This window comes from Actinoplanes regularis (assembly GCF_900188005.1).
GTDB classification, from domain to species: domain Bacteria; phylum Actinomycetota; class Actinomycetes; order Mycobacteriales; family Micromonosporaceae; genus Actinoplanes; species Actinoplanes regularis.
On record NZ_FZNR01000003.1, the window covers coordinates 576717 to 634152 of the forward strand.

The window sequence follows — 57436 nt, forward strand, 5'->3', positions numbered from 1 at the left end:
CCCTGTCCATGATCAGCCCGAACACCGCAAGAGCGTCCTCGCCGGTCACCGCTATCGCCGACACGTCGATCAACATCGCAGCCTGATCTCCCGACAGCAGCTCAACCACGACGTCGGGCAGCGTCTGTCCCGAAGCCGTGGTCAACGTTCCGCTCATGGTCAGGACCGGCAGACCGTCCTGCACATCGTTGCGCCACGTCAGCGGAGCCTCGGGAGTTGCTGACATCGGTGCTGTCCCTCCGCCGGGCACCCTGTGCGGAGTTACAAGCTGACGATGATGTGAGCCGATCTCCTGGCCGGGCCAAGACCTCCGAAGCCGACAGCATTCCCGCTACTGCCCATTGGTAACCCATCTGAACCATCGGCTCGCCGCGCGGACCTCATCGATTGCCGCCAGCCCCGAAGTCCGTCTCCGAATGCGGCTGGACACGATCGCGACTTCTGATTCAGCACTGCAGGCCAGGGGCGGGCATCAGGTGAGCGCTCGATCGTAGGCTCAGATCGCCCGCATCGGCGCGATGCGCATGTGATCAGGCTCTTGTGGTGGGCGAACTCGTCGCGCTGGGCGTCGGTGCGACCAGTGTGGTGCTCTCCGCGACCACTCGGAAACCGGTCAATCCGCTGGCCAGGGCGTCGTTGATCGCGTGATCCCCACCTGCCCGGCAGGATCGCTCTCGGTTGGCGGCGGCGGACGACAGGATTCGGGCGCCGCGTCGCGTCGTCACGGTGTGGGCGCAGCCGGTCGGGGCCTACCGAGGGCGAGTGGCTTGCGGCGGCAGCGGGCGTGCGAACGACGCCGGCTCAGGTGTGGGGACTGGAGCCCGCTCTATTCTGACGCGAACGGATGGCGAAGCCGATGCATCGCCTGCTCGCCGCGGTCCGAATCACGATGCGTGGGCGCCGGATCTGCCGCGGCGGCTGGGGCGAGGAACGGTGTCAGGCGCCCGAGGATCGGGGCTGGGGCGGTGCGCCGGAAACGCGAAAGGTCGGAAAGCGGGCGGGATACGGACACGCCTGGTGCTTTGATGATCGTCATAGTGAGTCTTTTCTCGAGCGGCACGCACATGAGAGCGCGGAAGCAGCGAAATATCGAGTGAACAGTCGAATAATTGCAGTGGAGAGATACCGAAGGCGGCTCGCTGAACCAGTCGAGCCGCCTTCGGTGGTCTGTGGATCAGAGAGCGCGGATGTTCTCCGCCTGCGGGCCCTTCTGGCCCTGCGTGACGTCGAACTCCACCCGCTGGTTCTCGTCGAGGCTACGGAAGCCGCTCGCCGAGATCGCCGAGAAGTGGGCGAACACGTCGGGGCCGCCGCCGTCCTGGCTGATGAACCCGAAGCCCTTGTCGCCGTTGAACCATTTCACGGTGCCTGTAACCATGTCTTTTCCTTAGCAAGCTGTCGGAATCCGCACTGTGCGGACCCTTGCGCCGCCGCGTTGATCATCCGCATCGCATCGACGCGGAAAACGAGAAAGCGCCTGGAAGGGTTCAGATAACCCATCAGGCGCCAAAAACGTCTACGGAAATCAAAACTGCAACGGGGCAACCGTAACACAGAAATTCGGCTGCCGACCCGGAATCTTGCCGCGGGTTTCCGGCTCGGCGTTACCCGGCACCGGTTTCTGCGGCCGACTTAGGGCGGTCCGTAAGGATGAGACGATGGATGTCGAGCCGGTTCTGATCTTTGTCCTCGCCCTTATCGCGGTGGTCGCGGTGGTGCGCTGGGTCGCCGGACAGACCGGGCTGCCCGCCGCCGCGCTGCTGCCGATCATCGGCATCGGATACGCCGTTTTGCCGGGCCCCAACATCCCGCTCGATCCGGACATCGTCCTGGCGTTCGTGCTGCCGCCGCTGCTGTACAGCGCCGCCCTGGACTCGTCCATGGTCGCGATCCGCCGCAATCTGCGTACCGTGGTCAGCCTGTCGGTGGTCCTGGTCCTGCTCACCGCACTGCTGATCGGCCTGGGTTTCGCGTGGTTCGTCACCGGCGCGACCCTGGCCGCCGGCATCGCGGTCGGTGCGGCGGTCGCGCCACCCGACCCGGTCGCCGCGCTCGCCGTCGGTCGCAAGGCGGGGCTTCCACCCCGGATCATTACCCTGATCCAGGGTGAGGGACTGCTCAACGACGCCACCGCGCTCACCGTCCTGAGCGTCGCGGTCGCCGCGGCCACCGGAGACCGGTTCTCGGCGCCGGCCGCCCTCGGTCAGTTCCTGCTCGCCGCCGCAGGCGGAGTGGCCGCGGGCGCACTGGTCGCCTTCGCCGTCCGCCTGCTGTCCCGGCCGCTCAGCGGCGATCCGATACTGGCGAACGCCGTGTCGCTGGCCACACCGTTCGGCGCCTACCTCCTCGGTGAGGTGACACACGTCTCCGGTGTGCTGGCCGTGGTCGTGGCCGGGCTGATCGTGGGGCACCACACGCCGCGGTCCGCTTCGGGAGCGGGCCGCCTGCAGACCAGTGCGGTCTGGCGGCTGGTCGACTTCCTGCTCGAGGGCTTCGTGTTCCTGCTCATCGGTCAGCAACTGCCCGAGGTCATCCGAGGACTGGCGGGATACGAAGCCGCCACCGTCGTCGTCGCGGTCGCGATCACCGTGGGCGTCACCCTGCTGCTACGACCGCTGTGGCTGGTGCTCACCCTGCTGTTACCCGGAGTGCTGCACACCCGTTGGAACCGAGGCGGAACGGGCGAGAGGGCGTCCGTGAGATGGACCGGCCGAGAGATCGTGATCCTCGGCTGGGCCGGTACGCGGGGCGTGATCAGTCTCGCGGCGATCTTCACCCTGCCGCTGGTCACCGAGACCGGGGCCCGGTTCCCCGCTCGCGACCTGCTCCTGTTCTGCACCGTCGTGGTCGTGCTCGTCACCCTGGTCGGGCAGGGCCTGACGTTCGCGCCGATGGTCCGGGCACTGGGGCTGCGCGCGGACGACAACGATCAGGCCCTTCTCCGGAACGAGGCGCGGGCGGCATCCGTCGCGGCCGCCCTCACCGCGCTCAACGAGCTCGAGGACCAGGGAAACGACGACATCAGCGGCCAGGTGATCGAACCGATGCGTGAGCAGCTGCGGGCCCGGCTGAGCCGTTACCGGGACCGGCTCTCCCTGTTGCGCGACAACGATTCGGCGGGTCCGCCGATCTCGCCGCAGTACGAGGCCGCCCTGCACGTGCGCCGGGTGGCCATCGATGCCCAGCGGGAGGAGTGCCTGCGCTGGCGCGATGCCGGCCGGCTGTCCGACGAGGGCCTGCGCGTGCTGGAACGCGAACTGGATCTCGAGGAGCGGCTGTTGCCGGACCGGCCGGCCCGCCGGTGAACCCGGCACACGCCTTTACGCATTCAGGTAGGTCAGCACGGCCAGCACCCGGCGGTTGTCATCGTCGGAGGGAGGCATGTCGAGCTTGGTCAACATATTGTTGATGTGCTTGCTCACGGACTTTTCCGTGATGCCCAGGTTGGTGGCGATCGCGGCGTTGGACCGGCCCTGAGCCATCTCCCCGAGCACCTCACGTTCCCGGGCGGTGAGCACCGCCAGTGGCTCCCGGCGGGCGACCAGCCGCGAGATCACCTCGGGGTCCATGGCGGTGCCACCGCCGGCCACCCGGTGGACGGCGTCGACGAAGTCGCTGACGTCGGCGACCCGGTCCTTGAGCAGGTATCCGATCCCGCCGTGCGGGGTGCTGAGCAACTCCCGGGCATAGAGCGGCTCCACGTGCTGGGAAAGCATGAGAACCGGCAGGCCCGGCAGCCGCGTCCGGGCGGCGATGGCCGCTTGCAGACCTTCGTCGGTGAAGGTGGGCGGGAGGCGTACGTCGAGGACGGCCACGTCGGGTCGGTGCTCGAGCAGTGCCGGCAGCAGGGCGGGGCCGTTGTCGACAGCGGCGACGACGTCGAAGTCGAAGGCGCTCAGCAGCCGGGTCAGGCCGTCCCTGAGCAGGGTGTGGTCCTCGGCGATCACAACGCGCACGGCAACTCCATGGTGATGACGGTCGGTCCTCCGGGTGGGCTCGACAACATGATCGTGCCGTCGAAGGCGGCGAGCCGGCGTTCGATACCGCGCAGTCCGGTGCCGGCGGCGGGGTCGGCGCCCCCTCTGCCGTCATCGGTGACCACCATCGTCAGCACACCGGCCGCGTGCCGGGAGAACACCGACCCGTGGTGGGCGCGGCTGTGCCGGATGACGTTGGTAAGCGCTTCGGCGACGGCGAAGTAGGCGGCGGACTCCAGCGGCAGGTCGGGCCGTCCCGGCAGGTCGACGTCGACGGTGATCGGTATCGGCAGGCTGAGGGCCAGCGCCCGGACCGCGCCGTCGAGCCCGCGTTCGGCGAGCACCGGCGGGTGGATGCCGCGGATGAGGTCACGCAGTTCGGCCAGCGCGGCTCGGCTGGACGCCCGGGCCTCGGTGAGCAGCTTGTGGGCCTCGGCCGGGTTACGGTCGATGAGGTTGTCAGCCAGGCCGATCGTCATGCTCAGCGAGGCGAGACGGGCCTGCGCGCCGTCGTGCAGGTCGCGTTCGATGCGGCGCAGTTCCGCCGCCTGGGCGTCCACCGTCCCGGCGCGCGTGACGGTCAGCTGAGTGACGCGCAGACGAAGCTCGGCCGCCCTGGTGGGAGCGAGGAGGAGCCGGGCGAACAGCGCGTCGACGCGGCGTAGCCACGGCGCCACCCACAGCCCGGCGACGAGGATGATCACGCCCTGCGGCACGGACAGCAGACCGGCAAGGAACGTGTCGATGGACCAGACCGCGCCGTAGCCGTACCAGCCGGTGCCGAGCCAGATCCACGACGGCGTCAGCGTCACGCCCAGAAGCCCGTACAACGGCACCAGCACACCGATCGTCCCAAGGGCCAGCCCGGCGACGGCTCCGGGTGCCAGCCAGGCCAGATCGCGCCACGTGGCCGGATCCGTCACGGTCCACCGGAACCGTTCCCAGCCGTCGGCGACGACACGCTCCGGCAGCGGATGGTACGGGCTGGACACCAGCACACCGGCCTGGGACGCGCGCCGGCGCTCCAGGTCGGTGCGCTTGCGGACCAGCGTCATGGTCCACGGGACCAGAGCCAGCCCGAGGTACGGCACCGGCGTCAGCACCAACGCCACGATCGCGACGGCCAGCAGCGGAATGTTGGTGAGCGCCAAGCCGATCGCCGCCATGCTGTCCAGCACACCGCGCACGCCCCGCCGGGCGCCACGGCCCAGGCCGGTAGCGTCAACGCGCATTCTCACGAACTCCATGGCCTCCCATCGGTGTCGGCTGCGGGGGTGCTAGCACCCCCGGGACGAGGGTCCTAGCGCTCCTGACGATTCGCCTCCCCAGCGGTTCCATGGACACATGACAACTCTGACATCGGTGACCGATGCGACGCCGCGAGCGGCAACGGCCGGCAGCGACTTCGCCGTCCTGGCTCGCCGCATCAACGCGGAAGGCCTGATGCAGCGCCGGGCCGCCTACTACGTCGCCCGGATCAGCGTCGTCACACTCATGTTTCTCGGCGGATGGACCGCGTTCTTCCTGATCGGCCCGTCCTGGTGGCAGATCGTGACGGCGGCGTTCCTGGCCATCACCTTCACCCAGGTGGGGCTGCTGGCCCACGACCTCGCTCACCGGCAGGTGTTCCGCACGAAGCGACCGGGAGAGATCGCCGGCCGCATCGCCGGCAACGCCGGCATCGGGATGAGCTACGGCTGGTGGATGGAGAAGCACACCCGGCACCACAACAACCCCAATCACGACGACCTCGACCCGGATGTGGCCCCCGAGGTGCTCATCTGGGCCACCGAATCAGCGCTGGGACGACGCGGGCTGAAAGGCTTCGTCACCCGGCACCAGGCGGCGCTCTTCTTCCCGCTGCTCACCCTGCTCGCCGTCGATCTGAAGATCTCCAGCATCAAGGCCCTTCGCAACGGAGTCGTGAAACGCCCACCCCTGGAGAGCACGCTGCTGCTCCTGCATGCCGCCGGCTACCTCTCCGTACTGCTGATCGTCCTGCCGCCTTTGCCGGCCCTCGGCTTCCTTCTGCTTCACCAGGCGTTGTTCGGCCTTTATCTCGGTATGACCTTCGCACCCAACCACAAGGGCATGCCGCACCCGGCCGGTGACGAGGACTTCCTGCGCAAGCAGGTGCTGACCTCCCGCAACGTCCGGGGTGGCCGGTTCACCGACGCGGCGCTGGGCGGCCTGAACTACCAGATCGAGCACCACCTTTTCCCTGGCATGCCGGCGCCCAACCTCCGCAAGGCCCAGCCCATCGTCGAGGCCTACTGCGCGGAGATCGGCGTGCCGTACGCGCAGACCGGTCTCGCCACGTCCTACCGGCAGGCACTTCGGTACCTGCACGAGGTCGGGGCGCCGGCCCGCGCCGAGCACGCGGCGCGGGCCGCCCGGTGACGGTCCGTCGGGGCCTCGCACGGACGAGACAGGGGAGATGAGCTGCTGTGGTGGAAACAGCTCGAAGTCACCGGTGGATCACCTCGAGCATCCGCTGCCGTTCGTCGGCCGGAATGTCCGGTTCGGCAGCGGTCGGCCGAGGGCTTCCCAATACTCTGCAACCTGCTACGCAGGCCATGGTCGGCGGTCGACGGCCGGGCTCAGAAGGGCCCGCCGCCTGTAGGGTCGCCGCATGATGGTTCAGCGGCACTGGTGGAACGGCAGCAGCACAGCCCGCTTCCGGCGCGATGTCTACATCCGCAGTGACGGCGCTCAGTGGGACGTCATGGTTCAGATCGGTGGGACGGCGGGGCGCTACCGCGTGCAGGAATGCCCGGGACGTGGATCGGCGCTGATCGTCGCCGACGCCTGGCGCGGCTCGAACGAGGCCTGGCAGGAGATGAAACCGCAGGCCGCCTAGGCTGAGTCTGGTGAACGGCGGCACGGTGCGCACGCCGCTCCCTCGCCGGCTGTCAGAGCGATCATCGCGGGAGTGGGGCCGTCCTCGCGTAGCGGGTGCCGCCGTCAGGATTGGCGGAAGCGGTCGGAGACGAGGCGGAGCTGCTGGGACAGGGTGGACAGCTCAGTGGCGGCGGCCTCGGTCTGGCTGGCGGCCTCGTAGGTCAGCGTGGTGGCCTCGGCGACGCTGTTGATGGAGCCGGCCACGCCCCCTGCCGACTGCACGGCCGTGCGGACACTCGCCACGATCTGGCCGGTGGCGAGCGCCTGGCTGTCCACCGCTCCGGTGATCGCGCGTTGTAGCTGGTCGATGCGGTCGATGACCTGGCTGATCCGGCTGATCGCCTCGAACGCCCCGGCGGTGTCGCGCTGCATCGCCGTGACCTTGGACGAGATGTCCCCGGTGGCCGACGCGGTCTCCTGGGACAGGTCCTTCACCTCGCCGGCCACCACCGCGAAGCCCTTGCCCTGTTCGCCGGCCCGGGCCGCCTCGATCGTCGCGTTCAGGGCCAGCAGGTTCGTCTGCTCCGCGATCGCGGTGATGATGCTGACCACCGCGGAGACCTCTTCGCTGGAACTGCGCAGCCGTTCGATCGTCTGGTTGGTGGTGGTGGCCAGGTCGACCGCCTCCTGGGCCACGGCGGCGGCCTCGGTCACCGCCGCGGTGATCTCGCCGATCGACGACTCGAGCCCCTGCGCCGCCGAGGTCGCCTCGCCGACGCTCGTGGTCACCTGGCCGATCTCGTGGCTGGCCTGTGCGGCCTCCGACGACGCCATGCCGGCGCCCTGCGACAACTGCCGGCTCGTCGCGGTCAGCTGTTCGGAGGCGGCGGCCACCGAGCCGGCGTTGCCCGCGATGTCGAACATCGCGGTGCGCAACGATCCGACGATGTCGTTCAGGCTGTCGCCCAGTTGCGCCAGTTCGTCACCGCCGGGCAGGGCGGCGTCGACCGTCAGGTCGTACTCGGCGATCGCCCGGGCGGCGGTCAGGCTGTGGTCCATGCGCCGGGCGATCCGGCGGGCGAGCAGCAGCGCCGCCCCGCCGAGCAGCAGGGCGGCCAGGGTGCAGGTGATCAGCGTCAGCATCTGCGCTCGGTCGGCGACCGAGGTGGCCTCCGCGTACGACTCCTGGACCAACTTCTCGATCTCGGCCGTGAGCGCGTTCAACGCCTCGGCGGCCTTGGCGTCGACAGCGTCGTACGCGGGGCGGGCCGCCAGCGCCGCCTTGCGGGTCGGATCGGACGCCACCCGGCTCGCCAGGGTGACGATGCGCTGGCCGGAGGCGATCAGTTCGTTGAGGACGGGCAGCACCGCCTCGGCGGCGGGGCGCACCTCGGGGAGATTTCTGATCGCCTCGTCGATGCCGGCCCGGGCCTGAGCGACGTTCTCCCCGAGCAGGTCGAGCACGGTCTGGCGTTCGGTGGCGTTGTTGGTCACCAGGGTGGCCAGGATGTTGCCGCGGAACAGCACGCGGGCCATGTCGACCGACTCGGCCGCCTGCAACGCGGCGGCGGCGTTACGGGCGGTCACCTGTTGGTCGGCGATCGCTGAAGTGCCCCGGTAACCGATCGCGCCCGCCACGATGACCAGTACGAACCCTCCGGCGGCCAGGGCGGCGATCTGGCGCCGAATCGTGCCGATCACGGCTATTCCCACCGAAGCATCGTATCGAGCGGGCAGTACGCAAAATGCGAATTCGGCTAACGTCCGGCGGCCCGTGACCGATGTGACAGAGACGGATTTCACGGAGGTTGCCATGCGAATCGTTGCCCTGGTGTGTGTCGCGGCGCTCGTCCTGGCCGGCGGGGCCGGATGTGCGACCACCGAGCAGCAGGCCGGCCAACCCGTCGACCGGCTCGCCGAAGCGCGAGCCGCCCTGCCCGACTCGGTCCGGCAGAAGGGCTCCCTCGTCGCCGGCACCGAGCCCGCCTTCGAGCCGATGACCTTCATGAAGGGCTCCAAGTTCACCGGCCTGGACGTGGACATAACCGAGGCGATCGCCGGCAAGCTCGGACTGACCGTCGACTGGCAGAATGTCCCGTTCGGTGAGCTCCTCGACAAGGTCGACAACCACAGTCTCGATCTGTCGGTCTCGTCGATGTTCGACCGGGCGAAGCGGCAGGAGAAGGTCGACTTCGTGGACTACCTCAACGCCGGCACCTCGATCGTCGTACCCAAGGGGGTCGGTGACATCGGTGGCCTGCCCGGACTCTGTGGCCGCCGGGTCGCCGTCCAGGAGGGAACCGTGTACGTCGACATGGCCGAGGCCCAGAAGAAGGCCTGCGGAGACAAAGGTCTGACCGTCGTGCTGTCCGACACCCCCTCCGCGAACGTACGGGACAAGAAGGCCGACGCCGCCCTCAACGACTTCCCGATCGCGGCCCTGGACGTCGAGAAGATGCCGACGCTGGAGCTCTCCGGCCCGCAGATCGAGGCCATTCCGTACGGCATAGGTATCGCCAAGGACCGCGAGGCGCTCACCACGGCGGTACAGACGGCGCTGTACTCGATGATCAACGACGGCACCTACGACGGGCTCCTTGCCAAGTGGAAGGTCAAGGAAGGGGCGCTGCGGACCGGCGCCATCAACGGCGGCGCCTGAGCCCATCCCGGCGGGCCGCTCCATTCACGCGGCCGGGCGGCTGCTTGGATGGGGAGAATGTCCAGGACCTTGCGGATCAGTACCCGGAACGCGACCTTCCAGCAGTGGCAGGCGCTGCTCACCAACCGCACCAAGCGGCACCGGGCCGGCGAGTTCCTGGTCCAGGGCGTCCGCCCGATCACGCTCGCGCTGGAGCACGGCTGGCCGGTGCACGCGATCCTGCTCGACGACGCCCACCGGCTCTCCCAGTGGAGCCACGACGTCCTCGACCGGACCTCCGGGGTGTCCCGATTCGCCGTCGAGCGCGAGCTGATGCGGGAGCTGGGCGGCAAGGACGACGAGTCGCCCGAGCTGCTCGCCGTCGTCGGGATGCCGGCCGACGACCTGGCCCGGATTCCCACCGGTCCGCAGATGCTGACCCTGGTCTTCGACCGGCCCACCACGCCGGCCAACATCGGAGCGCTGATCCGCTCGGCCGACGCGTTCGGTGCGTCCGGACTGGTGGTCACCGGACACGCCGCCGACCCGTACGACCCGAAGGCCGTCCGGGCCAGCACCGGTTCCCTGTTCGCCCTGCCGGTCGTCCAGGTCGCCAGCCACCGGGAGGTCGTCGACGACGTCGTGGCGCTGCGGCGTAGCGGCCTCCCGGTGGAGATCCTCGGTAGCGACGAGGGCGGCGACGCCGACCTGGCCACCCACGACCTGACCGGCCCGAAGGTGATCGCGATCGGCAACGAGACCCGCGGCCTGAGCAGCGCCTGGCGCGAGGCGTGCGACCACATCCTGCGGATCCCGATGACCGGTGCCGCGAGCTCCCTGAACGCCGCGGCCGCGGGCACGGTCGTCCTCTACGAGGCGGCCCGCCAGCGTGCCGCTCAGACGGTGGCCGGGACGCCGAGCGTCTCCTGAAACCGCTCGATGTGGAAGGTGGCCTTGATCCGGGCGGTCATCTCGGCGCCGAGGAAGCCCGCTTCCGCGTCGTAGGTCACGCCGCCGGACGGGCCGAGCGGGAGCACGATGCCGTCCGGCAGTGGCGTGTATCCCCGCAACGTGTCGCCGGAGATCAGCGCGCGGACGTTCGCCGCCGCCACCTCGGCCTGCTGGACGGCGGACCGGGCCATCTTCAGCTCGGGCGTGTTCGTCAGGTCGCCGATCGCGAAGACCCGCTCGTGCCCGGCCACCCGCAGCTCTCCGGTGACCGCGAGCCGCCCGTCCGGCTGCCTGGCCGCGGCCAGCGAATCGGCGAGATAGCCGCTCTCCACGCCGGTGCCGTAGCAGGGGAACCACAGGTCGGCGGCGATGATCTCGCCGGCGGAGGTGGTGACGGTGAACGGGCGGACCGTGCCCGGTGCCGGGTCCGGCGGTGCGGTCAGGGTCGTACCGAGCAGCACCCGCACCCCGAGCGCGTCCAGTTGGCGCCCGAGGTCGGCCCGGAACTCGTCCGGGAACCGCCCGCCGACCAGCGCGGGTCCGCGATCCACGACGGTAACCGGGGTCGTCGGCCAGGCGGCCGCGATCTCGCCGGCGAACTCGAGGCCGATCGGACCGGCGCCGAGCAGCAGTACGCCGGAGGAGCGGTCGAGCGCGTCGCGTACGTCCCGTAACCGCTCCCGGGCCGCGTCCAGCTCCGGAACGTCCAGTCGCGAAGGGACCGGGCTGGTCGAGCCGGTGGCCAGGACGAGGTAGTCGGCGGCCAGCGTCGCCCCGGAGGCGAGCTCCACGTGACCCGGCGTGACCCGGGCCGCCCGGTCGCGCACGACCCGGCCACGGGAGAGCAGTCCGTCGTACGGGATGAAGATCTTCTCGGCCCAGGAGGGGTCGACCGCCGCGCGCAGTGCGGCGACGTTGTGCACGAAGGTCTCCTTCGGTTCCACCAGCGTCACGTCCGCGACGTCGTCGAGCGCCCGGGCCACCGTGATGCCGCCGTAGCCGCCGCCCACCACAACCACTGTCGGAGTCATCCGAACAACCACCTTTCGTCGAGGTCGACTCGACTCTGTGCTGCTCGGCGGAGGGGAGGGAGACCGCGCTCAGGGTGGTAGCGACAGGGACACCCTTCCGGCGCGGGGCCGGGATACGGTCGATCGGTGAGCGACAACGAGCTGGGAACGTTCCTGCGCGCGCGCCGGGCCGAGGTGACGCCGGCCGAGGTCGGACTGCCCTCCGGCGATCGGCGGCGCACGCCCGGTCTGCGCCGTGCCGAGGTGGCGATGCTGGCCGGCGTCAGCGTGGAATACCTGATCCGGCTCGAGCAGGGCCGGGACCGGCGGCCGTCACCGCAGGTGCTGGCCGCGCTGGCCGGCCCGCTGCGGCTGACGGCCGCGGAGCGTACGCACCTGTACCGGCTGACCAAGGCGGCGAGCGGATTCACCTGCGGGGCGACGGCGGCGGCTCCGCGGGGCGTTCGGCCCGGCCTGCAGGCGGTGCTCGACCAGCTGGAGCCGGCCGCGGCGGTGCTGGTCAACCAGGTCGGGGACGTGCTCGCGCACACCGCCGGGTTCCGCCGGCTGACCGGTCCGATCGGGCTGCTCGACGGTGACTCGCCGAACCTGAACCGGTACGTCTTCGCCGATCCGCGGGCCCGGCAGGCGTACCCGGACTGGGCGCACGTCGCGGACGAGCAGGTGGCGGCGCTGAAGTGCGGCCCGCCCCGAGCCGCGTTCACCGACGAGCTGACCCTGCTGGCCGGGGCCGAGTTCACCGAACGGGTGGCCCGGGTGCCCGGACTGCCGCGGCCGCACGGGTCGCTGCGCCTGGAGCACCCGGAGGCCGGATCGTTGCGCCTGACCTACGAGACCATGGAGCTGCCCGGCGACGAGGGGCTGCGGTTGGTGGTCCAGTTGCCGGCGGACGAGGCGACCGCCGAGGCGTTGCGGAGGATCTCGCCGCTGCGGCTCGTCGCGAGCTGAGCTGTAACCCGCCGAATTTCATGGAAAGATACTGGTCTATGCTTTGCCGGTGAAACATGGCGATGAAACAAGAGTCACCGTACGCGACCTCGCGGCTCACACCGGACTCTCCATCGCCACCGTCTCCCGGGTGCTCAACGACCGGTCGAACGTCGCGCCGGCCACCCGTGACCGGGTGCTGCGGGCGATGGGCAGCCTCGGTGAGCGTGCACCGCGCCGTCGCGGTGGCCGCGTCCAGGCCGGGGGCGTCTTCGTCCGCTGCCCGTACGTGCTGACCGACTACTTCGGGCTGATCGTCTCCGCGGTGGCCGAGGCGCTCGAGCCGCACGGCCTGCACGTGATCCTGAACGCCGGCACCGCCGCCCAGCAGGCGCGGGTGCTCGCCACCCTGCCGGAGCGGCGGGACGTGGCCGGCGCCGTGCTGATCCTGCCGCCGGAGCCGGGGGCCGACCTGATCCGGCTGCGGGACCGGGGTTTCCCCTTCGTGCTGGTCGATCCGCGTATCTCGCCGCCGCGCGACGTCGCCGCGGTCTCCGCGGCGCATTTCGCCGGCGCCCGCGCCCTCACCGCCCACCTGATCGAGCTGGGCCACCGCCGGATCGGCATCATCGGCGGCCCGCGCGACTGGCTGGCCAGCGACAACCGTTTCCACGGCTATCTCGCGCCGCTGGCCGACGCGGGCGTGCTGCCGGCCCCGGAGCTGACCCGGTTCGTCGCCGAGCCGACCACCGAGCTGGGCCACCGGGCCGCCGCCCAGCTGCTCGACCTGCCGGAGCGGCCGACCGCGCTGCTGGCGTTCAACGACAAGATGGCGATCGGCGCGCTGCGGGCGGCCGCCGAGCGGGGCCTGCGGGTGCCGGAGGACCTGTCGGTGGCCGGTTTCGACGACATCGACCTGGGCTCGGCCTGTGATCCGATGCTGACCACCGTGCGGCAGCCGCTCGGTGAGATGGGCCGGATGGCGGTGCACCTGCTGCTGCGGATGCTCGGCGGGCACCGGCTGGACGCGTTGCACCTGGAGCTCGGCACCGAGCTGGTGGTGCGGGACTCGACCGGCCCGGCACCGGTCTGACGTGTTTCACGGTTCCGGAACCGAAACGACGCATCCGGAACCTCCAACTCATTGACTGTCGTTTTTGGCAAAGGTTTCCTTCCTGTTACGCCAAGCCCTTCCCCCTGAGGGAGTCGTCAGTCATGAAATCCCCTGTGATCAAGGCCGCGGTCGCCGCGGCGGTGCTGACCGGGAGCGTGCTGTCCGCCCCGGTCTCCGCGAACGCCGCCGGCGAGACCGTCCAGGTCTTCCTGACCACCACTTCGGACAGCGCCGGCCGGAACGTCACCCGCGGGCTGCAACAGCAGGCCAACATCGCGTTCGGACCGGCCGGCGGCAGCGCCGGCAGCACCATCAACGTCAACGAGGGCGCGACCTACCAGACCTTCGAGGGCGGTGGCGCGTCGATCACCGACACCACCGCGTACCTGCTGCGCGGGGGCCCGGTCAGCGCGGCGACCCGGGACGCCGTGATGACCAAGCTGTTCAGCCCGACGAACGGCATCGGGCTGTCCTTCGTACGCAATCCGATCGGGGCCTCCGATCTGTCCCGGCCCGGCAACGTCTCGCTCGACGACACCTGCTGCGACCTCAACGACTTCGGTGCCAACGGGTACGACACCGACGTGCGGCTGCTCACCCAGCAGGCCAAGCAGCTCAATCCGAGTCTGCGGGTGATGGGCGTGCCGTGGAGCTCGCCCGGCTGGATGAAGGACAACGGGCGGATGGACCAGATGGGCTGGCTGAAGTGGGAGTACTACCCCACGTACGCCCAGTACCTGGTCAAGTACCTGCAGAGCTACCAGGCCGCCGGGGTGCCGGTCGACTACCTGTCGGTGCAGAACGAGCCGAACTGCTGTCAGGCCGGCAACCCGACCGCGATGAACTACCCCGGGATGAGCTGGAACCCGTCCGGCCTGGTCGAGTTCACCAAGAACTTCGTGTACCCGGCGCTGCACGGGGCCGGGCTCAACACCAAGGTGCTGATCCACGACTGGAACTACGGCGACTACGCCACCTTCGGCTCCGGCATCCTCTCCGACGCCGGGGTGCGCGGCGACTCGGCGTTCGGCGGGATCGCCTGGCACGGGTACTTCGGCAGCCCCTCGATCGGCACGGACGTGCACAACGCGTACCCGTCGGTCAAGCAGTTCGAGACCGAGCACTCCGGTGGCACCTGGATCACCGACCAGCACAACGAGGATCTCAACAACATCATCGACTACACCCGGAACTGGGGCGCCTCGGTGGTCAAGTGGAGCCTCGGCGTGAACCAGAGCATGGGTCCGCACAACGGCGGCTGCGGCACCTGCACCGGCCTCATCACCGTGCAGGAGGGTGGCTCCCGGGCCGGCCAGGTCGACTACACCGTCGAGTACTACACGATGGGGCACCTGACCAAGTTCGTGAAGCCGGGCGCGGTCCGGATCGACACCAACGACACCAGCGCGGTACGCAACGTGGCCTGGCGCAACCCGGACGGGTCGAAGGCGCTGATCGCGCACAACGGCGGCACGTCCAGCCAGTCGGTCCGGGTGAACTGGTCCGGGCAGTCGTTCGTCTACACGCTGCCGGCCCGCACCACGGCCACCTTCACCTGGTCCGGCACCGCCACCCAGGAGCCGGGCGGCACGATCACCGGGCTGGCCGGCAAGTGCGTGGACGTGGCCGGAGCCGCCACCGCCAACGGAACCGCGGTGCAGCTCTACACCTGCAACGGCTCGGCCGCGCAGAAGTGGACCCGGTCGGCCGACGGCACGCTGCGCGCGCTCGGCAAGTGTCTGGACATCGTCGGGCCGAGCACCGCGGACGGCACGCTCGCCCATCTCTGGGACTGCCACACCGGCACTTCCCAGAAGTGGACGTACGACAGCGCGACCCAGCATCTGGTGAACCAGTACGCCGGCAAGTGCCTGGACGTGAAGGACAACAGCTCCGCGGACGCGACCCGCTTGCAGGTCTGGACCTGCGGCACCGGGGCGAATCAGAAGTGGGTGCTCAACGGTTGAGCCGCCAGATCCTGGACACGGGCTCGCTGGCCGATGGTGATCAGGTGATTACGGACTACTGTGAAACCGGTGGGTTCAACCTGGACTACCTACGGCTGACTGAGTAGGGCGGTCAGCCGCCGACCTGCCGGAGGCGTGCCAAAAGCTCGCCTCCGGCAGGTCGGGTCCGGTCAGTGGGCGACCGGACAGCCGCCGGTCAGGCTGCCGAGGAACGCGTTCGGGTCGTAGTAGTGCTCGACCTCCAGCAGCTTCAGGTCTTCGTTGACCTTGGCGACGCTCATGCCGAACATCTCGATGGTCTTCCCGTTGGGCTGATGTCCGTGGTACTCGCCGTCGAACGAGCCCCAGTGCCGCCACTTGAAGGCGACCACCGGCGGCGGGCTGAGCACCTGCAGCACCTCCCAGTAGAACCCGTTCGGGAACGCGCCGTGGAAGACGTCGTGCTGACCGTCGAACGACTCGGGCTGGTAGAACGGGCTGTCGCCGATCAGCACGTTGTAGCTGCCCTGGTCGGCGATGTCCTGCGCGGAGGCCCAGCCGCCGCCGTTGATGTTGGTGCGGAAGTGCTCGGACACCATCGAGACCCAGGTGGCGGGGTCCTTCTTGTGCGAGACCTCCATCTCGAAGACCTGCACGATCGATTCGACGATGGCCTCGAGCGAGCCCGGTGCGTGTTCCGTGGTGCGCTGGCCGGGCATCACGACGTGCGACAGGTGGTAGTCGGGCGTGCCGTGCCGGAATTCCGACGGGTCGGCGGCCTCGATCACTGCGGAGCGGCCCTGCAGCCACAGCGGTGTCTCAGACAAGAGTGGTCCTTCCGACGAAGGGCAGGGGGCTTCGTCGTGTTGCTCTTTGATTACCCCCCGTAGATCAAAGCGAGACCGACGCTATCCATCTTGGACTGTCCGCGAAAGACCTCATTGGTTAACACCTATTTGCAATCGGTCGCGGGAATCAGCTTCCGGCGAAGTCGAGCGCCTGCTCCAGGTCGGCCACCAGGTCGTCCGGGTGTTCGATGCCCACGGCGATTCGGATGGTTCCAGGGCTGATGTGCGATTCCCGCAGTTGTTCCGGAGTCAACTGCCGGTGCGAGGTGCTCGCCGGGTGCAGCATCAGGGTCTGGGTGCCGCCCAGCGACGGAGCCGCCCGGATCACCCGGAGCCGGCTCATCAGGCGCACCCCCGCCGTGTAGCCGCCGGCCAGGTCGAAGCAGAACGCCGACGGGAAGCCGGTGATGTGCTTCGCGGCGCCGGGCCCGGGACAGGTCACCTGGCTGACCGCGGGATGGGTGGCCAGCCAGGCGGCCACCCGGGCCACGTTGGCGGCGTGCCGCTCCATCCGCAGACCGAGGGTGTGCAGGCCGCGGATGGTCAGCCAGGCGGCGAACGGGTCGGCGACCGCGCCGAACTCGACCGCGTGCGCCCAGATCCGCTGGTGGAGGTCCGCGTCGGCGAAGACCGCCAGGCCGCCGGTGACATCGGAGTGGCCGCCCAGGAACTTGGTCGCCGAGTGCACCACGACGTCGGCGCCGTGCTCGATCGGACGGCAGAAGATCGGGGTGGCGAACGTGTTGTCGACGACGGTCAGCACCCCGGCGGCCCGGGCCACCGGGGCGAGGGCCGGCAGATCGCTGATGTGGGCCGTGGGGTTGGCGATGGTCTCCAGGTAGAGGACCTTGGTGCGCGGGGTCAGGGCGGCGCGGACCTCCTCCGGGTCGCGGCCGTCGACGCGGGTGACCTGGACGCCGTACCGCTTCGCCAGGTCCGCGAGCAGGGCATGGGTGCCGCCGTAGACCGAATGCTGGGCGATCACGTGGTCGCCGGTGCCGAGCAGGCCGTGCAGCAGCATGGTGATCGCACCCATCCCGGAGGAGGCGGCGATCGCGGCGACCCCGCCCTCCAGGTCGGCGACCGCGCTCTCCAGGGCCCGGACGGTGGGGTTGGCGAAGCGGGAGTAGACGTAGGCGCCGTCCGGGCGGTGCATGCCGTCGGCCATCAACTCCGGGTCGTCGAAGGAGAACGACGACGTCTGGTAGATCGGCACGGCCAGCGGGGTGCTCCCGGTCAGGGCCGGCGCTTCGATGTGGACCATGCGGGTGTCGGGATGCATACCTTCGATGGTCGTGGGCCGTGACCGGCCGGGTACAGGGCCAATGCCGCTATATTGGTTCGCCGATGAGTCCAATCTCCCCCGCCGAGCTCACCGCGCGACTGGGCCGCTGGTCGGCCGGCCGCGGGCCGCTCTACCTGCTGCTCGCCGGGCGCCTCCGCGCCCTGATCGACGACGGCGAGCTGCCGCCGGGTACCGCGCTGCCCACCGACCGGGCGCTCGCCGGCGGGCTGTCCGCCGGGCGGACCACCGTGGTCGCCGCGTACGACCTGCTGCGCCAGGAGGGCCGGCTGGTGCGCCGGCAGGGGAGCGGGACCTGGGTGGCGGGGGCCGAGGCCGGGCCGCTCAACGCCACCGAGCCGACCGTGAACCCGGTGTTCCTGCACCTTCTCGACCCGCCGGACCACGTGGCGCAGCTGGCCTGTGCCGGGCCGACCGGCGCTCCGCCCGCGGTGATCGCCGCCTATCGGGCCGCGCTGGGCTCGCTCGGCGGGCCCGACCTCGGGTATCACCCGGCGGGACATCCGCGGCTGCGGGCGGCGCTGGCGGCGCGTTACACCGAGCGCGGGGTGCCGACCACGGCCTCGCAGATCCTGATCACCACGGGTGGGCAGCAGGGGCTGTCATTGCTGGCCCGGGCACTGATCGCGCCCGGCGCCGAGGTGGTGGTGCAGGCGCCGACCTATCCGGGGGCGTTGGAGGTCTTCCGCGAGTCGGCGGCGGCGTTGCGGCCGGTCCGGAACACGATCGAGGAGTACGCCGGGGAGTTGTCCCGCAGGCCGGCGCTGGCCTATCTGATCGCCCTGTGTCACAACCCGACCGGCCGGAGCCTGCCCTCCCCGGTACGGCGCGAGATCGTCCTGGCGGCACTCGCCACCGGCGTCCCACTCGTCGTCGACGACGTGCTCGCCGAGCTCACGTTCCCCACAACCGGCACCGCCCGCCCGTCGGTGCCGATGGCGGCGCTCGCCCCGGACGCCGATGAGCTGATCACCGTCGGGTCGCTGAGCAAGCTGGTCTGGGGTGGCCTGCGGATCGGCTGGGTGCGGGCCCAGCCGGCGCTGATCGGGCGGCTCGCCCGCCTCAAAGCGGTGATCGACCTGGGCAGCGGGGTCCTCGACCAGTTGGCGGCGGTGGAACTGCTCGCGGACCTGGACGAGCTGATCGCCGGCCGGGCCGGGGTGCTCGCCGCCCAACATGATCATCTCTGCGCTGAACTGCGGAGATACCTACCGGATTGGGAGTTCGGGCCGGTCGATGGTGGGCAGACGCTCTGGGTGCGGCTGCCGCACGGAGACGCGGCCTCGTACGCGCAGGCGGCGCTGCGGCGGGGGATCGCCGTGCTGCCCGGCGGATCGCTCGACCCGTCCGGGGGCAGCGCTGACTTCCTGCGGATTCCGTTCGTCGTGGAGCCGGCGGCGCTGAGCGCCGCCGTTCAGGCGATGGCCGAGGCCTGGTGCGGTTTCGCCGGCCGGGCGGCGGGAAATCCGCCACCTCTCCCGGCCATCGCCGTCTGAACTTCGACTCAGCCCTTTTTGGCGGGGATCTCGAGCACGTCGGTGTGGTCGCCGGGCGGAGTGACGAGGGTGGCCCCGGAGAGCACCTCGGTCGCCTCCTCGTCCGAGCTCTTGATCACGTGGGTGGTGTCGTCGGCCCGCTGTGCCGGGATCGCCACGGTCTTGTCCTCGGCGTCGGGCCGCGTCGCAACGATCGCCACGGTCTTCGGCTCGGCGTCGGCCTTCGCCGCGGCCGGCTGGGCGGGGATCGCTACGGTCTTGTCCTCGGCGTCGGCCTTCGCCGGCTGGGCGGGGATCGCTACGGTCTTCGGCTCGGGGTCGGCCTTCGCCGCGGCCGGCTGAGTGGGGATCGCGGCGGCCGGCGGCGTACGCAGGACCTGGGTCTTGTCCGCCGCCGCGGCGGACGGGATCGCCACCGTCGGGTCGGCCGGGCGCTGGAAGCCCCGCGCGGCCGGCAGCACGGTCGTCTCCGCCGCCGCCATGGTCACCCCCGCCACCTTTGCCGAACCACGGAACCGCCCGATCTCACCGATGATCGGCAGTACCGGCGGCTCGTAGCGCGCCCATCGGCGGGCGCTCAGCGCGGTGCACAGCAGCGGCACCGCGAGCAGCGCGGCCAGACCGTACCCCGGGCGGCTCAGGTCGAAGTTGTCCTTGACCACGTTCGGCGGCCAGACGTCGGCATAGGACTGTGGCGCGTTCCACGCCCAGTAGGTCACCCCGAGGTATGCCGCTCCGGCGATCGTCGGGCCGGCCGGCGAGATCGGTGAGAACACCATGATCGCGAACAGGATCCCGGCGAAGATGAGCAGCAGGAGCCCGCTCAGCGATTCAGCCGCGAAGAAGTCCCGCCCACGGCTGGTCAGGTCGTGGGTGAAACCCACGGCGGCGAGAACCCATAGGGCAGGGGCCAGCACGAGTGTGTACAAGATCGACCGGAGGTGACGCATGACCCGGCAGGGTACCTCGACGCGGCAACGGCCAGCGAGTCCGCCGTAGGGTGCCGGCATGGATGAGCAGCTCCAGGGGCGACCCACCGCACACAGCCGCGTCACGCTGAGTAAGATCATGACCGCGGTCGACGTCAATCTCTACGGCACGGTGCACGGTGGCGTACTGATGAAGTTCGTCGATGATGTGGCGGGTGCCGCCGCGGCCCGGCACAGCGGTGGCACCGCGGTCACCGCGGCGATCGACGAGATCGTCTTCCTCGAGCCGGTCAAGGTGGGCGACCTGGTGCACGCGTACGCGCAGGTCAACTGGACCGGCAAGAGCTCGATGGAGGTCGGCGTGAAGCTGGCCGCGGAGCGCTGGGACGTGGTCGGCGCGACCCCGATCCCGGTGGCCACCGCCTATCTGGTCTTCGTCGCGGTTGATGTGGCCGGCCACCCGCGTCAGGTCCCACCGGTGTTGCCCGCGGACGTAGACGAACGGCGGCGCTTCAAGGAAGCTTTGATCCGCCGTGACCATCGGCTGGCTCGTCGTGCCGCCATCCAGAAGGCCCGGGCTGAATGAACGTTAAGGTGGGCGCATGACGGTGACGACGGGCACAATCCTCTGGGAGCCGCAGGCAGACGCTCGGCAGACCACCCGGATCGGGGACTACCTGGCCTGGCTGGAGCGCGAGCGCGGGCTGACCTTCCCGGACTACGCGGCGCTGTGGGAGTGGTCGGTCACCGACCTCTCCGCCTTCTGGGACTCGATCTGGAACTACTTCGAGGTCGTCTCGCACGATTCGCCCACCGCCGTGCTGGACGGCGTGGAGCTGCCCGGGGCGCGCTGGTTCCCCGGCGCCACGCTCAACTACGCGGAGAACGTGCTCCGGATGCCCGGCATCGGCGACGACGAGCCGGCCGTCCTGGCGTACTCGCAGAGCCGCGAACCGATCACCTGGACCGCGCGGCAGGTCCGTGAGCAGGTGCGTCGCGTGCGTGCCGGGCTGAAGGCCCGGGGCGTCGGCCGGGGCGACCGGGTCGCCGCGTACGCGCCGAACATCCCGGAGACGTACGTCCTGATGCTCGCCACCGCGAGCCTCGGCGCGATCTTCTCGTCCTGCGCGCCGGAGTTCGGCTCCCGCAGCGTGATCGACCGGTGGAGCCAGATCGAGCCGAAGGTGCTGGTCGCGGTCGACGGCTACCGCTACGGCGACAAGCCGGTCGACCGGAGCGCCGAGGTGCTCGCCATCCGGGAGGCGCTCCCGACGGTTGCGCACTTCATCAGCATCGGCTACCTCAACGGCGGCGGCGACTGGGACTCGCTGGACGGCGACGACGAGCTGGCGTTCGAGCCGGTGCCCTTCGACCACCCGCTCTACGTGCTCTACAGCTCCGGCACCACCGGGCTGCCCAAGCCGATCGTGCACGGCCACGGCGGCATCCTGCTGGAGCACCTGAAGATCCTGGCCCTGCATCACGACCTCGGCCCGTCCGACCGGTTCTTCTGGTTCACCACCACCGGTTGGATGATGTGGAACTACCTGGCCAGCGGCCCGGCCGTCGGCGCCGCGATCGTGCTCTTCGACGGCAACCCGGGCTGGCCCGATCTCGCCGCGCTGTGGGAGCTGGTCGACACCGCCGGAATCACCTACTTCGGCACCTCGGCGCCGTTCCTGATGGCCTGCCGCAAGGCCGGCGTGACGCCGCGGAAGAAGCTCAAGGGGGTCGGCTCGACCGGCGCGCCGCTGCCCCCAGAGGGTTTCGGCTGGGTCTACGAGGCGGTCGACCGTGACCTGCAGCTGCTCTCGCTCTCCGGCGGCACCGACGTCTGCACCGGCTTCGTCGGCGGCGCGCCGCTGCTGCCGGTGCGCGCCGGGGTGATCTCCGGCCGATGCCTGGGCGCCCGGGTGGAGGCCTACGACCCGGAGGGCAAGCCGGTCATCGGCGAGCTGGGCGAGCTGGTGATCACCGCGCCGATGCCGAGCATGCCGGTCGGCTTCTGGAACGACCCGGAAGGCTCCCGGTACCGGGAGGCGTACTTCGACGTCTTCCCCGGCGTCTGGCGGCACGGCGACTGGATCACCATCGGCACCGACGGCACCTGTGTGATCACCGGTCGCTCCGACGCCACGCTGAACCGGGGTGGGGTGCGGCTGGGCACCTCCGAGTTCTACTCGGTGGTGGAGGGCCTGCCCGAGGTCGCCGACTGCCTGGTGGTGCACCTGGACAAGGCCGGCGACCCGAACGGCGAGCTGCTGCTCTTCGTGGTGCCGGCCGAGGGCGTCGAGGTGGACGACGCGCTGCGCGCGCGGATCGCCCGCGAGCTGCGCGGTTCGCTGTCGCCGCGGCACGTTCCGGACGCGATCTACGGGGTACGGGCGGTGCCCCGCACCCTCTCCGCGAAAAAGCTGGAGGTCCCGGTGAAGCGGATCCTGACCGGCACCCCGGTGGAGTCGGCCGCGGCCAAGGGCGCGCTGGCCAACCCGGAGTCGCTGAACGCGTTCGCCGAGCTGGCCCGCGACCGTGCCGCCGGAGGGGCCGCCGAAGCCTGACGACGTCTCAGGCCAGGACCAGGCTGACCTTCTCGGCGGTCGCCCGGGCGTCCAGCTTGTCCTGGTCCAGGTTGGCGCAGAGCACCGCGGACGCGCCGACGATCAGCGGCGCGAGCAGCCAGTCGATCGGGTCCGGGTAGACGGTGACGTCGATCAGGACCCGATCGCCGGCGCCGAAGCCGAGCTGGGTGGCCCGGTCGTCCGCGGCGGAGAGCGCATCCTGGTGGCTGAGCTCGATCGGCCCGGCGAACGCCCGATCGGCCGGCGAGACCGGCTCGCCCCGGAAATGGTCACCGTGGTTGCGGACCTCGGTCACGAAGTCGGCGTACCCGGCCGGCAGCTGGCGCAGCGGCATGGCGAGCGGAAGCAGGCCGGTGGCGTACCGGTCGCCGGTCGGCCATGCGGCGGCCCGCTCCACCCGGTCCGGGGTGGTGAAGAGCACCTCCACCGGCTGCGGGTCACCGCCCAGATCGGCCAGATCGGCCGCGAGACCGGCGGCTGACACGCCGAGCAGGATCGCGGCGGTCTGCCAGTGCGGCGGGAGCAGCAGCGCGACGTTGTCGCCCTGCCCCAGCCCCACGCCGTCGACCAGCAGATTCGCCGTCTTCGACACCCAGTTGTCCAGGGTGGCGCCGGAGAGCTCAGCGCGGTCGCCGGTGGCATCGTCGTACCAGGTGAGCAGGGGCGCGGCCGGGTCACGGCGGACCGCCTCCGCGAACGCCTTCGGAATAGTGGTGTTCATCGCCTCTCACCCTAGGTGGGTTACTGTGTGTGACTGAGCCGGTGCATCTATACGGCGTCGATTACGGCAACGTATGGCAACCTCCGGTGTCGTGGACACTTTCCGGAAGCGTTCCGGGCGTACGCTCGGGGTGGACGCCGACTATCCGTCGCGTTCCGGTTCCGCCGCTGCATCGGTACGTCAGAGACGCCAAGGAGATGCCTCGTGACCCCCGGTCGCCCCCCGCGAGTGCTGGTCGACGCCACAAGTGTCCCCGCGGACAGAGGTGGTGTCGGCAGATATGTCGACGGATTGCTCGGCGCCCTCGGGGTGCTGGGCCCCGAGCGAGTCGATCTGGTCGTGATTGCTCAGCGTTCGGATGCGGAGCGTTACCGCCGGATGCTTCCGGAGGCCCAGGTGATCCCCGGCCCGGCGGCCATCGTGCACCGGCCCGCCCGGCTCGCCTGGGAGCAGACCGGCCTGCCGCTGCTGGCCCAGCAGGTCGGCGCCGAGGTGCTGCACTCGCCGTTCTACACCTGCCCGCTGCGGACCGGCAGCCCGGTCACGGTCACCGTGCACGACGCGACGTTCTTCACCGAGCCGGAGCACTACGACAACACCAAGCGGACCTTCTTCCGCAGTGCGATCAAGACGTCGCTGCGCCGGGCCGGCCGGGTGATCGTGCCCAGCAAGGCCACCCGTGACGAGCTGATCCGGCTGCTCGACGCCGATCCCACCCGGATCGACGTGGCGTACCACGGGGTGGACCAGGCCGCGTTCCACATGCCGACCGAGGAGGAGAAGGCGCGGGTGCGGGCCCGCCTGGGCCTCGGCGACTCCGGCTACGTCGCGTTCCTCGGTGCCAAGGAGCCGCGCAAGAACGTGCCGAACCTGATCCGTGGCTGGGCCCGGGCGGTGGTCGACTGGCCGCACCCGCCGGCCCTGGTGATCGCCGGCGGTCAGGGTCACGACGACGACATCGACCGGGCGGTCGCCGACGTGCCATCGCACCTGCGGCTGCTGCGCCCGGGCTACCTCCGCTACGCGGACCTGCCGGGCTTCCTCGGCGGCGCGCTGGTGGCCTGCTACCCGTCCTTCGGGGAGGGCTTCGGTCTGCCCATCCTGGAAGCGATGGCCTGCGGCGCGCCGGTGCTCACCACGCCCCGGCTCTCCCTGCCCGAGGTGGGCGGCGACGCGGTCGCCTACACGACCGAGGCCCCCGAGCGGATCGCCGAGGATCTGGCCGATCTTCTCCAGGACGAGCAGCGGCGGCAGATTCTCGCCAAGGCCGGCTTCGATCGGGCGAAAGAATTCACCTGGGCGTCCAGCGCAGAGGTACATGTGACAACGTGGAAACGGGTTGCGGCCTGAGGCTCTACTAAACTTTGCGTGCATGAGCGACGAACGAAGTGTGCTGTACGGAGTAGTTCTGGCGGGTGGCACCGGAACTCGACTATGGCCACTGTCCCGCGCCGGTCATCCCAAGTTCCTGCACCCCCTGACCGGCACGGAGGCCTCCCTGCTGCAGGCCACCGTCGACCGGTTGGACACGCTGGCCACTCCCGACCGGATCTTCGTGGTGACCGGCGTGGCGCACGCCGCGGCGGTCTCCCGGCAGCTGTCCGCGATGCCGGACGAGAATGTCCTGGTCGAGCCCTCGCCGCGGGACTCCTGTGCGGCGATCGCGCTGGCCGCGGCGGTGATCGCGCGTCGCGACCCGGAGGCGGTCATGGGTTCGTTCGCCTCGGACCACCTGATCGCCGACAAGGAGAAGTTCGCCGACGTCATCCGCAAGGCGGTGGTCGGGGCCAAGGACGGGCTGCTGATGACCCTCGGCATCACCCCGACCCGGCCCGAGACCGGGTACGGATACCTCCAGTGCGGCGGTGAGCTGCGGGAGGACGGGCCGGTCCTGCAGGTCGACGAATTCAAGGAGAAGCCGTCGTACGACGTCGCCGAGGCGTACGTGAAATCCGGCAACTACCTGTGGAACGCCGGCATGTTCGTCTGGCGGGTCGACGTGTTCCTGGCCGAGCTGGCCCGGCAGCAGCCGCAGCTGGCCGCCGGCGTGAGCCGGATCGCCCGGGCGTGGGGCACCGCCGAGCAGGAGGAGGTGCTGGGCGAGGTCTGGCCGACCCTGCCGCGCATCTCGGTGGACTACGCGGTGATGGAGGGCGCGGCCGCGGTCGGCCGGGTCGCCACCGTTCCGGGTGATTTCGGCTGGAACGACGTCGGCGACTTCCACACCCTCGGCGAGGTGCTCACCGCCGACCCGGCCGGCAACGTGGTGGTCGGCAGCGACCGCGAAGCGGACCGGCCCACCGTGCTGCTGCACGACACCCAGAACCTGGTCGTGGTGCCCGGCTCGGAACGTCTGGTCGCCGCGCTGGGCGTCCGCGACCTGGTCATCGTCGACACCAAGGACGCCGTGCTGATCTGCCCGCGGGACCGCGCGCAGGAGGTCAAGCACCTGGTCGACCAGCTCAAGGAGCTGGGCCAGCACGGTTACATCTGATCGACGTCCGGAGCGGGGCCGCCCAGGCGGGCCCGCGCCGGCGCGATCTGCTGCACCACGCCGGCGGCGAGCGGGCTGGGCAGCTCGTCCACCGCGAACCAGGCCAGCTCCGACGACTCGGCACTGATCCGCTCGACGGCGCCGGCTGGCGCACGGAACAGGAACCGCACGTCGTAGTGCACCGACGGGGTGGCCGGCACGCCGTCCGCCGCGCCGCAGCGCACCTCGTGCACGTCGATGTCGATCGGCTCCGGGTCGAGGAGCAGGCCGTCGATGCCGGACTCCTCGGTCGCTTCGCGCAGTGCGGCCGCGGCGAGGGTCTCGTCGCCCGCCTCGCAGTGTCCACCGAGCTGCATCCACAGCCCGAGCCGTCCGTGCAGGCAGAGCAGCACCCGGCCGGCGTCGTCGACGATCAGCGCGCTGGCGGTGACGTGCCCGGCCCGGTGTGCCCGGGTCATCGCGTCCGGGCCTTCGGCGAGCAGGCCAAGGGTGCGCTTGCGGTTCACCTCGGCGGCGTCCGAGGTGGCCGGCCACGACGTGAGCACCCGAACCGCATCCTCATAAAGGCTCATGCCCGCTCCCCGAAGTTGATCGTCACGCCGTCGTCGTCGAACTCGATGCCGCTGGTCAGCCCGTCGGCGGCGAGCGCCGCCCGGAGCCGGTGCGCGTCCGCGCCCAGGCGCAGCAGATCGGCGGGCGCGGGCCCGGCCGCGGTCAGCCGGAATGTCGAGGCGGTCGCCGTGATCCCGGTGCCGGCCGTGACGATCTCGGCGATCCGGTTGTACGCCGTACCGATCCCGTCGCGACCGGTCTCCCGGACCGCCACGTCGTCACTCAGGTAGGCGGCCTGTTCCAGCCCCTCCGCGCGGGCCTCGGCCGTGCCCAGGCGGAACATGTCGCTCTCGGTGTCGCGGATCAGCGCGGACGCCCCGGCGCCGGTGGTGTCCGGACGGTACGGATAGCCGCGCACCACCGCCACCGGCACCCGGTCGCACTTGCCCTTGACCAGCTCGGCGGCGGCCGACAGCTCGTCGACCACGGCCATCTGGGTCAGGCTCAACTCGTTCCCGTACGGATCGATCTGCCCCCGGTGATCGAGCAGCGCCTCGATCCCGGCCGCGCCGAGCGCCACGTCGGTCAGGCCGTTGCGCCAGGCCCGGCCCATCGTGTCGGAGACGATCACCGCCACGTCCAGCCCGCGCGCGGCGAGGTCGGCCCGCAGCCGGTGGGCCGAGGCGTCCGGGTCGGCCGGCAGCAGCACCAGGTGGGTCTTGTCCACGTTCGACGCGTCGATGCCGGCCGCGGCCATCACGAAACCGTGGTGGGTCTGCACGATCCGGGTCTCTCCCCGGCGGGCCACCACCCGGGCGGTCTCCGAGTCGAGCACCCGCACGCGGGCGTCGTCACGCTCCGGCCCGTCGGCGGGCACCTCGACCAGCCGGCCCTCCGCCTTCGACACGATCTTGCTGGTCACCACCAGCACGTCACCGTTCGCCAGCCACGGCGCCGCTTTGGTGATCAACTCGGCCAGGTCGTCGCCGGCGGTGACGTCGCCGATCCCACGTACCGGAAGGATCTCCAGACCGTCGTTCATCGGCCGCTCCCGGCCAGTTCCAGTGCGTCGGCGACCATCCGCGCCGTCGTGGTCTCGTCCTTCATCCACAGCGGCACCGCGCGGGTGGTCAGCCCGGGGATCTCGACGCCGGCGTCCGCCGAGTCGACCAGCCAGCCGTCCAGCAGTCCGCCGTCGGCGCGCGGGCCGTACATCCGGCCCACACCGGCCGCGCTGACCTCCACCCCCAGCGTGGCCAGGCACTTGTCGGCCATCCCTCGGACGGGTGAACCTCCGATGATGGGGGAGAGCCCGACGACCGGCGCCGGGCCGTTGGCCACGGCGTCCCGGATCTGCGGTACGGCGAGAATCGGTGCGATGCTGACCACCGGGTTGCTGGGGGCGATCAGGATCACATCCGCCTGCCCGAGCGCGTCCAGCACACCGGCCGCGGGCTTGGCGTTCTCCGCGCCGACGAAGACGAACCGGTGCGTCGGCACCTCGCCGCGATAGCGCACCCACCACTCCTGGAAGTGGATCGCCTTGCGCTCGCCGTCGACGTCCACCACGACGTGCGTCTCCAGCCGGTCGTCGGTGGCCGGCAGCAGCTCGACACCCGGCTGCCAGCGCTCGCAGAGCGCGGCCGTGACCTGGGAGAGCGGGAATCCGGCGGTCAGCATGGTGGTGCGCACCAGATGGGTGGCGGTGTCCTTGTCGCCCAGGCCGAACCAGGACGGTTCGACGCCGTATTTCGCCAGCTCCTCCTTGACCGCCCAGGTCTCCCCGACGCGGCCCCAGCCGCGCTCCGGGTCGGCGGCGCCGCCCAGTGTGTACATGACGCTGTCCAGATCCGGGCAGATTTGCAGCCCGTGCATCCGGACGTCGTCGCCGACATTGACCACCGCTGTGACGTCGGCGCCGATGGCACGGGCGTGCGCACGCACGCCGACGAGGAACCGGGCACCGCCGATGCCCCCGGTGAGGACCACGATCCGCATCAGCCCATCCTCTCCCACCGGCGTCGCCGGGCCGGTTGCCGGGTCGCGGTTTACTCTGGGCGAACCTCGATCACCGTACGACCGGGAGAAACCGTGACCAGTTCACCGCCGCCCACACCGGCCGATGGCAAGCCGATCGGCCAGTATCTGACCCCGCTGCGCGACCTCGCCGCGTACGTTCTCATCGGGGCTCCGGCCGTGTTCCTGTTCGTCGCCGTCATCAACCTGTTCGGCGCCGAATTCGGGGCCCGCACGTCGGCGAGCTTCGGCAGCCTGATCAACCTGGAGACGGTCGGCATGCCGCTCGCCGCCGTGCTGCTGGCGCTCGGCGCGAAGCCCGTTCACCCCAAGGCCCGGCTGATCACGCTGGCAGCAGTCATCGAGTACGCCGTGATGGGCTTCTTCGGCGTGATCTTCGGGGTGCTGTTCGGTGTGATCAACACTGCTTCCTACGACCCCGCCGGCGCGTTCAAGATGCTGCTCGTGCGGGTCGCGTGGCTTGCCCTGTACGGACTGGCGGCCTACCCGACGCTGCAGATCTGGCGGGGCGTCTACGCGGTGCCCAAGCCGAAGACGCCGCCGGGGGTGTACGGGCAGCCGCAGCAGTACGGGCAGCCGCCGTTCGGTCAGCAGTACGGGCAGCCGCCGTTCGGAGCGCCCCAGCCGCCCTACCCCGCTCAGCCGCCCGCACAGCCCGCGACCTACGGCCAGCCGCCCGCCAGCACGCCGCCGTCGTTCCCGCCCGGGACCTACGGTCAGGCGCCGGGACAGCCGGTCTGGAACCAGCCGCCGGTCGTCGCCCCGCCTGTTGTCACACCGCCGGTGGCCTCCGCTCCGCCCGCTCCGGCGCCGCTCGCGCCGTTCGCCGAGCCGACCCAGGCGGTGCCGCGTGACGAGCCGGACCCGGCCGACCGGACCAGCAAGCTGCCGGACGATCGCCCGGGCTTCGGTCCCGCCGACACCGACCCGCCGCGGCAGTAGGTCGTCCACAGGCCGGGCCCTCGGCCCGGCCTGTTTTCGGCTCCGTGTCATACGACACTCGGCGGGCCTGTGGACGGCGGCGGCAACCGGAACGATTCCGGTCTAGGTTGTTTTCGTGGCAGAGGTCAACCAGGTACCGACCGAGGCGAGCATCCGACGTGCGTTGAGGCGCGCCGCCGACGGTAAAGCGATCGACGTCGACGAGGCGACCGCGCTGCTCGCGGCCACCGGCGACCAGTTCGGCGAGCTACTGGCCATCGCCGGCGACATCCGCGACGCCGGCCTGCGCGAGGCCGGGCGGCCGGGCGTGGTGACGTATTCGAAGAAGGTCTTCATCCCGCTCACCCGGCTCTGCCGGGACCGGTGCCACTACTGCACGTTCGCCACCGTGCCGCATCGTCTGCCCGCCGCGTTCCTGGAGCGCGACGAGGTCCTCGAGATCGCCCGGCAGGGCGCCGCGCAGGGCTGCAAGGAGGCCCTGTTCACCCTCGGGGACCGGCCCGAGGAGCGCTGGCCGGCCGCCCGCCAGTGGCTGGACGAGCGAGGTTACGACTCCACCCTCGACTATGTGCGGGCCTGCGCCATCGCCGTGCTGGAGGAGACCGGCCTGCTGCCGCACCTCAACCCCGGCGTGCTCAACTGGGCCGAGTTGCAGCGGCTCAAGCCGGTCGCGCCGAGCATGGGGATGATGCTCGAGACGACCGCCACCCGGCTCTGGTCCGAGCCGGGCGGCCCGCACTACGGCTCGCCGGACAAGGAGCCCGCGGTCCGGCTCCGCGTGCTCGACGACGCCGGCCGGGTCGGCGTGCCGTTCACCACCGGCATCCTGATCGGCATCGGCGAGACGCCGGCCGAGCGGATCGACGCGCTGTTCGCGATGCGCCGCGCGGCCCGGGAGTACGGGCACATTCAAGAGATCATCATCCAGAACTTCCGCGCCAAGCCGGACACGGCGATGCGCGGGATGCCCGACGCGGAGCTGCGTGAGCTGGCCGCCACGGTCGCCGTCGGCCGGATCATCATGGGTCCTCGCGCGCGCCTGCAGGCTCCGCCCAACCTGATCGACGACGAGTTCTCGCTGCTGCTGCGGGCCGGCATCGACGACTGGGGCGGGGTGTCCCCGGTGACCCCCGACCACGTCAACCCGGAGCGCCCGTGGCCTCAGCTCGACGTGCTGCGGCAGAAGTCGGCCTCCGCCGGCTTCACCCTGCGTGAGCGTCTCACGATCTACCCGGAGTACGTACGCCGTGGCGGTGAGGGCTGGCTCGACCCGCGCCTGGCCGTGCACGTCGGCGCGCTGGCCGACGTGGACGGTCTGGCGCGCGAGGACGCCGAGCTCGTCGGGCGCCCCTGGCAGGAGCCGGACGACACGTCCGGGAGCGGCCGCACCGACCTGTTCGCGGCGATCGACTCCGAGGGGCGGACGGGCGACCGCCGATCCGACTTCGACTCCGTCTACGGCGACTGGAACGAGGTCGCCGCGCACGTCAAGAGCGCGCCGCAGAGCGTGCCCACCGACGTGCTGGCCGGGCTCAAGCTCGCCTCGACCGACCCGGCCGCCCTGCTGCTGCCGGAGCACGAGGACAAGGCGATGGCGCTGTTCAACGCGGACGGCAGCGCGCTGGACGAACTCGCCCGGATCGCCGACGACCTGCGCAAGTCGGTCAACGGCGACGACATCACGTACGTCGTCAATCGCAACATCAACTTCTCCAACGTCTGCTACGTGGGCTGCCGGTTCTGCGCGTTCGCCCAGCGGGAGAAGGACGCCGACGCCTATCGGCTCTCCGTAGAGCAGGTCGCCGATCGGGCCGAGGAGGCGTGGCGGGACGGCGCTTCCGAGGTGTGCATGCAGGGCGGCATCGACCCGAAGATGCCCGTCACGGCGTACGCGGACCTGGTCCGCGCGGTCAAGCAGCGGGTGCCGGGGATGCACGTCCACGCCTACTCGCCGATGGAGATCGTCACCGCCGCGGCCAAGGCCGGGGTGTCGCTCCGGGAGTGGCTCACCGAGCTTCGTGAGGCCGGCCTGGGCACGATCCCGGGCACCGCCGCCGAGATCCTCGACGACGATGTGCGCTGGGTGCTGACCAAGGGCAAACTGCCGACCGCCACCTGGGTCGACGTGGTCACCACCGCTCATCAGGTGGGCGTCCGCTCCAGCTCCACGATGATGTACGGGCACGTCGACCACCCCCGGCAGTGGCTGGGCCACTTCCGGGTGCTGGCCGGCATCCAGGACGTCACCGGTGGGTTCACCGAGTTCGTGGCGTTGCCGTTCATCCACACCAACGCCCCGATCTATCTGGCCGGCATCGCCCGCCCCGGCCCCACCTGGCGGGAGAACCGGGTGGTGCACGCGATGGCCAGGGTGCTGCTGCACGGCCGGATCGACAACATCCAGTGCTCCTGGGTCAAGCTCGGCGACGAGGGCACCCGCGTGATGCTCAACAGCGGGTGCAACGACCTGGGCGGCACGCTGATGGAGGAGACGATCTCGCGGATGGCCGGGTCGGAGCACGGTTCGGCGCGTACGGTGGCCGAGCTCAAGGAGCTGGCGGCGGCGGCCGGTCGTCCGGCGGTCGAGCGGACAACGGTCTACGGCCGCCGCTGACGCGGTCCATGGGCTTGACCGGTCCACGGGGCCTGGTCGGTTCGCGGCCGATGGGTCCATGGGGCCTGATCGGTTCGCGGGCCCGACCGGCTCATGGGCCCGCGCATCCGCGCGGGCCTGACCGGTACCACGGGCTCGATCGGTCTGCGGGCCTGACCGGTACCACGGGCTCGATCGGTCTGCGGGCCTGACCGGTACCACGGGCTCGATCGGTCTGCGAGCCTGACCGGCTCACGGGGCCGACTGGCCGGATTTCGGGTCTGCCGGCCGCGCGGACGCTGTCTGCCATGGCGGCCGTGCGGTTGGGGTCTCGCATGGCGGCCGTGCGGCCCGGGCCGATTTTTGCGCGGCGAGTGCCGCCCTTCGGACCGCGTCCCGGCGCCGATCACCTCACGCCGGCCCGTCACGGAGATCCATCCATCAATCGCGTGCCGCTCCCGTTCACCCATCCGCGTATTGCGGGCGGTCGCGGCGGCGGGGTGGGCCACGCCACGGATGTGGCGAGTTTCGATCCCGTCACACCCGGGTACCCCGAGCCGCAGCCGCGGACGGGACCGTTTGGACGGTCTCAACGGGTCGGTCCCGGACGGACGGTCCCTCGTGGCGTGCGGACCGCCGGCCGCGAGGGCATCGATCGGTGCAGGGCTCCTGGTACGGAGGGGTCCGGCCGGTTTGGAACGGTGTCGTGTGCCGACCGTGGCCCGGTTGCGTGACCCCCCTTCTGGTCGCGTAACAAAACGGGTTAAATTGGACGTGGAGGCCGACGTTCGCGTTACCTCCCGGTGGCTCCGGGAGATAGGGCAGGAACGGGACCTCGTCGCGCCCTGGCGCACCGAGGAAACGGGCCCATTTATCAGGTTCGGCTTGACGACGCACGTCTTACACGCGTGTAATTTTGGTGGGGTTGTGGGGGCGATGTGTGACTTTTGCGTCGAACCCACAGAAACACGCCGCGTGCGTGGGGGGTCAGCGTCGGCATCGCTGTCGGCGCAGAAATTTGGAGGCACGCCGATGGAAGCGCAGGTTGAAGGGGTAGACCTGCTCGGGGACGCGCCCGAGTGGCAGGAGCGGGCGCTGTGTTCGCAGACCGATCCGGAGGCCTTCTTTCCGGAGAAGGGCGGATCGACGCGCGAGGCCAAGCGCATCTGCGGCCGCTGTGACGTCAAGACCGAATGTCTGGAGTACGCACTCGGTCACGACGAGCGGTTCGGGATCTGGGGTGGACTGTCCGAACGTGAGCGTCGCAAGTTGAAGCGTCGCGTCGCCTGACGGCGACCGGCACGGGATGTCGCGTTCCGCGTGAATCGAGCGGTGGTCATTGTGAGGGGCATGACCTTCCGCGGATGCGGCGCCGAGATCCGTTCTGGACGATCCGCGTGATGGGCGCGGCAGGCGTCAGGCCAGTTCGTCCGGGTCGACGCCGAGCAGGTTGGCAACCTGCTCGATGATCACATCGTGGACGAGGTCGGCGAGATCCTCGCGGTCCATCGCCCGGAACTCCAGCGGGCGGCGGTACAGCACGATCCGCGGCGGCAACTCGTGCCGCCCCGGACGGCCGGGCAGCAGCCGGGCCAGGGGTACCTCGCCGTCCTCGAGCACATCCGAGTCGTAGACGTTGAGCTCCGGCGGCACGTCCTCGACCGCGAACTCGACGCCGACGAGCTCTTTCGCATAGCGTCGTTCCAGGCTCTCGACGGTGTCGAGAACCAGGTCGTCGAAGATCTCCGCCTTGGTGCGGGCCAGCGGCACCGTCGCCGGCACCAGCCGGCCACGCAGGCCGCGCCCGTGTCGATCACGGCGCGCCGGATGACCCGGGCCGGAGGTGCGCGCCGCCTTCGGATCGGTGCGACGGCGTTCGGGGCTGGTGGTCACCTGCTGAGCGTATCCCCACCCGAGCGACATCCGTGGTCAGCCCGTTCCTCGCCGTGTGTCTGAACCGTTAATTCGTCCCATCGAGGCGGCGTGTCGGTCGACCATGGCCGAATCGTGATGCATCGCGGGTCGGCGTGTCGCGGGGTAACGCTCCCCAGAAGCCCCGGCGGGGCGATAACGTGCCGCCGTGAGGTCACCACGGCGCTGCTCCCGGAACGGCTGTCCCCGACAGGCGGTCGCCACCCTGACCTACGTCTACGGCGATTCCACCGCTGTCGTCGGCCCCCTCGCGGCGTTCGCCGAACCCCATACCTATGACCTGTGCGAGCCGCATGCCCGCAGCCTCACCGCCCCCCGAGGCTGGGAGCTCGTCCGCCACGACGGGGACTTCGCGCCGCCGCCCCCGACCACCGACGACCTGGTCGCTCTCGCCGACGCCGTCCGCGAGGCGGCCCGTCCGGTCCCGCCCCCACGCCCGGACACCCAGGATTCCCACCAGCCCGGCCACCAGACCGGTCGCCGCGGCCACCTCCGGGTGATCCCACCCTCTCACTGACCCGCCCGCCCCAGCCCTCCCGCTGCGGCTGCCTACCCGCCCGTCGGCTGGCCCTGCCGCGGCACCCGAACCCTCGGGAGGGCAACAGATCGGCTGGTCCCGGTGGTGGTGTCCGGGCCTTCGGCAGGGCGCTGGGAGCCAGCCTGAGCTGTTGGCTGGTTCTGGTGGTGGTGTCCGGACCCTGGATAGGTCAATGGGAGCCGGCTGTGGGCCGGCTTTAGTGGTGGCGCCCGGACCGTGGATAGGTCAATGGGAGCCGGCTGTGGACCGGCTCTGGTGGTGGTGTCCGGGCCTTTGAGAGGGCGGTAGGAGGCGGCTGGGGCCGTCAGGGGAGGGCGATCAGGCGGAAGCGCTTCCGGAGCCACGGCAGCAGCGTCGCGTAGGCCTTGATCGTGTCCGGCTGCGCGTAGTCATGGGACAGGACGATCGCGCCGGGCTGGGTGTGCCGCTTGACCGAGTTGATCACCCGGGAGGTATGTGCACCGGAGGACTCCTCGCGCCCGTGCTCCCAGTCGCGGGGATCGACCTTCCAATAGATGGAGGTCATCCCCTGCTCCTTGGCGATCTTCACGATCCCGGGGGTGAAGTTGCCGCCCGGAGCACGGAAGTACTTGATCTGCGCGTTGGGCACGGCGGCCCGGATCGCGGCGTTCGTGCGCCTCATGTCGGCGCGAATCGCCGCGCGGGACTTCTTGCCCAGCTTCAGGTCGTGGTTCCAGGTGTGGTTGCACAGGGCGTGCCCGCCGGCGGCGATCTTGCGGACCAGGTCGGGGTGGCGCTTCACGTTCTCGCCGACCAGGCAGAACGTGGCTTTCACATGGTTCTTCTCGAGCAGTTTCAGCAGCGCCGGAGTGTTCGCTGGGTCGGGCCCGTCGTCGAAGGTGAGCGCGACGCCCTTGCTCCCGGTGGTGAGCCGGCTGCCGGCCGGGCCGGTGCGGGCCTTCGGGCGCTTGGGGGTCTTGGTGTTTTCCGTGCGCGGTCTGGTCTGGGCGGGTGCCGGCTTCTGGGTGGCCGGGGCCGTGGACGGCACCGCGCTCGGTGTGGAGAACGTGGGGGTGGACGCCGCGGGCAGGGCCGTCCCGGTGTGGGACGACTGGGCGGCAGCCGCCTGGCCGAGAAGACCGGCCATGATCAGCGACAAACTGATCATGAAGGCCTTCCGGGTGCTGGACAGCCGCATCGATTACCTCCCCAGATCGTCGGCGGACTGATGAGGATGCCTCATGAATCGGCGGGGCGCCAAGCCGGGTACGTATCTTTCGCACTGATTTGGGCGCCCACCAGGCCCTCGTCGTCGTATCCTCGCGCACCTTGTCCAGCGTGATACACACGCGGATAAATGCGAGTTATCGATGATAATCGCCGGATACCACTCCTACGAGTATCGATCCCGAGCACGCCGATGACACCGCCGCTCACCCGTCCGTGCGTCTCGAACCATGCTTGCGGACCGATCCAATTCCAAGATCAAAATTCTTCCGAGTACGCACGATGGAGTCCCGTCTACAGGCCTTTCGGCCCAGGTCACGTGCCGTCCTGCGCGATGTCGCGGCGGCGCCGGGCAGTGGCGCGCGTCGCGGTCGCGGCGACGACGTGGGACTTGGGCCGAAAGGCCCGGAGACGGGACTCCATCGGTCGTACCTGGGAAAGGGTTGAACCTGGAGCGAAGGCGGTCTTGCCGGGCCGGGTGGTGGTTCCTCAGGTCGCCAGGGCGGCGAGTTCCGCCTCGGTGAGCAGGCGGGAGCGGATGAGGAAACGGACGCCCTCGGGCGCCTCCAGGGAGAAGCCGGCCCCGCGCCCGGGGACGACGTCCACCGTCAGGTGGGTGTGTTTCCAGAGTTCGAACTGCGCGGCCGACATCCAGAACGTGATCGGCTCCGGCACCCCCTCGATCGCCAGAGACTCCAGGAGCACGTCCGACCCGCCGGTACGGAATTCGCCCTCCAGGTAACACATCGGCGAGCTGCCGTCGCAGCATCCGCCGGACTGGTGGAACATCAGCGGCCCGTGCAGCTCCCGCAGCCGTACCATCATGGCGGCGGCCGCGGGAGTCACGTCGACTCGGGTGACAGGCATGGCCTAGAAGAAACCCATCGCCTTGGGTGAGTAGCTGACCAGGAGGTTCTTGGTCTGCTGGTAGTGGTCGAGCATCATCCGGTGGTTCTCCCGGCCGATGCCGGACTGCTTGTAACCGCCGAACGCGGCGTGCGCCGGGTACAGGTGGTAGCAGTTCGTCCAGACCCGGCCGGCCTTGATCGCCCGCCCGGCCCGGTACGCCTTGTTGATGTCCCGCGTCCACACCCCGGCCCCGAGGCCGTACAGCGAGTCGTTGGCGATCTTGATGGCGTCGTCGAAGTCGGCGAACGGGGTCACCGACACCACCGGCCCGAAGATCTCCTCCTGGAAGATCCGCATCCCGTTGCGACCCTCGAAGATCGTCGGCTGTACGTAGTACCCACCGGCCAGATCGCCACTGAGCTCCGCACGCCCGCCACCGGTCAGCGCGCGGGCCCCTTCCCGCCGGCCGATGTCCAAGTACGACAGGATCTTCTCCAACTGGTCGTTGGAGGCCTGCGCGCCCACCTGGGTCTCGGTGTCCAGCGGGTTGCCCTGCCTCAGGTTCTCCACCCGCTTCACGCCCGCGGCCAGGAAGTCGCTGTAGTGGCTCTGCTGGATCAGCGCCCGCGACGGGCAGGTGCACACCTCGCCCTGGTTGAGCGCGAACATCGCGAAGCCCTCGAGCGACTTGTCGAAGAAGGCGTCGTCGGCGCTGCTCACGTCGTCGAAGAAGATGTTCGGGCTCTTGCCGCCGAGCTCCAGGGTGACCGGGATCAGGTTCTCCGAGGCGTACTGCATGATCAGCCGGCCGGTGGTGGTCTCGCCGGTGAAGGCGACCTTGGCCACCCGGTTCGAAGAGGCGAGCGGCTTGCCGGCCTCCACCCCGAAGCCGTTGACGATGTTCACCACGCCGGCCGGGATAAGGTCGCCGATCAGCGAGAACAGGTAGTGGATCGAGGCCGGGGTCTGCTCGGCCGGCTTGAGCACCACGGCGTTGCCGGCGGCCAGCGCGGGCGCCAGCTTCCAGACGGCCATCAGGATCGGGAAGTTCCACGGGATGATCTGCGCGACCACGCCGAGCGGCTCGTGGAAGTGGTACGCCACGGTGTCGTCGTCGATCTGACCCGCGGTGCCCTCCTGGGCCCGGATCACGCCGGCGAAGTAGCGGAAGTGGTCGATCGCCAGCGGGATGTCGGCGGCCAGCGTCTCCCGGACCGGCTTGCCGTTCTCCCAGGCCTCGGCGACGGCCAGTTTCTCCAGGTGCTGCTCCATCCGGTCGGCGATCCTGTTGAGGATGTTGGCCCGCTCGGCCGGTGAGGTGCGGCCCCAGGCGTCGGCCGCGCCGTGTGCCGCGTCGAGTGCGCGTTCCACGTCGTCGGCGGTGCCCCGGGCGACCTCACAGAACGGCCGGCCGGTGACCGGGCTGGGATTCTCGAAGTACTGGCCCTGGGCAGGCGGGACGTACTCGCCGCCGATGTAGTGGTCGTAGCGGGACTGGAAGTTGACGATGGCGCCCTCGGAACCGGGCGGGGAATAGATGGTCACGGTCTCGCCTCCTCTTGGGGCGGACGTTAGTTACGCGTACGTTGCACGAACGTTGCACGCGTACTCGCGGGCCAGCTCCGCGACCCGGCGGGTGGCGACCGGGTCGGTCGGGGCCAGGGCCGCGTAGGCCTCCCAGAGCTCCAGGTCGTCGGCGCCCTGCGGGCTGACCAGCCAGGACTGCAGGAGCCGCCGGTCGCCGGTGGCCAGGACCGCGGTGCGCAGCCGGCTGTCGAGCATCCGCCCGAGCCGGACGATGCCGGGGGCATCCGAGCCGGGTAGCAGTGGTCCCGGGTACGCCGCCAGCGCGTCGGCGACCCGCCCCCGGTCCAGCAGTTCGGTCACCCTGCCGAAGTCCGTGGCCGGCTGGGTCCGCAACCGGTAGGGCCGCGAGCCGAGCAGCTCCGGGCCGAGGATCCGGCGCAGCCGGGACAGCTCGGCCCGCACGGTCACCGGGTTCACGTCGTCGCCGTAGAGATCGAAGCCCAGCTGGTCACCGGTCCGCCCGTCGGGGTGCGCGGCGAGCAGCATCAGCAGCTCGGAGTGCCGCCGGCCGAGCTTCGTGCGGACCGTCCCGGACGCCAGGAGCGCCTCGTCCCGGCCGAGTGCCGCGACCGTCGGGCGCTCCCGGGCCGGTTCGAGACCTTTGAGGTACGCCTCGGCCGCCAGCGCCGTGGCCCGCACCAACGCCAGACTGTGCGGGTTCGCCAGGTGGTCGCCGCCGGTCACGTCGATCGCGCCGAGCAGCCGGCCGGTGCCCGGGTCATGGATCGGCGCCGCCGTGCACGTCCAGCGCTGCACCGAGCGGCTGAAGTGCTCGGTCGCGAAGATCTGCAGCGGGTGGTCGACGGCGAGCGCGGTCCCCGGGGCGTTGGTGCCGGCGTGCGCCTCGTCCCAGAGCGCGCCCGGCACGAAATTCATCGAGGCGGCCTTGCGCAGCGTGCCGGAGTGCCCCTCGACCCAGAGCAGCCGGCCGTGCGCGTCGCAGACCGCCAGGATGTGGTCGCCGTCGTCGGCCAGCCCGCCGAGCAGGTCGCGGAAGATCGGCATGACCCGGGCCAGCGGGTGCGCCGACCGGTAGGCCTCGAGCTCCTCGTCGCGGAGGTCGATCGGCGCGGTGCAGTCCGCCCCGATCCAGGTCGCCGACCGGGCCCACGAGTCGGCCACCACACTGCGCATCCGCTCGGGCCGCTGCTTCTCGGCGAGGAACCGTTCGTGGGCGCGGCCGATCTGCCGGATCCGCTCGGCCGGGTCGTCACCGGGGGTCAGCGCAAGCCACGGATTCACCGGCAGCACCTCCAGACCCACCCATGGTGACGCGAGTCACGTCCAGAGACAACAGTCTCTATGCTCACGGCCGTGCAGCCTTGGCCTCGTACCGAAGAAGAAGCTCTCGCCGTGCAGGACGCCCTGCGCTCCCGGGTCGTCTCCGCCGCCGGGCCGGCGGATCCGGCGACCGTGGCCGGGCTGGACGTCGCCTACGACGACTCCGGGGATCGGCTCGGTGCGGCCGTGGTGGTACTGAACACAGCGGATCTCTCGGTCCGCGACACCGCGGTGGTCCGGGACCGGCCCGCTTTCCCGTACGTCCCGGGCCTGTTCGCCTTCCGCGAAGTCCCGGCCCTGATGGCCGCCCTGGAGAAGCTGACCGTCCGGCCGGACGTGCTGATCTGCGACGGGCACGGGCTGGCCCACCCGCGGCGGTTCGGCCTCGCCGCGCACCTGGGTGTGCTCACCGATCTTCCCTCCTTCGGAGTAGGGAAGACCCGGCTGGTGGGTGAATGGGAGGAGGTCGGCACGGCGCGGGGAAGCAGGTCCGCCCTGGTCGACGAGGGGGAGACGGTGGGTGCGGTGCTGCGCACGCAGACCGGGGTGAAGCCGGTCTTCGTCTCGGTCGGACACCGGATCGACCTGGACAACGCGTGCTCGCTGACCCTGCGGCTGGCTTCGCGGTATCGCCTGCCGGAGACCACCAGGGCCGCGGACCGGGTCTGTCGCGATCTTCTCAGTTGACGGCGCGGTCACGCGGATAAAACCTTTCCGGCGTCCGTGCTCCGATAACCTCAGCCTCAACAGGGGTTTTCGGTTAGGAGTCAGCGGGTGCTCGATCTGTCCCAGATCATCAAGGCGTACGACGTCCGGGGGGTCGTCCCGGACCAGTTCAACGAGCCGGTGGCCCGGGCGATCGGCACGGCGTTCATCGAGATGTTGCGGGAGTCCGGCGACGATCCGGACCGGATCGTGGTCGCGCACGACATGCGCGAGTCCGGCCCGGGCCTGACCGCCGCGTTCGCTCGTGGCGTCAACGCGGCCGGGGTCGATGTGATCAACATTGGACTGGCCTCGACGGACCAGCTCTACTACGCCTCCGGTGCGAAACAGCTGCCCGGCGCGATGTTCACCGCCAGCCACAACCCGGCGCAGTACAACGGGATCAAGCTGTGCCGGGCCGGTGCCCGGCCGGTCGGCCAGGACAGTGGCCTGATCGTGGTCCGGGAGCGGGCCCAGCAGCTGCTCGGTGACCTGAACGCGGAGGCCGACGTGCCGCCCCGGGTGGAGCAGCGGGACCTGCTCGGCGATTACGCCGCGCACCTGCGCTCGCTGGTCGACCTGAGCGGCATCCGTCCGCTCAAGGTCATCGTGGACGCCGGCAACGGCATGGGCGGCCACACCATCCCGGCCGTGCTCGGCGACCAGGTGCTTCCCGCGCTGCCGCTGACCATCGTGCCGCTCTTCTTCGAGCTCGACGGTTCGTTCCCGAACCACGAGGCCAACCCGCTGGACCCGAAGAACCTGGTGGACCTGCAGAACGCGGTGCGTAAGCAGGGCGCCGACATCGGCCTGGCGTTCGACGGCGACGCGGACCGCTGTTTCGTGGTGGACGAGAACGGCGACCCGGTCTCGCCGTCCGCGATCACCGCGCTGGTCGCCACCCGTGAGCTGGCCAAGTTCCCCGGCAGCACGGTCATCCACAACCTGATCACGTCGGCTGCGGTGCCGGAGATCATCCTGGAGAGCGGCGGCAAGCCGGTCCGCAGCCGGGTCGGCCACTCGTTCATCAAGGCGGAGATGGCCGAGACCAACGCGGTCTTCGGTGGCGAGCACTCGGCGCACTACTACTTCCGGGACTTCTGGTTCGCCGACACCGGCATGCTCGCCGCGATGCACGTGCTGGCCGCGCTGGGCGAGCAGGACCTGCCGCTCTCCGAGTTCGCCGCGGACTACGAGCGGTACACCGCCTCCGGTGAGATCAACTCCACGGTGGCCGACGCCGCCGCGAAGAGCGCCGAGGTGCGGGCGGCCTTCCCGGACGCCCAGGTGGACGACCTGGACGGTCTGACCTTCTCGTTCGAGGACGGTTCCTGGTTCAACCTGCGGGCCTCCAACACCGAGCCGCTGCTGCGCCTGAACGTGGAAGCACCGGACCCGGCCCGGATGGCGTCGCTCAGGGACGACGTGCTCGCCATCGTTCGCGGATAGGATCGCGGGGACGTGCTTCGGCCGCGAAGCCTTCCCCGCGAAAAGGAGTAGTTAGGTGGCGCTCGATCCGCAGTTGCTGGACATCCTGGCCTGCCCGGACACCCATCACGCGCCCCTCGACTACGACGCCGGCGGTCAGACCCTGACCTGCACGGAGTGTGGCCGGATCTTCGACATCCGGGACGACATCCCGATCCTCCTCCTCGACGAGGCGCGCCTGCCGCAGGGCACCGACACCGAGGAGGGGGCGAACTGATGGTCAACCCACTTGAGGGCCGCGCCGGGGTCAACGGCCACCGGGTCGCCGACGAGTCGCTGCTCAACGACGAGAAGTCGATGCTGGACAACGACCCGGGCGGCATGCTCCGGGCCACCGCCTCGGCCGGCGCCCAGGTCCGCGAGACCGCGGCGCTCGCCGCCGAGGTCGACCTGAGCATGCTCGCCGACGAGGGGCGGCCCCGCGCCGTCGTGGTCGCCGGCATCGGCACCGCCGGGCTGACCGGCAACATCCTGTCCACCGTCGCCGGCCCGCGCTGCCCGGTGCCGATCATCGGGCACCGCAGCGCCGGCATCCCCGGCTGGGTCGGCGCCGCCGACGTGGTGATCGCGGTCTCCGCCTCCGGTCGCAGCCCGGAGGCGCTCGCCGCGGCCGAGGCGGCCTCCCGTCGCGGCGCCCGCCTGGTCGCCATCGGCAACCCCGGCTCCGAACTCGAGGCGATGGCCGAGCGGGCCCGCGCGCCGTTCATCGGTGTGCCGCGCCGTGCCCCGGCCCGCGCCACCCTCTGGGGCCTGGCGATTCCGGTGCTGCTGGCCGGCCGGGCGCTGGGCCTGGTCAAGGTCACCGAGGCGGACATCGCGGAGACCGCGACCCGGCTGGACGCGGACGCCGAGCGCTGCCGCCCCGGCGCCGACTCGTTCGTCAACCCGGCCAAGGCGCTCGCCATGGGGCTGGCCGGCTCGGTGCCGATCGTCTGGGGCTCGTCCCCGCTGGCCACCGTCGCGGCCCGGCGGTTCGCCGACACCCTGGCCGCCAACGCGCGGTACCCGGTGATGGCCGGTGCGCTGGGCGAGGCCGGTCGCGGCCGGGTGGGCCTGCTCGACGGCGTCTTCGGCGGTCTCGCCGAGGGATCCAGGGACATCTTCGCCGACCCGGACGAGGAGCAGGACGCGGCGGTGACCCGGCTGCGCCTGGTGGTCTTCCGGGACGGCGGGCTCAACCCGGAGGACGACGCCGACGAGCCGGTCGCCGTCGAGGAGCGCCGGGCGGACGCCATCCAGACGCTCGCTGATCGACGTGGCGTACGCTGCGACGTGCTTACCGCCGAAGGCGGTTCGACGTTGGAGCGGCTCGCTTCTCTTGTCGCTGTGCCCGACTTCGCGTCGTTGTACCTGGCCCTGGCCCATGGCCTGGACCCGATGGCGGTCCCGGCCATCAGCGAGATGAAGGAGCTGTCCAACCCGATGCCAGAGGGACTTTCGTGAGTGCCGAGGGCGGCACCAAGGCGATCATCGCGGCGCTGAGCGCCAACCTGGGCATCGCGGTCACCAAGTTCGGTGCCTGGGCGCTCACCGGTTCGTCCTCGATGCTCGCCGAGGCGATCCACTCGGTCGCCGACTCCGGTAACCAGTTGCTGCTGCTGATCGGTGGCAAGCGGGCGCAGAAGAAGGCCACCCCGCAGCACCCCTTCGGATACGGCCGGGAGCGCTACGTCTACGCGTTCATCGTGTCCATCGTGCTGTTCAGTGTCGGTGGCCTGTTCGCGCTCTACGAGGGTTACCACAAGATCCAGCACCGGGAGCCGATCGAGGAGTGGAAGTGGGTGCCGGTCGCCGTCCTGGTCGTGGCGATCGCCCTGGAGTCGTACTCCTTCTACACCGCGATCAAGGAGTCCAACCAGCTCCGCGGTAAGACGTCCTGGGTCGACTTCGTGCGCCGGGCGAAGGCGCCGGAGCTGCCGGTGGTGCTGCTGGAGGACGCCGGTGCGCTGGTCGGCCTCGTGCTCGCGCTGTTCGGCGTGGGACTGACCCTGATCACCGGGAACGGGCTCTGGGACGGCATCGGCACGGCGGCGATCGGAATCCTGCTGGTGGCGATCGCGGCCGTCCTGGCGGTGGAGACCAAGAGCCTGCTGATCGGTGAGGGTGCCGGCCCCGAGTCGGTCGCCAAGATCGAGCAGGCGGTGCTGGCCGGTGACGGCATCGAGCGGATCATCCACATGAAGACGCTGCACCTCGGTCCCGAGGAGTTGCTCGTCGCCATGAAGATCGCGGTGTCGAAGGGTGATCGTGCCGAGGACGTGGCCCGGCACATCGACGAGACCGAGGTGCGGATCCGGGAGGCGGTTCCGATCGCCCGGGTGATCTACATCGAGCCGGACATCTATCGGGCGCGTAAGAACGCTGACGACGCCGTGACGTCGGCGCCACCCGTGACCGCCTGACAACTGCTAATTTGCCGGGTATGACCGTGTACCCGCTGACCGGAGTGATCCGGCCGTACGCCTGGGGATCCCGGACCGCGATCGCCGAGCTGCAGGGCCGCCCCACCCCCACCGAGGGGCCGGAGGCGGAGCTGTGGCTCGGCGCGCATCCGGGTGATCCGTCCACCGTGCCGGGCCCGGACGGGCCGGTTACCCTCACGACCCTGATCGACGGCGACCCGGCCGGCCAGCTCGGCGCCGGCGTCGCGGAACGCTTCGGGCCCCGCCTGCCGTACCTGATGAAGGTGCTGGCCGCGGGCGCCCCGCTCTCGCTGCAAGCGCATCCCGACCTGAAGTACGCCGCCGAGGCGTTCGCCCGGCAGGAGGCCGATCCGGCCCTGCCGAAGAACTACACGGACGCCAACCACAAGCCGGAGATGCTGGTCGCGCTCACCCCGTTCGACGCGCTCTGCGGTTTCCGTCCCACCGCGGTCTCCGCGCTCGTGCTCGCCGGGCTCGGCCTTTCCGAGTTGGAGCCGGTGGTCGCCGTGCTGCGGGAGGGTGACCTCTCCGAGGCGGTCCGGCTCCTGCTCAGCTGGCCGGCCGAGGACCGCCCGGCGCTGATCGACGCGGTGGTGGCCGCGGCCTCGGCCGCCGGGGAGTCGCATCCGCACGCCGAGTCGTACCGGCTCGCCGTCGACCTGGCCGCGCACTATCCCGGCGACCCCGGGGTGCTGGTCGCGCTCCTGCTGAACCTGGTGCATCTGGCACCCGGCGAGGCGATCTGGATGCCGGCCGGCAACCTGCACGCGTACCTGCGCGGCCTGGGTGTCGAGCTGATGGCGGCCAGCGACAACGTGTTGCGCGGCGGGCTCACCCCGAAGCGGGTCGACGTGGGGGAGCTGCTCAAGGTCCTGCGCTTCGAGACGCTTGACGATCCGTTGCTGCACGGCGCCGAGGCCGGGCCGGGCGTGACCGCCTGGCGGGTTCCGGTGCGGGACTTCGAGCTGTACCGGATCGAGCTCACCGAGAGCCGCCCGCCGGTGCGGCTGCCGGGCAGCGGGCCCCGGATCATCCTGGGGGTGGCCGGGGACGTGCATGTCGGTGCGGAGCACGGGATTCCGGTGACGCTGTCGCCGGGCACCGCGGCGTACGGCCCGGCTGCGGCCGGGCCGCTGACCGCCGCCGGGGTCGGTACGGTCTTCGTCGCCGCCGTCCCCGGCTGAGTCCCGTCCGGGGGCCTGCACGCGGGCGGGGCGGGGGTGCCCGGTCAAGCCGGCCGGGCTGACCGTTTCGTGCGTCGCCGATGCGGATCGAGGGGCTCGCCGGGCCCTTCGGTCGGATCGGGCCGTGTCGGTTGTCACTGTTCCCGGCACTAAGTGCCCGAAATTTCGCCAAATGCCTTGACATGGCATGTGCGGAGTGTGAATCTATAACCACGCAGCGTCATTGGTGATCGGGGGGTCCCACGGGCGCGCGCGGTACCAAACCGGGGGGATGAACGGGGTGGTGGGCTTCGGCTCGCCGCCCCGTTCGCTATCTCGAACGCCGCGGTCGATTGTTCTACCTCCGGATGTTCTCCGGAAATCGCTCAAACCCCGGCGCCGGTGATGAATCGTCATTCTCGCCACACCGACGCGCCCGGCCGACTAGTCACCTGTATGGATGACCGGCGGACCGGCTGATCCACCCGGCCGCCGCCCGGCACCACCCGAACCGGATTCGGGCCCGCGCAAGCCGTCAAGACCCGCATGCCAGGCATCTCACCTGCGCATTCTCGCGGCAGAGCCGACGGCCGGAAGCGCCGGGCAACCGCCGTCACCGTCGCGGAAACACATCGCCGCACCGAAGGGCCGGAACGGACAAGTCGCACGCTCTTGTTTCCGATCGCGACTGCAAGTTGCAGTAGGCCATTGATGCGCCGATATGGTGACTCCGTGGCGAGGCCGACATCGACAGCGCGCCGGGAACTCGGCGGTGAATTGCGCCGGCTCCGTGGCGAGCGCCGGGCGGTGGACGTGGCCACCGCGCTGGGCTGGTCGGAGTCGAAGCTGAGCCGGATCGAGACGGCGCACACGGGGATCACCGAGGCGGACCTGGACCGTCTGCTCACCCTTTACGGGGTTCGCGTCGAGGATCGCGGCCGCCTGCGTGACCTGGCCCGCCACGGCCGGGCCCGGGCGTGGTGGACGTCGTACCGCTCGTTCGTCACGGATCCGTACGACGAGTATCTCGCCCTGGAGGGCGAGGCGATCTCGATCTCGCAGTGGGAGGCGCAGGTCATGCCGGGCCTGCTGCAGACCAGCGAGTATGCCCGCGCGGTGATCGAGACCGGTGCCGACGTCGAGGACAGCGAGGTGATCCAGCGCCGGGTCAACGTGCGGATGGACCGCCAGCGGGTCTTCACCCGGGAGCCCCCGGCGACGCTGCGGGTCGTCCTGGACGAGGGTGTCCTGCTGCGCGAGGTGGGCGGCCGGGAAGTGCTGATCCGGCAGTTGACCCGGCTGCACGAGGCCACCATGCGGCCCGGCGTCGAGGTGCTGATCCTGCCGTTCGAGGCCGGCGCGCACGCCGGTCTGACCGAATCGTTCCTGGTGCTGGAGTTCCCGAACGGGACCCGTAACCCGGTCGTGCACTCGGAAGGGCTCACCGGTGGTCACTTCCGGGTGAAGCAGGAGGAGACCGACGTCTATCGCGATGCCTTTGATGACCTGCGCGAACGCGCTTTGCCGAAAGAAGAGAGCCGAACGGTCATCGCTGAAACGAGGGATCGTCTCGCTCGTTGAGCGCCTGCGGTGAGGTCCAATGGAGATGCAATTTCCATGGAAGGGGAGAAACCATCATGCAGGACGCCACGATCACTTGGCGTAAGAGCAGCCGGAGTGGCGCTGCGGGACATTGTGTCGAGGTCGCCAACACCTCGGCAGCGGTTCTGGTGCGCGACTCCAAGGACGCCACCGGACCGGTGCTCAGCTTCGACACGCCGGACTGGACCGGTTTCCTTGCCGGAATCCGTGCGGGAGAGTTCGACCGGCCCGGCGCGTAACAACAGAACCATCAATTCGCGCGCCACGGGCGGTCCCGGACCGGGACCGCCCGTTTTCCTGCCCTCACCGGGGTTTTTCGGCCCTCGTACCTTCTGGGAGAGTGGGCTTTTCGCGTAGGCTGCCGGGCAAGATCGCCCCCCGGGTAGCGCGGGGGCCGGGAGGACAGTGCAATATTGGACCGCATGAGAGCCCGGGTACTGGTCGTCGACGACGATCCCGCGTTGGCCGAGATGCTCGGCATCGTCCTGCGCAGTGAGGGATTCCTGCCCTCGTTCGTGGCTGATGGTGAACGCGCGCTCGCCGCTTTCCGGGAGAGCCGCCCGGACATCGTCCTGCTGGACCTGATGCTTCCCGGGATGAGTGGCATAGACGTCGCGCGCGCCATTCGCGCCGAGTCGGGCATCCCGATCGTCATGCTCACCGCGAAGAGCGACACCGTGGACGTGGTGCTCGGCCTGGAGTCCGGCGCCGACGACTACGTGGTGAAGCCGTTCAAGCCCAAGGAGTTGGTCGCCCGGATGCGGGCCCGGCTGCGCCGGGGCGAGGACGCCGCTCCCGAGATGCTCACCATCGGGCCGCCCGGCAACCAGATCACCATCGACGTGCCGGCGCACACCGTGTCCCGGGACGGCGAGGAGGTCAAGCTCACCCCGCTCGAGTTCGACCTGCTGGTGGCCCTGGCCCGCAAGCCGCGCCAGGTCTTCACCCGCGAGGTGCTGCTGGAGCAGGTCTGGGGTTACCGGCACGCGGCGGACACCCGGTTGGTCAACGTGCACGTGCAACGACTGCGCGCGAAGATCGAGCCGGACCCGGAGCGGCCGGAGATCATCCTGACGGTTCGCGGTGTCGGCTACAAGGCGGGCACCGGCTGATCGGCACGAGCGGCTAACCTTGCCGCGTTATGCGCGCTCCGGCCTGGCTTCCTCAACCCGTGCGCCGCGTCCTTCGGGTGGCGCGGCGCTCCTGGCGCGTGGTCGCGCTCCGGCTGGAGAACTACACGGCGCCGGTGCGCCGCTCCTGGCGGCGCTCGCTCCAGGTCCGGGTCGTCACCCTCACCCTGGTCGCCTCCAGCCTGCTGGTCGGCACCTTCGGCTGGTTCATCGCGTACCAGAGCGCCGACATCCTGCTGAACCGGGCGAAGGACGAGGTCTCGGCCTCCCTGCAGCGCAAGGTGCGGTATGCGTCCCAGCAGCTCACCGTCCATCCGCAGGCGTATGACCCGGAGCTCCCGGCCACCATCCGGGAGACCGTCGACGAGTTGTACGACGGCGATCAGGCCGGCGACACCGGCACGGTGGTGTCGATCCGTGCCGAGCAGTACCCGGAGATCGAGCCGCAGAGCGTGCCGCCGGTCGACACCGACCAGCTGATCAGCCCGGCGCTGATCCAGGCGGTCGCCGGCAACGGCCAGGTGGCCCACCAGATCCGGACCGTCGAGATCGACGGCCGGATGATGAAGTACCTGGTCTACGGCTCCCCGGTGTCGTCGAAATTCGGGCATGTCGAGCTCTACTACGCCGTCCCGCTGACCACCGAGGACGACGCCGCCGACCAGATCCGGACCACCGTGCTGATCACCGGTCTGGCCCTGGTGATCCTGCTGGGCGTGGTGGCCGGCCTGGTCACCCGGCTGGTGGTGACCCCGGTGCGGGCGGCCGCGCGGACCGCTCAGCGACTCTCGGCCGGCCTGCTGGACCAGCGGATGAAGGTGGACGGCGAGGACGACCTGGCGCTGCTCGCGGCCGCGTTCAACCAGATGGCGGCGAACCTGCAGCGGCAGATCGTCCGGCTGGAGGAGATGTCCCGGCTGCAGCGGCGGTTCACCTCGGACGTGTCGCACGAGCTGCGCACCCCGCTGACCACGGTCCGGATGGCCGCCGACCTGATCTTCTCGGAACGTGACGAGTTCGACCCGGCCGTGGCGCGCAGCGCCGAGCTGCTCCAGGCCGAGCTGGACCGGTTCGAGGGCCTGCTCACCGACCTGCTGGAGATCAGCCGCTTCGACGCCGGTTTCGCCGCGCTGGACTCCGAGCACACCGACCTGGTCCCGATCGTGCAGCGGGTCGCCGAGCGGCTCGCCGGGCTGGCCGAGCGGGTCGGTGTCGAGCTGGAGCTGGACCTGCCCGACTCGCCGGTGATCGCCGAGGTGGACCCGCGCCGGGTCGAGCGGGTGCTGCGCAACCTGGTCGGCAACGCGGTCGAGCACGGCGAGGCCAAGCCGGTGGTGATCACCATGGCCACCGATGACGCCGCGGTCGCGATCACCGTCCGCGACCATGGCATCGGCCTAAAATCAGGCGAGGAACGTCTGGTCTTCAACCGGTTCTGGCGGGCCGACCCGTCCCGGGCCAGGCAGACCGGGGGCACCGGCCTGGGGCTGTCGATCAGCGCGGAGGATGCCCGCCTGCACGGCGGCTGGCTGGAGGCCTGGGGCGCGCCCGGCGAGGGCGCCCAGTTCCGGCTCACCCTGCCGATCCGGGCCGGAGACCGCCTGGTCGCCGCCCCGCTGCCGCTGATTCCCCGGGACCGTACGGCGGAGGTGACCTGATGCAGCGACGGAACACCGGTCCGGTCCTGTTGCCGGTGGTCGTGGCGCTGGTGGCGCTGCTGACCGGCGCCTGCGGGATTCCCGACGAGACCGGCGTGACCGTGGTCGGCGCCGGTCCGTCGACCGGGATCAGCTCCGTCGGGGACGGCGGCAAAACCAAGGTCACCCGGCAGGAGGCCGGCAACGACCGTGCCCAGTTCGTGGAGAACTACCTGAAAGCCGCGGCCGGCGACCTGGACACCGCGGCCGAACGGATGCGCGGTTTCATGACGAAGGACGTGGCGAAAGGCTTCAAACCAACCTCCGCCGACGTACGGGTGGTCCGGCTGGTGGCGGATCCGCTGGTCACTCGGGGTAACGACGTCGTGAAGCTGACCTACGAACAGGTCGGGACCCTGGACAAGTTCGGCCTGCTCGAGCCGGCCACCGAGGCCGGTCCGATCACCTCCGAGGTGCGGGTGAGCTCGGTCGACGGCGAGCCCGGGCTCTTCGTCACGGAGGCCCCCCCGGTGCTGCTGCTGAGCGACGTCGGCCTGGAGAGCTCCTACGATGAGCAGACCATCTACTTCTGGAACACCGACTACTCCGGCCTGGTTCCGGACGTGCGTTACATGCCGAAAGCGGTGCCGGTCGAGCAGCGGCCGACCATGATCATCAACTGGCTGGCGAACGGTCCCGCGCCCTGGCTGTCGGTCTCCGACCTGTTGGACGGCTTCGGGCTGATCGGCAAGGTCCCGGCGATCAGTGACAACAAGCTCCAGATCACGTTGACCGCGCAGTCTCTGCCGGCGACCGACGCCGCGGTGGCGCAGGAACGGCTGCGGCAGCAGTTGCAGTGGTCGTTGCGGCCGCTGCTGCCCGCCGCGGCCGAGCTGGACTTGAAGATCGGCTTCGACGTCCGTTCGTACACCGGTGAGGACTACCTGGGCAGCAATCCGGCATATCGGTTGGTCGACGACCCGGAGTGGTTCGTGGTCTTCGACGGCAAGATCCGCCGGCACACCGGATCGGCCAGCGCCGCCCCGGTTCCGGTGCTGAAGCCGGAGGAGAACAAGGACGTCCGGCTCGCCGCGATGAGCACCTCGCGCCGGTACACCTTCGCGGCCGTGGTGACCCGGACCGGTAAGACCGACGCGTTGCGGGTCGCCGCCGCCCCGACCGGGTCGCAGGCCCCGCTGCAGACCGTCAGCGGCCTGCCCAGCCCGCTCGGTAAGCCGACGTGGGCGGTCACCAAGGACGACTCGGAGGCGGGCGCGGTCGGTCTGATCACCGCGAACGGCAACCTCTACTCGTTCTCCACCAAGAAGGGCACGGCGCGGCAGATCCCGTGGACCGGCCCGGGTAACAAGATCACCGCGGTCGCGGTGGCGCCGGACGGCCGCCGGGTAGCCCTGGTGGTGGACAACAAGCTGTACCGCGCGGCGCTCAACACCGGCGGGGACACGCCGGCGCTCGGCACCCCGCAGCAGATCCGGCCGGCCAGCCTGAGTGATGTGACCGCGGTCGCCTTCAGCAGCGAGAGCCGGCTGACCGTGGCCGGCCCGCGGATCGACGACAACCGGGTGACGGTCGTGGACGTGTCGATCGACGGCGCGCTGAAGGAGTCCGACCGGCTGCGCAGCGAACTCAAGGGCAAATCGGTGGAGTCGCTCAGCGTCTACCCCGCCAACCCGACGGCGTCGAATGGCTCGGACTCGGTCTGCTACTCCGCCGACGGCAAAGCCTGGAACGTGCTCTACACGGTGAGTCAGATCGGCGTGGACAAGCTTGCCGGGCAGTTCCCCAACCCGTTGCCGGACAAGGTGCCGACCTTCTCCTTCTACCTGGAATGACCGGCGTTCTCGGGGAGCTGGCGGACCTCGTTCTGCCGAGCGCCTGTGTGGGCTGTGGCGCCGGGCGCACCCGGCTGCGCAACGGTGCCTGCCCGGCCTGCGTGGCGGAGCTGGAGGGCCTGCGGCCGTACCGTGCCTCCCCCAGTCCGCCCCCGCCCGGATTCCCGCCCTGTGTGGCCGTCGGTCCGTACGCCGGAGCGTTGCGCGGCGCCCTGCTGGCGTACAAGGAGAAGGGTCGTCATCGGCTCGCCGAACCGCTCGGCGCGCTGCTCGCCGGCGCTGTCGCCGCGGTCGCGCCCCGCGACCGCCCGGTGCTGATCGTCCCGGTCCCGTCCACCCGGGCGGCCCGCTGGGAACGCTACGGCGACCACATGTCCCGGCTGACCACCCACGCCGTCCGCCGGCTGCGCGCCGCCGGCTGGCCGGCCCGGGTCGAGCAACCGTTGCGTGCGCTGCCCAAGCCTGACTCCACGTCACTGGATGCCGCCGGAAGGTCTACCGCGGCTGTCAATTCCCTGCGAATCAATCGCGCCCGAATCGGCAATCTGCGGCGCGGCGGCGCGATGCGAGGCACGCTGGTGGTAGCTGACGACATCGTCACCACCGGGGCCACGTTGGCTGCGGCGGTACGTCGTCTAGAGGAGGCGGACATGCAGGTCACGGGTGCCGCAGTACTGGCAGCGACACAACTCCGCCGAAACTGTCCGGGCATTTGACTGCAGTCAAGCCCAGGTCCGCCGATAGAGGCGAAGGTCAGCCATCCGGTATCCCCAACGAGGGGTGACTCGCAGGGATCGGCGGGTTAGCGTCTAGGTGACGAGGGTAGGGTCATCAACTTACCCGCCAGCCCCTGGGCAGCCGGGAACAGCGCTTCTCGCCGTACCGGAAAGGAGCCGTCTCACTTTTGCCGCAGCGCTCTGTTCGAGACGCGCGGCGTCCTTCTCAAGCAACACGATGCGCCGGTTATCGGTGCCCCATGATCAACACGTTGGGGGAGGTCACGAGTGGACATTGTCGTCAAGGGCCGCAACGTAGAGGTTCCCGACCACTATCGAGAGCACGTCGCCGACAAGCTGAGCAAGGTCGAACGCTATGACCAGAAGCTGATGCGGGTGGACGTGGAGTTGTTCCACGAACGGAACCCGCGCCAGTCGGACACCTGCCAGCGCGTCGAGATCACGGTCCACACCAAAGGTCCCGTGATCCGTGCTGAGGCTCAGGCACAGGATTTCTACGCAGCTCTGGACTGCGCTATCAACAAATTGGACGCCCGGTTGCGCCGTTCCGCCGACCGACGCCGCGTCCACCGCGGACGGCACGCGCCGGTCTCGGTCGCAGCCGCTACCGCGAACCTTCCCACGGACCTGACCAGGGGTGGCACCGCGACGCTGACCGCCGAGCCAGAGGTCGACGAGCTGTCCGAGCACGACGACGGCCAGCCGTGGCGCATCGTCCGTGAGAAGGAGCACTCCGGCGAGCCGATGACCGTCGACGACGCGCTCTTCCAGATGGAACTCGTCGGGCACGACTTCTATCTGTTCCACGACAAGGAGAGCGGTCGTCCCAGCGTCGTCTATCGCCGTCGAGGCTACGACTACGGGATTCTCAGCCTGGCTGGGTGAGTTCCGCGCCGGAGGCCTGCGCCAGCAGGTCTTCGGCGAACAGAACGAATTGGACGTCGTCGTGGCGGGTGCCGGCCAGGCCGGGTAACCGGGAGCGCAGGTACGCCTCCCGCTGGAAACCGGCCTTCTCCAGCACCCGTTGCGACCCGACATTCTCCGGGAGCGCGCCGGCGATCAGCCGGACGACGCCGGTCTCCGCGAACACCCACAGCGCCAGGAGTTTCGCGGCCTGGGTGACCAGGCCACGCCTGCGGAACTCGGGCAGCATGCTGTAGCCGATCATCGCCTGCCCGGTGCGCGGTTCCTGGTAGTACAGCGAGATCTCGCCGGCCGGCGCGCCGCTCGCGGCGTCCACCACGACCAGGTCGGCCCGGTTGCCGGCCAGCCAGTGCGCCGCCGCCCAGCCGCACCGGCGGCGCACCTCGTCCGGCGTCGGCGGCACCGGAGGCACGCTGCTCGCCACCACGTCCGGATAACCGTGCAGCTCGGCGTAGAACGCCACGTCGTCCTCGCCGAGCGGGCGCAGCGTCACCGCGCCGTCGGTCAGCTCGCCGCCGGGCAGGTCGGGCAGGAGCCGCTCGGCCGGCTCGCCGGGGTCGTCGGCCAGCCGGGAGTAGATCAGCACGTCGTCGCGCCCGCCGGCCAGGTTCGGCAGCGCGCCGCGCCGCTCGCCCTCGCGGGTGTAACCGGCCGCCAGCGCGACCCGCTGCGCCACCGGGTTGTCCTGGTGGATCAACAGCTCCAGGCGCTGCAGCCGGGGCACGCCGGGCGCACCGGCGAAGACCCGCTCGCTCAGGACGCGCAGCGCGGTGGTCGCGAGCCGGCGTCGCCGCGCGTGCGGCCCGACCCAGAAGCGGGCCTCGGCGGAGCCCCGGCCGGGCAGCAGGTGGTCCAGCTCGAGGCCGCCGACCGGGTCGTCGGCCTCGCCGTCGAGGATGACGTACGAATATGCGCTGGTCGTGGCCGGGAGGCAGGGCAGGAACCGGCGGCCGAGCGGATCGTCGCGGGTCGCGGCGAAGGCTGCTTCGTCCCGCGGGTTGAGGGCGCGCAGACGTAGCCCGTTGTGATCGTCCACCGGGACATCCTTTCTCAGACTCGCCCGGGCACCAAACACCTTCCAAACGGTCAGGCACTGCGCTCTCAGCGAACTTCGTGACCCGTTTAGTACCTTTTGTGAGGTTGTCGGGAGGCTCGGGTCACAGCCTTCGGAAGAAGGTGCCTACGATGGTTCGGCAGACTGTCTAGGGGAGCGCTGACCCGTGTCGATATTGGAAAAGATCCTCCGTGCTGGCGAAGGCCGCATGGTGCGCCGGCTCAAGGCGATCGCAGACGCGGTCAACTCGATCGAGGATGACTACGTCGACCTCACCGACGACGAGTTGCGTGAGTGCACCGAGCAGTTCAAGCAGCGGTATCAGGACGGCGAGTCCCTCGACTCGCTGCTCCCGGAGGCGTTCGCGGTCGCCCGCGAGGGCGCCAAACGCGTGCTCGGCCAGCGGGCGTACGAGGTCCAGCTGATGGGTGGCGCCGCGCTGCACTTCGGCAACATCCCGGAGATGAAGACCGGTGAGGGCAAGACCCTGACCGGTGTGTTCCCGGCCTACCTCAACGCGTTGAGCGGCGACGGCGTGCACATCATCACCGTCAACGACTACCTGGCCCAGCGGGACGCCGAGTGGGTCGGACGGGTGCACGTCTTCCTCGGCCTGACCGTCGGCGTCATCCTGCCGAACCGGCCGGCCGCCGAGCACCGCGCGGCCTACCAGTGCGACATCACGTACGGCACGAACAACGAGTTCGGCTTCGACTACCTGCGCGACAATATGGCGTGGTCGAGGGACGAACTGGTGCAGCGTGGCCACAACTTCGCGATCGTCGACGAGGTGGACTCGATCCTCATCGACGAGGCCCGGACCCCGCTGATCATCTCCGGCCCGGCCGAGCACTCCCAGCGGTGGTACGGCGAGTTCGCCGCCATCGTCAAGCGGCTCGAGAAGGGCAAGGACGGCTCGGGCGACTACGAGGTCGACGAGGCCAAGCGGACCGTCGCGATCACCGAGCGCGGTGTCTCCCGGGTCGAGGACCGGATCGGCATCGACAACCTGTACGAGTCGGTGAACACCCCGCTGGTCGGCTACCTGAACAACGCCATCCGGGCCAAGGAGCTGTACAAGCGCGACAAGGACTACATCGTCAGCCCCGAGGGCGAGGTCCTGATCGTCGACGAGTTCACCGGCCGCATCCTGCACGGCCGTCGCTACAACGAGGGCATGCACCAGGCCATCGAGGCGAAGGAGGGGGTGGAGGTCAAGCAGGAGAACCAGACCCTGGCGACCGTCACCCTGCAGAACTACTTCCGCCTCTACAGCAAGCTCGGCGGCATGACCGGTACCGCGCAGACCGAGGCCGGCGAGTTCAACAGCGTCTACAAGGTCGGCGTCGTGAGCATCCCGACGCACCGCCCGATGATCCGCCTCGACCACCCGGACGTCATCTACAAGACCGAGAAGGCCAAGTTCAGCGCGGTCATCGAGGACATCGCCGAGCGGCACGCCACCGGCCAGCCGGTCCTGGTCGGCACGGTCTCGGTGGAGAACTCGGAGATCCTCTCCACCCTGCTGCGCCGCCGCGGCATCCCGCACAGCGTGCTGAACGCGAAGTTCCACGCGCAGGAAGCCACGATCATCGCGCAGGCCGGCCGCAAGGGCGGGGTCACGGTGGCCACCAACATGGCCGGCCGTGGCACCGACATCCTGCTCGGCGGTAACCCGGACTTCCTCGCCGCGCAGGAGCTGACCCAGCGCGGGCTCGACCCGGCGGAGAACCCGGAGGAGTACGCGAAGGCCCTCGAAGAGATCCTCCCGCAGGTCAAGGAGGCCTGCGAGGCGGAGCAGGCCGAGGTGCAGGCGGCCGGCGGGCTCTACGTGCTGGGCACCGAGCGGCACGACTCCCGCCGGATCGACAACCAGCTCCGCGGCCGTTCCGGCCGGCAGGGCGACCCGGGTGAGTCCCGGTTCTACCTGTCGCTGCAGGACGACCTGATGAAGCGGTTCCGGGCCGGCGCGGTCGAGGCCGTCATGGAGCGGTTCAACATCCCCGAGGATGTGCCGATCGAGTCCAAGATGGTGACGCGGCAGATCCGCAGCGCGCAGACCCAGATCGAGGCGCAGAACGCCGAGATCCGGAAGAACGTGCTGAAGTACGACGAGGTCATGAACAAGCAGCGTCAGGTCGTCTACGCCGAGCGCAAGCGCGTGCTCGACGGCGAGGACATGCACGAGCAGGTCACTCACATGATCGACGACGTGATCGCCGACGTCGTCACCGCGGCCACCGCCGACGGGTACGCGGAGGACTGGGACCTCGAGCAGCTCTGGACCAACCTGCGGCGGCTCTTCCCGGTCACCCTCACCATCGAGGACGTGATCGAGGAGTCCGGCGGCGAGCGCAACGCGATCGACCAGGAGTTCCTGATCGAGCAGCTCAAGCAGGACGCGCAGGCGGCGTACAAGGTCCGCGAGGAAGAGCTCGGCGCCGAGGCGGTGCGTGAGCTGGAGCGGCAGGTGCTGCTCTCGGTGATCGACCGGAAGTGGCGCGAGCACCTCTACGAGATGGACTACCTGCAGGAGGGCATCAGCCTGCGGGCGTACGCGCAGCGCGACCCGGTGGTCGAGTACCAGCGCGAGGGCTTCGACATGTTCCACCAGATGATGGACGGCATCAAGGAGGAGGCCGTCGGCTTCGTCTTCAACCTCGAGGTGCAGGTCGAGGAGCAGCCCAGCATCACGGTCGACCCCTCGCAGGCGTTCGAACTGCCCAAGGTCGGCGGCGACGTCGTGCCGGACGACGAGCCGCACGAGCACGTCGAGGTGCGCGCCAAGGGGCTCGGCGGCGGCAACCGCCCGCAGAACCTCCAGTACACCGCCCCGGAGATCGACGGCGAGGCGGGCGGCGGCCGTCCGGTGATCCAGCACCAGCAGTCGGAGGTGCCGGCCGCGTTCGGGCCCGGTGGCTCCCCGGTCCCGGCCAGCCCGGCCCACACCAGCGCGGGTCGTCACGCGGCCCCGCAGTCCGATTCGAACGGCCCGTCCCGCAACGCCCCGTGCTACTGCGGCTCCGGCAAGAAGTACAAGCGCTGCCACGGCGCCCCCGGCGGGGCTGCCTGACCCGGCCTCCAACGGACGGCCCGCGCACCGGTTCCCGGTACGCGGGCCGTTCCGCGTTGAGCGGCCCGGCAACTTGGCGGGTCCGCGCATATCGCCCGGGTGTTCCGTATTCAGTGGCCCGGATCTGGCGGGTCCGTGCATGTCGGGCGGGTGTTTCGTGTTCGGGGGCCGGGTCTCGGCGGGTCTGCGGGCTGCGCTCGATGCGCGGAGTGTTCCGCGTTGAGTGGGCCGGATCTGGCGGGTCCGTGCATGTCGCGCGGTCACGTCCATGGGCGTGGTGTAAGAGTCGGCCATCGCTGATCCGTGTGGGTTGATGCTATGCGGCGATCTCGGCGGGTTCGGCTGCTTCGGTG

The 57436-nt window shown here is 70.2% G+C and carries 49 protein-coding genes and 2 pseudogenes (1 of these 51 running past the window's edge); 32 read left to right on the plus strand and 19 right to left on the minus strand.

Translation table 11 applies throughout. The annotated features are described in order from the left end of the window. Together CHC09_RS12135 and CHC09_RS12140 are read right to left on the minus strand one after the other, a co-directional pair. Positions 1-184 carry the 5' portion of an ATP-binding protein gene (locus tag CHC09_RS12135; RefSeq protein WP_089293123.1) on the minus strand. The gene continues 515 nt to the left of window position 1, outside the view, so 184 of the gene's 699 nt are visible here — the first part of the coding sequence; it begins with the start codon at positions 182-184; its stop codon lies off the left edge, out of view. A gap of 990 nt (positions 185-1174) precedes the next feature. Then, a complete protein-coding gene (locus CHC09_RS12140; protein WP_089293124.1) occupies positions 1175-1378 on the minus strand; it encodes a cold-shock protein in 204 nt (67 codons plus the stop codon). A 280-nt stretch (positions 1379-1658) separates the two neighbouring features. Here CHC09_RS12140 and CHC09_RS12145 point away from each other — a divergent pair, with 280 nt between their 5' ends. Continuing rightward, positions 1659-3305, plus strand: a complete 1647-nt coding sequence (locus CHC09_RS12145) for a Na+/H+ antiporter (protein ID WP_089293125.1) — start codon at positions 1659-1661, stop codon at positions 3303-3305. Positions 3306-3320: 15 nt separating this feature from the next. Here CHC09_RS12145 and CHC09_RS12150 read toward each other — a convergent pair whose 3' ends face one another. Together CHC09_RS12150 and CHC09_RS12155 are read right to left on the minus strand one after the other, a co-directional pair. Further along, on the minus strand, positions 3321-3956 hold the full coding sequence (locus CHC09_RS12150; protein WP_089293126.1) for a LuxR C-terminal-related transcriptional regulator: 636 nt from the start codon (positions 3954-3956) through the stop codon (positions 3321-3323). Beyond that, positions 3944-5209 (minus strand): sensor histidine kinase, encoded by a 1266-nt coding sequence (locus CHC09_RS12155; RefSeq protein ID WP_179277055.1) that lies wholly within the window; start codon positions 5207-5209, stop codon positions 3944-3946. Before CHC09_RS12155 ends, CHC09_RS12150 begins: the two co-directional genes overlap by 13 nt. 112 nt (positions 5210-5321) lie before the next feature. Here CHC09_RS12155 and CHC09_RS12160 point away from each other — a divergent pair, with 112 nt between their 5' ends. Then, positions 5322-6377: a fatty acid desaturase family protein gene (locus CHC09_RS12160; protein WP_089293127.1), complete on the plus strand. Its 1056-nt coding sequence runs from the start codon at positions 5322-5324 to the stop codon at positions 6375-6377. A gap of 232 nt (positions 6378-6609) precedes the next feature. Then, complete coding sequence (locus CHC09_RS12165; protein ID WP_089293128.1) at positions 6610-6837, plus strand: hypothetical protein; 228 nt, start codon at positions 6610-6612, stop codon at positions 6835-6837. Between the two features lie 104 nt (positions 6838-6941). Here the strand turns inward: CHC09_RS12165 and CHC09_RS12170 are convergent, their stop codons facing one another. After that, complete coding sequence (locus CHC09_RS12170) at positions 6942-8531, minus strand: methyl-accepting chemotaxis protein (protein WP_179277056.1); 1590 nt, start codon at positions 8529-8531, stop codon at positions 6942-6944. A gap of 100 nt (positions 8532-8631) precedes the next feature. Here CHC09_RS12170 and CHC09_RS12175 point away from each other — a divergent pair, with 100 nt between their 5' ends. Both CHC09_RS12175 and CHC09_RS12180 read left to right on the plus strand, forming a co-directional pair. Further along, complete coding sequence (locus CHC09_RS12175) at positions 8632-9477, plus strand: transporter substrate-binding domain-containing protein (RefSeq protein ID WP_179277057.1); 846 nt, start codon at positions 8632-8634, stop codon at positions 9475-9477. A gap of 57 nt (positions 9478-9534) precedes the next feature. Further along, positions 9535-10386, plus strand: a complete 852-nt coding sequence (locus CHC09_RS12180) for a TrmH family RNA methyltransferase (RefSeq protein ID WP_089293130.1) — start codon at positions 9535-9537, stop codon at positions 10384-10386. Here CHC09_RS12180 and CHC09_RS12185 read toward each other — a convergent pair. Next, positions 10353-11438 (minus strand): FAD-dependent oxidoreductase, encoded by a 1086-nt coding sequence (locus CHC09_RS12185; RefSeq protein WP_089293131.1) that lies wholly within the window; start codon positions 11436-11438, stop codon positions 10353-10355. The two genes, CHC09_RS12180 and CHC09_RS12185, sit on opposite strands and share 34 nt — an antisense overlap. 126 nt (positions 11439-11564) lie before the next feature. Here CHC09_RS12185 and CHC09_RS12190 point away from each other — a divergent pair, with 126 nt between their 5' ends. From CHC09_RS12190 to CHC09_RS12200, 3 genes are all read left to right on the plus strand, one after another. Continuing rightward, complete coding sequence (locus tag CHC09_RS12190) at positions 11565-12386, plus strand: helix-turn-helix domain-containing protein (protein WP_089293132.1); 822 nt, start codon at positions 11565-11567, stop codon at positions 12384-12386. Between the two features lie 49 nt (positions 12387-12435). Then, the gene (locus CHC09_RS12195; protein WP_089293133.1) at positions 12436-13458 is read left to right on the plus strand and encodes a LacI family DNA-binding transcriptional regulator; all 1023 of its coding nucleotides are present in this window, start codon (positions 12436-12438) and stop codon (positions 13456-13458) included. 122 nt (positions 13459-13580) lie between these two features. Beyond that, positions 13581-15446 (plus strand): ricin-type beta-trefoil lectin domain protein, encoded by a 1866-nt coding sequence (locus tag CHC09_RS12200; RefSeq protein WP_089293134.1) that lies wholly within the window; start codon positions 13581-13583, stop codon positions 15444-15446. A gap of 170 nt (positions 15447-15616) precedes the next feature. Here the strand turns inward: CHC09_RS12200 and CHC09_RS12205 are convergent, their stop codons facing one another. Both CHC09_RS12205 and CHC09_RS12210 read right to left on the minus strand, forming a co-directional pair. Next, a complete protein-coding gene (locus CHC09_RS12205; RefSeq protein WP_089293135.1) occupies positions 15617-16252 on the minus strand; it encodes a nuclear transport factor 2 family protein in 636 nt (211 codons plus the stop codon). A gap of 148 nt (positions 16253-16400) precedes the next feature. Next, complete coding sequence (locus CHC09_RS12210) at positions 16401-17555, minus strand: trans-sulfuration enzyme family protein (RefSeq protein WP_089293136.1); 1155 nt, start codon at positions 17553-17555, stop codon at positions 16401-16403. A gap of 65 nt (positions 17556-17620) precedes the next feature. Between CHC09_RS12210 and CHC09_RS12215 the strand changes: the two genes are divergently transcribed. Continuing rightward, the gene (locus tag CHC09_RS12215; RefSeq protein WP_089293137.1) at positions 17621-19072 is read left to right on the plus strand and encodes an aminotransferase-like domain-containing protein; all 1452 of its coding nucleotides are present in this window, start codon (positions 17621-17623) and stop codon (positions 19070-19072) included. A gap of 8 nt (positions 19073-19080) precedes the next feature. Here the strand turns inward: CHC09_RS12215 and CHC09_RS12220 are convergent, their stop codons facing one another. Next, a complete protein-coding gene (locus CHC09_RS12220; protein ID WP_089293138.1) occupies positions 19081-20022 on the minus strand; it encodes a hypothetical protein in 942 nt (313 codons plus the stop codon). 58 nt (positions 20023-20080) lie between these two features. Between CHC09_RS12220 and CHC09_RS12225 the strand changes: the two genes are divergently transcribed. Beyond that, a complete protein-coding gene (locus tag CHC09_RS12225) occupies positions 20081-20587 on the plus strand; it encodes an acyl-CoA thioesterase (RefSeq protein ID WP_089293139.1) in 507 nt (168 codons plus the stop codon). A gap of 16 nt (positions 20588-20603) precedes the next feature. Then, on the plus strand, positions 20604-22559 hold the full coding sequence (locus CHC09_RS12230) for an acetoacetate--CoA ligase (protein ID WP_089293140.1): 1956 nt from the start codon (positions 20604-20606) through the stop codon (positions 22557-22559). Between the two features lie 7 nt (positions 22560-22566). On the opposite strand, the gene CHC09_RS12235 is transcribed toward CHC09_RS12230, so the two are convergent. After that, complete coding sequence (locus CHC09_RS12235) at positions 22567-23301, minus strand: TIGR03089 family protein (protein WP_089293141.1); 735 nt, start codon at positions 23299-23301, stop codon at positions 22567-22569. A 204-nt stretch (positions 23302-23505) separates the two neighbouring features. Here CHC09_RS12235 and CHC09_RS12240 point away from each other — a divergent pair, with 204 nt between their 5' ends. Together CHC09_RS12240 and CHC09_RS12245 are read left to right on the plus strand one after the other, a co-directional pair. Continuing rightward, on the plus strand, positions 23506-24651 hold the full coding sequence (locus CHC09_RS12240; protein ID WP_089293142.1) for a glycosyltransferase family 4 protein: 1146 nt from the start codon (positions 23506-23508) through the stop codon (positions 24649-24651). A gap of 22 nt (positions 24652-24673) precedes the next feature. Further along, positions 24674-25795 carry a mannose-1-phosphate guanylyltransferase gene (locus tag CHC09_RS12245; protein ID WP_373871994.1) on the plus strand — a complete coding sequence of 374 codons (1122 nt, stop codon included), beginning with the start codon at positions 24674-24676 and terminating at the stop codon, positions 25793-25795. On the opposite strand, the gene CHC09_RS12250 is transcribed toward CHC09_RS12245, so the two are convergent. Genes CHC09_RS12250 through cofD form a run of 3 tightly spaced genes read right to left on the minus strand, consistent with a single transcriptional unit; the run spans position 25786 to position 28345 of the window. Beyond that, positions 25786-26367, minus strand: a complete 582-nt coding sequence (locus CHC09_RS12250; RefSeq protein ID WP_089293144.1) for an NUDIX hydrolase — start codon at positions 26365-26367, stop codon at positions 25786-25788. The genes CHC09_RS12245 and CHC09_RS12250 overlap by 10 nt on opposite strands. After that, positions 26364-27389, minus strand: a complete 1026-nt coding sequence (locus tag CHC09_RS12255; RefSeq protein WP_089293145.1) for a coenzyme F420-0:L-glutamate ligase — start codon at positions 27387-27389, stop codon at positions 26364-26366. Before CHC09_RS12255 ends, CHC09_RS12250 begins: the two co-directional genes overlap by 4 nt. Continuing rightward, the gene (gene cofD, locus CHC09_RS12260; protein WP_089293146.1) at positions 27386-28345 is read right to left on the minus strand and encodes a 2-phospho-L-lactate transferase; all 960 of its coding nucleotides are present in this window, start codon (positions 28343-28345) and stop codon (positions 27386-27388) included. The genes CHC09_RS12255 and cofD overlap by 4 nt, the downstream gene beginning before the upstream one ends. A gap of 93 nt (positions 28346-28438) precedes the next feature. Here cofD and CHC09_RS12265 point away from each other — a divergent pair, with 93 nt between their 5' ends. The 3 genes from CHC09_RS12265 to CHC09_RS12275 all read left to right on the plus strand — a co-directional run bounded on the left by CHC09_RS12265 (position 28439) and on the right by CHC09_RS12275 (position 33209). Continuing rightward, entirely contained in the window at positions 28439-29326 is an 888-nt protein-coding gene (locus tag CHC09_RS12265) for a hypothetical protein (protein ID WP_089293147.1), read from the plus strand. Between the two features lie 115 nt (positions 29327-29441). Further along, on the plus strand, positions 29442-31940 hold the full coding sequence (locus tag CHC09_RS12270; protein ID WP_089293148.1) for a bifunctional FO biosynthesis protein CofGH: 2499 nt from the start codon (positions 29442-29444) through the stop codon (positions 31938-31940). A gap of 1011 nt (positions 31941-32951) precedes the next feature. After that, complete coding sequence (locus CHC09_RS12275; RefSeq protein WP_043522029.1) at positions 32952-33209, plus strand: WhiB family transcriptional regulator; 258 nt, start codon at positions 32952-32954, stop codon at positions 33207-33209. Between the two features lie 126 nt (positions 33210-33335). On the opposite strand, the gene CHC09_RS12280 is transcribed toward CHC09_RS12275, so the two are convergent. Next, on the minus strand, positions 33336-33812 hold the full coding sequence (locus CHC09_RS12280) for a metallopeptidase family protein (protein ID WP_373871995.1): 477 nt from the start codon (positions 33810-33812) through the stop codon (positions 33336-33338). Positions 33813-33999: 187 nt separating this feature from the next. Here CHC09_RS12280 and CHC09_RS12285 point away from each other — a divergent pair, with 187 nt between their 5' ends. Continuing rightward, the gene (locus tag CHC09_RS12285; protein WP_089293150.1) at positions 34000-34368 is read left to right on the plus strand and encodes a DUF3499 domain-containing protein; all 369 of its coding nucleotides are present in this window, start codon (positions 34000-34002) and stop codon (positions 34366-34368) included. A 325-nt stretch (positions 34369-34693) separates the two neighbouring features. Here the strand turns inward: CHC09_RS12285 and CHC09_RS12290 are convergent, their stop codons facing one another. From CHC09_RS12290 to CHC09_RS12305, 4 genes are all read right to left on the minus strand, one after another. Next, complete coding sequence (locus tag CHC09_RS12290) at positions 34694-35548, minus strand: polysaccharide deacetylase family protein (RefSeq protein WP_089293151.1); 855 nt, start codon at positions 35546-35548, stop codon at positions 34694-34696. A 518-nt stretch (positions 35549-36066) separates the two neighbouring features. Beyond that, the gene (locus CHC09_RS12295) at positions 36067-36444 is read right to left on the minus strand and encodes a DUF779 domain-containing protein (RefSeq protein ID WP_089293152.1); all 378 of its coding nucleotides are present in this window, start codon (positions 36442-36444) and stop codon (positions 36067-36069) included. A 3-nt stretch (positions 36445-36447) separates the two neighbouring features. Beyond that, positions 36448-37971, minus strand: a complete 1524-nt coding sequence (exaC, locus tag CHC09_RS12300; protein ID WP_089293153.1) for an acetaldehyde dehydrogenase ExaC — start codon at positions 37969-37971, stop codon at positions 36448-36450. A gap of 30 nt (positions 37972-38001) precedes the next feature. Continuing rightward, complete coding sequence (locus CHC09_RS12305; protein ID WP_143232300.1) at positions 38002-39255, minus strand: GAF domain-containing protein; 1254 nt, start codon at positions 39253-39255, stop codon at positions 38002-38004. 60 nt (positions 39256-39315) lie between these two features. Here CHC09_RS12305 and nfi point away from each other — a divergent pair, with 60 nt between their 5' ends. The 13 genes from nfi (at position 39316) to hpf (ending at position 52917) form a co-directional block, all read left to right on the plus strand. Then, the gene (gene nfi / locus CHC09_RS12310; protein ID WP_089293154.1) at positions 39316-39981 is read left to right on the plus strand and encodes a deoxyribonuclease V; all 666 of its coding nucleotides are present in this window, start codon (positions 39316-39318) and stop codon (positions 39979-39981) included. Positions 39982-40068: 87 nt separating this feature from the next. Beyond that, entirely contained in the window at positions 40069-41448 is a 1380-nt protein-coding gene (locus tag CHC09_RS12315; protein ID WP_089293155.1) for a phosphomannomutase/phosphoglucomutase, read from the plus strand. 55 nt (positions 41449-41503) lie between these two features. After that, positions 41504-41704, plus strand: a complete 201-nt coding sequence (locus tag CHC09_RS12320) for a Trm112 family protein (protein ID WP_089293156.1) — start codon at positions 41504-41506, stop codon at positions 41702-41704. Beyond that, the gene (locus tag CHC09_RS12325; protein ID WP_089293157.1) at positions 41704-42930 is read left to right on the plus strand and encodes an SIS domain-containing protein; all 1227 of its coding nucleotides are present in this window, start codon (positions 41704-41706) and stop codon (positions 42928-42930) included. The genes CHC09_RS12320 and CHC09_RS12325 overlap by 1 nt, the downstream gene beginning before the upstream one ends. After that, positions 42927-43889, plus strand: a complete 963-nt coding sequence (locus CHC09_RS12330) for a cation diffusion facilitator family transporter (protein ID WP_089293158.1) — start codon at positions 42927-42929, stop codon at positions 43887-43889. The genes CHC09_RS12325 and CHC09_RS12330 overlap by 4 nt, the downstream gene beginning before the upstream one ends. A gap of 20 nt (positions 43890-43909) precedes the next feature. Further along, a complete protein-coding gene (gene manA, locus CHC09_RS12335; RefSeq protein WP_373871996.1) occupies positions 43910-45094 on the plus strand; it encodes a mannose-6-phosphate isomerase, class I in 1185 nt (394 codons plus the stop codon). 711 nt (positions 45095-45805) lie between these two features. Then, the gene (locus CHC09_RS12340; RefSeq protein WP_089293159.1) at positions 45806-46654 is read left to right on the plus strand and encodes a helix-turn-helix domain-containing protein; all 849 of its coding nucleotides are present in this window, start codon (positions 45806-45808) and stop codon (positions 46652-46654) included. Between the two features lie 56 nt (positions 46655-46710). Beyond that, positions 46711-46914, plus strand: a complete 204-nt coding sequence (locus tag CHC09_RS12345; RefSeq protein ID WP_089293160.1) for a DUF397 domain-containing protein — start codon at positions 46711-46713, stop codon at positions 46912-46914. A gap of 183 nt (positions 46915-47097) precedes the next feature. Then, a complete protein-coding gene (gene mtrA / locus CHC09_RS12350) occupies positions 47098-47787 on the plus strand; it encodes an MtrAB system response regulator MtrA (protein ID WP_089293161.1) in 690 nt (229 codons plus the stop codon). A gap of 29 nt (positions 47788-47816) precedes the next feature. Then, positions 47817-49463: an MtrAB system histidine kinase MtrB gene (gene mtrB / locus CHC09_RS12355; protein ID WP_239138736.1), complete on the plus strand. Its 1647-nt coding sequence runs from the start codon at positions 47817-47819 to the stop codon at positions 49461-49463. Then, the gene (locus CHC09_RS12360) at positions 49463-51295 is read left to right on the plus strand and encodes an LpqB family beta-propeller domain-containing protein (protein WP_089293162.1); all 1833 of its coding nucleotides are present in this window, start codon (positions 49463-49465) and stop codon (positions 51293-51295) included. Before mtrB ends, CHC09_RS12360 begins: the two co-directional genes overlap by 1 nt. After that, complete coding sequence (locus CHC09_RS12365; protein ID WP_089293163.1) at positions 51292-52011, plus strand: ComF family protein; 720 nt, start codon at positions 51292-51294, stop codon at positions 52009-52011. The genes CHC09_RS12360 and CHC09_RS12365 overlap by 4 nt, the downstream gene beginning before the upstream one ends. A 288-nt stretch (positions 52012-52299) precedes the next feature. Next, complete coding sequence (gene hpf, locus CHC09_RS12370) at positions 52300-52917, plus strand: ribosome hibernation-promoting factor, HPF/YfiA family (protein WP_089293164.1); 618 nt, start codon at positions 52300-52302, stop codon at positions 52915-52917. Here hpf and CHC09_RS12375 read toward each other — a convergent pair. Further along, complete coding sequence (locus CHC09_RS12375) at positions 52901-53992, minus strand: GNAT family N-acetyltransferase (RefSeq protein ID WP_089293165.1); 1092 nt, start codon at positions 53990-53992, stop codon at positions 52901-52903. The two genes, hpf and CHC09_RS12375, sit on opposite strands and share 17 nt — an antisense overlap. Positions 53993-54176: 184 nt before the next feature. On the opposite strand from CHC09_RS12375, the pseudogene secA reads away from it, so the two are divergent. Continuing rightward, positions 54177-56864 (plus strand): annotated as a pseudogene (gene secA, locus CHC09_RS12380) (preprotein translocase subunit SecA); the annotation flags it as partial. A 129-nt stretch (positions 56865-56993) separates the two neighbouring features. Further along, positions 56994-57083, plus strand: a pseudogene (locus tag CHC09_RS49020) (SEC-C metal-binding domain-containing protein); the annotation flags it as partial. Positions 57084-57436: the final 353 nt, after the last annotated feature.

Bases quoted from the DNA above. Each gene is read 5' to 3' on its own strand.
- CHC09_RS12200 (WP_089293134.1), top strand. From the start codon at position 13,581: ATGAAATCCCCTGTGATCAAGGCCGCGGTCGCCGCGGCGGTGCTGACC.
- CHC09_RS12175 (WP_179277057.1), top strand. From the start codon at position 8,632: ATGCGAATCGTTGCCCTGGTGTGTGTCGCGGCGCTCGTCCTGGCCGGC.
- manA (WP_373871996.1), top strand. From the start codon at position 43,910: ATGACCGTGTACCCGCTGACCGGAGTGATCCGGCCGTACGCCTGGGGA.
- CHC09_RS12185 (WP_089293131.1), bottom strand. From the start codon at position 11,438: ATGACTCCGACAGTGGTTGTGGTGGGCGGCGGCTACGGCGGCATCACG.
- CHC09_RS12360 (WP_089293162.1), top strand. From the start codon at position 49,463: ATGCAGCGACGGAACACCGGTCCGGTCCTGTTGCCGGTGGTCGTGGCG.
- CHC09_RS12220 (WP_089293138.1), bottom strand. From the start codon at position 20,022: ATGCGTCACCTCCGGTCGATCTTGTACACACTCGTGCTGGCCCCTGCC.
- CHC09_RS12230 (WP_089293140.1), top strand. From the start codon at position 20,604: ATGACGGTGACGACGGGCACAATCCTCTGGGAGCCGCAGGCAGACGCT.
- CHC09_RS12345 (WP_089293160.1), top strand. From the start codon at position 46,711: ATGCAGGACGCCACGATCACTTGGCGTAAGAGCAGCCGGAGTGGCGCT.
- CHC09_RS12245 (WP_373871994.1), top strand. From the start codon at position 24,674: ATGAGCGACGAACGAAGTGTGCTGTACGGAGTAGTTCTGGCGGGTGGC.
- CHC09_RS12210 (WP_089293136.1), bottom strand. From the start codon at position 17,555: ATGCATCCCGACACCCGCATGGTCCACATCGAAGCGCCGGCCCTGACC.
- CHC09_RS12140 (WP_089293124.1), bottom strand. From the start codon at position 1,378: ATGGTTACAGGCACCGTGAAATGGTTCAACGGCGACAAGGGCTTCGGG.
- CHC09_RS12325 (WP_089293157.1), top strand. From the start codon at position 41,704: ATGGTCAACCCACTTGAGGGCCGCGCCGGGGTCAACGGCCACCGGGTC.
- nfi (WP_089293154.1), top strand. From the start codon at position 39,316: ATGCTCACGGCCGTGCAGCCTTGGCCTCGTACCGAAGAAGAAGCTCTC.
- CHC09_RS12160 (WP_089293127.1), top strand. From the start codon at position 5,322: ATGACAACTCTGACATCGGTGACCGATGCGACGCCGCGAGCGGCAACG.
- CHC09_RS12365 (WP_089293163.1), top strand. From the start codon at position 51,292: ATGACCGGCGTTCTCGGGGAGCTGGCGGACCTCGTTCTGCCGAGCGCC.
- CHC09_RS12215 (WP_089293137.1), top strand. From the start codon at position 17,621: ATGAGTCCAATCTCCCCCGCCGAGCTCACCGCGCGACTGGGCCGCTGG.
- CHC09_RS12155 (WP_179277055.1), bottom strand. From the start codon at position 5,209: ATGCGCGTTGACGCTACCGGCCTGGGCCGTGGCGCCCGGCGGGGCGTG.
- CHC09_RS12295 (WP_089293152.1), bottom strand. From the start codon at position 36,444: ATGCCTGTCACCCGAGTCGACGTGACTCCCGCGGCCGCCGCCATGATG.
- CHC09_RS12235 (WP_089293141.1), bottom strand. From the start codon at position 23,301: ATGAACACCACTATTCCGAAGGCGTTCGCGGAGGCGGTCCGCCGTGAC.
- CHC09_RS12290 (WP_089293151.1), bottom strand. From the start codon at position 35,548: ATGCGGCTGTCCAGCACCCGGAAGGCCTTCATGATCAGTTTGTCGCTG.
- CHC09_RS12145 (WP_089293125.1), top strand. From the start codon at position 1,659: ATGGATGTCGAGCCGGTTCTGATCTTTGTCCTCGCCCTTATCGCGGTG.
- mtrB (WP_239138736.1), top strand. From the start codon at position 47,817: ATGCGCGCTCCGGCCTGGCTTCCTCAACCCGTGCGCCGCGTCCTTCGG.
- CHC09_RS12225 (WP_089293139.1), top strand. From the start codon at position 20,081: ATGGATGAGCAGCTCCAGGGGCGACCCACCGCACACAGCCGCGTCACG.
- CHC09_RS12180 (WP_089293130.1), top strand. From the start codon at position 9,535: ATGTCCAGGACCTTGCGGATCAGTACCCGGAACGCGACCTTCCAGCAG.
- cofD (WP_089293146.1), bottom strand. From the start codon at position 28,345: ATGCGGATCGTGGTCCTCACCGGGGGCATCGGCGGTGCCCGGTTCCTC.
- CHC09_RS12275 (WP_043522029.1), top strand. From the start codon at position 32,952: ATGGAAGCGCAGGTTGAAGGGGTAGACCTGCTCGGGGACGCGCCCGAG.
- CHC09_RS12255 (WP_089293145.1), bottom strand. From the start codon at position 27,389: ATGAACGACGGTCTGGAGATCCTTCCGGTACGTGGGATCGGCGACGTC.
- CHC09_RS12165 (WP_089293128.1), top strand. From the start codon at position 6,610: ATGATGGTTCAGCGGCACTGGTGGAACGGCAGCAGCACAGCCCGCTTC.
- CHC09_RS12250 (WP_089293144.1), bottom strand. From the start codon at position 26,367: ATGAGCCTTTATGAGGATGCGGTTCGGGTGCTCACGTCGTGGCCGGCC.
- mtrA (WP_089293161.1), top strand. From the start codon at position 47,098: ATGAGAGCCCGGGTACTGGTCGTCGACGACGATCCCGCGTTGGCCGAG.